This is a genomic window from Cyclobacterium sp. L-R (genome assembly GCF_056859355.1).
Genome location: NZ_JBSXOH010000063.1, coordinates 57,672 through 115,342, shown reverse-complemented (window position 1 = coordinate 115,342; position 57,671 = coordinate 57,672). Strand labels below are relative to the sequence as shown.

Here is a 57,671-nt window from a genome sequence, read left to right as displayed (position 1 = left end):
GCAATTGTATTGCTTTAAAAACCTTACCACTTCTTTGGCTTTGGAGCCTTTGGTTCCAAGGTGGATGTCAGAAAGAATAATTGTTTTAAAATCTGTTTCCAAAATGAATTGTTTTGGAAGCAATTTAATTAGCTTAAATTAACTGATTATGAAGCGATTATTATATAAGTGCTACCTTAATGAAGGTATTATGGGTAGGTGTGAAGAAAATGTTAATGGAAAAACTTAAACATTAGAAAGAAAGAATTTAATCGAGTAGCAAAATAAGCAAAATCAGGCGTTAAAGATTAATTTAAAGACAGTACCTTCCCCTACCTTCGACTTTACCTGTAAGTTACCTTTGTGTCTACGCATTATTTGCTTGGATAAACTTAGGCCTATCCCTGAGCCTTTTTGCTTGGTAGTGAAAAATGGAATGAAAATCTTGTTCATGGCTTCTTCCTCTATTCCTTTACCAGTATCCTTTACTTCAATAATGATCTTGCCATTGTCATCAATAAAGGCACCTAGTTTAATTTCTTTTAGCTTCGTGTCTTCTACCGCATGAATGGCATTTTGAGTCAAATTGATAAGTACCTGCTCTATCAAAGCACAATCTGCAAAAAGCAGCAGATCATTGGGGAGGATCTCTTTGGTGAATTTTATTTCCTTTTCTTCAAGCTGATTTTGAAAAAGTATGTCCAGTCGGTCAAATAGCTCTCTTATTTTTATTGCAGTAAACTTAGGTGTTGGCACATGGGCAAGGCTTCTAAAATCGCTTACAAAATTGATCAGCCCTTCACTTCTTTTTTCTATGGTGGAAATACCCATTTGATAATCCTGCAAATCTTCTTGTTCTACAGAACCTTTGCTTTTGATTTTACTTTTAAGGTCTGAACTAATGGTTGCTGCCAATGAGGAGATAGGAGCAATTGAATTCATTATTTCATGGGTGAGTACACGAATGAGGTTTTGCCAGGCCTCCATTTCCTTCTCCTCAAGTTCACTTTGGATATTCTGTAAGGATACCAACTTGAATTTAACATCCCTTAAAACCAATTCAATGGCATACACGGACAATTGCATAATTCCATCAGGATGCGCAATTTTGATAAGTTCGCTTCCCCCTGTTCTCAGATGGTCTATGGCTTGGTACAGCTCCTTATTGATTTTCGAGATCTCTTGAATATGGTTTAATTTATCTATGTTCAGCATGCGCTTGGCTGCAGTGTTTAAAATCTGAACACTGCCATCTGCTTCAAAGGTGATAAGGCCTATACTAAGATGTTGAAATACAGTGCGGAAATATTGGAAGTTGGCTTCTTTCTCTAGTTGGTCTTCTTTAAGTTTGGCTAGAATGGCATTGAATTCAATGTGCAAATCATCTGTTTCAGTTCCATCAAACTTTACAGGATATACGGTAGAATAATTGTTCTGTTTGATGTTATCGAGGAATTGCCTGACTTTTTTGAAACTGCTCTCTGCGTACCTTATCAGGAGAATCAATTGCACGAAGGTGAGAATGAAAAACAAAGAAATGGCAAATGCACCTGCATCCTTGGTGATAATGTAAGCCAGGAAAAACAGACTCAATGCAAGCACAAAGACCCTTCCCAGTAAACCGATTTTATAATCCATATTTTTCCAACCTTCTGTAAAGTGAAGCCCTTGTTAATCCTAATTCTTTTGCAGCCTTGGAAATATTGCCACTATTTTTATCTATTGCCTTTTGAATCATGTTCTTTTCCACCTCATCAAGGTTCAAAGAATTTGTATTGATCTTGTCATTCGTAGGTTTGGCCGAAAGGAAGAAGAAATCTCTGCTATCCAATTCCTCACCCTCAGCCATGATGATCGCTCTCTCAATCGCATGTTGGAGTTCCCTGATATTTCCTGGCCAACTGTACCTTTGTAATAATTGATGGGCACTGTGTTTTAAACCTTTGAATTGCTTTCGATATTTACTGGCATAAACCTTCAGGAAGTGCTCTGCCAAGATGGGTATGTCATCTTGTCGGTCTCTCAATGGAGGGAGAAATATTTCTACCGTATTGATTCTATAAAGCAAATCTTGACGAAAAGTGCTTTCTAAAATCATGTCATGTATAGGCATATTGGTAGCGCAGATCAATCGAATATCTATCGGAAGGGATTTATTGCTTCCTATTCTGGTCACCTCTCTTTTTTGAAGTACAGTGAGTAATTTAGATTGAAGTGGCATACTTAGGTTCCCTATTTCATCCAGAAACAAGGTGCCGTTGTCGGCTACTTCAAACCTTCCAGCCCTGTCTTCCTTAGCATCGGTATAGGCTCCTTTTTTGTGTCCAAAAAGCTCACTTTCAAAAAGGCTTTCCGTAATGGCCCCCATGTCAACGCCAACAAAAATCTCATCATGTCTCTCTGACTGCTCATGTATGGCCCTTGCTATAAGCTCCTTTCCCGTCCCATTCTCTCCTAAGATCAATATATTTGCATCCGTTTTTGCTACTTTTTCTATAATTGAAAAAACATTCTTCATAGAGGCACTATGACCTATGATTTCAGAAAAGGGTTTTTTCATATCGGCCTGCAATTGTTTCTGCCGACTAGATAGTTTGTCCACTTGATTGTAACTCTCTTTGAGCTTGATTGCTGCTGATAAAGTAGCTATCAATTTTTCATTCTGCCATGGCTTTAGGATAAAATCGGTAGCTCCTTCTTTAAGTGCTTGCACAGCCATTTCTACATCCCCAAAGGCGGTGATTAAGATGACGACTGCTTTTGGATCGATTTCCTTGATTTTTCTAAGCCAATGAAATCCTTCTTTGCCAGAAGTGGTGTCCTCAGTAAAATTCATGTCGAGTAATACGACATCATAATTATTATTATTGATCAAAAAGGGGATTCTTCTCGGATCCTTTTCTATGAAAACTTCCCGGGCATGTTTTTTCAACAACATTTTGGCCGCAAAAAGAAGGTCCTCATTGTCATCTACAATTAATATTTTGCCTAAATTTTTCTCCTCCATTGTTTTTGATTTAATAGTGCTGAAAGTATGCCAACAATTTATTCCTCAATTTAGCAAAAATTGTACGTTTTCTTCAGATAAAACGTACGAAAATGAACATTTTCTTTTCGTTTTCGAACACTATTACAATCCTTAGACCTTATTTTTTAATAGCCTGATATTTCTGTTACCTTTGTGCATCAAACAAAAAAATACAAACTATGTCTGTAGCAACTAAAGGAAATACCGTAAAGGTACACTACACAGGAAAACTGAAAGACGGAACTATATTCGATTCTTCACAAGATAGAGAACCTTTGGAGTTCGTTTTGGGAGATGGAAAAATGATAAAAGGATTTGACGTTGCCGTAGAAGGCATGAAAGTAGGAGACGATAAAAGTGTTACGATTCCAACTGATGATGCTTATGGTCCTAAAAGAGAAGACATGATGTTGGATGTTCCCTTGGATCAAGTGCCAGCCGAAATCAAACCTGAAGTAGGAATGGATTTATCTATCCAAAACCAACAAGGTCAACCCACTCCTGTGAAAGTGGTACATATTGATGATGCCAAAATCACTTTGGATGCCAATCATCCTCTAGCAGGTGAAGATTTGGTATTTGAAATTAAACTTGTTGAAGTAATTTAATTTCATTCATTATAGAAATACAAAAAGGACTTGATATCAAGTCCTTTTTGTATTTCTATTCATCCAAATTGGCCTCTTTTTCCATTGTGCCATGAGGATTGGCATAAATACTTTTTGTCTTGTTGTACTTGGCATTACCAACTTCCACTACAAAGATTCTACTGTTAAGGTGGGTGAAGTCATAATTCTTTTGTAATCCATCATCCGGTAAAAGTTGATCCTGTAGGATTAAATTCCCCAATATGTCAAAAATTTTCACATTGGTTAATTGAGCATTAGGTTTGTCAAGTACAAGCTTAAATTTTTTGTTACCTATAGACTGTAAGTTAAAATTGATGGTAGGGGTATTCAACTCCTTCGGGAATGAAATTTTTGTTTCAAAGGACCTACTAACACTCTGGGCCACAGCAGAAAATTTCCCCGGGAAGGAAAGGACTAAAAAAAGGAGTATAATTATCGTTAACCTAGCGGTATATTTTTCTTCATTCATTAATGTGCAAATTGCAAAAATCGATCCGAATAATTTTAAAAATTCAACTTTAATTAATATAATTTAACAAAATTATAATTAATTAACGAACTATTTACCCTAAAGCAATAATATTTAGTTTGTTTTATGTAAGTGGTAGAATTTGGCCTGTATTAGAAATCTTTTGGTCGTTCAAATGCAACCACTTTTTTTTTATTGGCCAATAGGAGTTGTTGATAGGACAAGGCCAGTTTATCTAAATAATAACCCTCAGGAAGGGGAAAGAGTTTAGCTTTTTTTGTAAGGTAATTTGTTTTAAGTATTTCATTTCCCTCTACAGTATAGAAGAAATCATCTTCAATTACAGCTCGTTTACTAGTCGAAAGGACTATTTTATCAATTAGATTGGCTTGATTATCAAAAATATACATGCCATCATTGGCTACCTGAAGAAATACTAGATTGTATCTTTCCATCAGCAATACTATATCCAGGTCATTTTTCTGAATTATCGTATTGATGGATTGGGCTTGTAGAAGTTCGTTATTGCTGAGATTGATTTTTTTCAGTTTTAGGTCTGATTCGTCATAAACCCAAAGACTATTGTTATTTCCAGGGCTGGCATGACTTACCCAACCTAAAACACCTGTTTCTCCAATGGATTTGTTGATGATAGGGTTTAAGAACCTGTCCAGGATTTCAAATCTTTGTAAGGATGCACTGAAAAGGAAAAGGCTAACCGTATTGAAAGGGTCTAAATGTGTTACAGGTGCACTCAGGGAGCTTGCCAACTGATTAATCTTTTCTCCTTTAGAATTGTATTGAGAGAGGTATCCCTGCTTATCAGTTATAAATACATTTCCTTTGCCATCTGTAGCTGTTTTATCAATGTCTGCTACCGTGACTTCCCATAACTTTACCCAATCCTCTTTCTGCCCAATAGAGGCCAAGGGGAGAAGAGTAAGCGCCAGAAACCAAGGGAGTATGAAGTCAATTCGCTTTAATCGCATAGCCATTGTACTGCTTTAGTTGAAAGCTCATGCCGTCGAATTCACCATAATAACATTGGTTGACCCATTCCCCAAGATTAAAATATACGGAGCTTTCATTTATGGGTAAATTCAAAGGCAGGTGCCTGTGGCCGAAAACATAATAATCAAAATGAATTTTGCTTTCTATCTCCTGGCTATATTGAAACAACCATTCATGGTCTTTTCCCTTATACTCATCTTCCTTTTTCAATTCATTGGTAAGTCTGCTGTTTTTGGACCATGCCTGTGCTATGGCGATACCAATATCTGGATGCAGCCATTTAAACATCCATTTGCAGGCACTGCTGGTGAAAAACTTTTTAAGAAGTTTGTATTTTTTATCACCTGGACCAAGACCATCTCCGTGACCGACAAGAAATCGTTTTTCGTTAATGATTATTTCTTGGGGATGTTGAAATACAGGAATGCCCAATTCTTCTGAGAAATAATCCTTCATCCATAAATCATGATTTCCCGTGAAAAAGAACAGTGGAATACCCTTGCTCCGCAACATTGTGATTTTGGCAAAAAACCTAAAGAATCCTTTTGGAATAACCTTCTCGTATTCAAACCAGAAATCAAATATATCCCCTACAAAAAAAATCGCAGCAGCATCTTTCTCAATTTCATCAAGCCATCTTACAATTTTTTCTTCCCTTTGTCTGCTGGACAATTCATCCGGCGTTCCTAGATGAAAATCAGAAACAAAATAAACTTTTTGTGCTCCTTTCAGAGCAATTATCATAGTGTTTTCTTGATTTGTAGCGCTTGGAGATGATGGCATGGCTAATTTATTGTCGATTTTACGGAATAAAATTACTGCTTACTACTAATTTATACTATCAAATTTTAAATAAAAAAAGGAGGGTTGCCCCTCCTGATTATTTACTGATTTAAAAGACATTGAAATTTAGTCTTTATTTTCTATAACATCCTCTTTTTCATCATCTGTATCAGAAGTCTGATCTTTAGGCTCTTCGAGGGTCTTTACCTCATCCGTGTTTTTGGTAAACTTCTCGTAAGTAGTCTCTTTGTCAAAAGGTCTTTTACCAATCAGGCTTTCTAAATCTGCCTGAAATAAGATCTCTTTTTCTAGGAGTTCCTTAGCTATTTTCTCCAACTCCATCTTTTTGTCTCTCAAGAGCTCTAGGGTTTTAGAATAAGCATGTTCTATCAATTTTCGAACTTCTTCATCTATTGTTTGAGCAGTATTCTCAGAGTAAGGTTTGTCAAATTTATATTCACCTCCTTTAGAGTCATAGAAAGATACATTGCCTATTTTATCATTCATCCCATATACTGAAACTATTGAATAGGCCATTTTAGTAATTCTTTCCAAGTCACTCAAAGCACCTGTAGAGATTTTTCCAAATGTAATTTCCTCAGCAGCTCTACCGCCTAATGCCATACACATCTCATCAATAAGCTGTTCTGTTTGATATAGAAACTGTTCCTTTGGAAGGTACTGAGCATAGCCTAGCGCAGCTATTCCTCTTGGTACAATACTTACTTTTACCAATGGATCTGCATGTTCTAAAAACCAACCGGCAACAGCATGTCCAGCTTCGTGGTAAGCCACAATCTTTTTCTCTTCTGGAGATATAATCTTGTTTTTCTTCTCTAATCCACCAATCACTCTATCCACAGCGTCTTGGAAATCTTGCATGTCCACAGCGTTTTTATTGCGCCTAGCAGCTATCAATGCAGCTTCATTACAAACGTTAGCAATTTCAGCACCTGCAAAACCAGGCGTTTGAGCCGCTAATTTTTTTGGTTCAATGTCATCTGCTGTCTTGATCGGTTCAAGGTGAACTTTAAAGATGGCTTCTCTACCTACGATATCTGGTTTGTCTATGCTTATCTGGCGATCAAATCTACCAGCTCTTAAAAGGGCACTGTCTAAAACATCTGGACGGTTAGTCGCTGCAAGAACGATTACACCGGAATCCGTTCCAAATCCATCCATTTCTACTAAGAGGGAGTTTAGTGTATTTTCTCTCTCATCATTTGATCCTGGCATTTGACCTTTGCCTCTTGATCTACCTATGGCATCTATTTCATCAATAAAGATAATACAAGGTGCTTTTTCTTTGGCTTGCTTGAACAGGTCACGTACCCTAGCAGCACCTACTCCAACAAACATTTCTACAAAGTCAGAACCAGATAGGGTGAAGAAAGGTACACCTGCTTCTCCTGCCACAGCTTTGGCTAATAAAGTTTTACCTGTACCTGGAGGGCCTATTAGCAGGGCACCTTTTGGTATCTTACCACCTAATTTGGTGAATTTGGCTGGTGTTTTAAGAAATTCTACAATTTCTTCTACTTCTTCTTTTGCTTCGTCTAGTCCGGCAACATTGTCAAAGGTTATTTTCACCTTATTCTCTGCATCAAATAATTGAGCTTTGGATTTACCTACGTTGAAAATCTGTCCACCTGGACCGCTAGGGCCGGACATTCTACGCATCATCATCCAAAATAGGAAAAATATCAAAATCAAAAAGCCAAAGCTTGAAATCCAGTTGCCCCAACTTTCTTCTTCTTTAGCAGAGTACCCGATTCTTTCACTTTCCGGCAGCTTTTCTTCCAGTTGGGTATAATTCTCTATGAAATTATCGACCGAAGCGATTTTAATTTTATAGTGTGGTCCTGTTGGATTGGAGAACCTATTTTGACTTTCTAGTTCGTCTTTGTACCTCTGGTTTTCCAGAGCTTCCTCCTTGAGGGTGACTTCAACATAGTTTTGGTTAAATATGACGGTTACTTTTTTTACATCACTACTTAAAACCATGTCCTCAAAGCGTTTCATGGTAATTTCAACAGTGGCTGTATTTTGATTGAACCAAGTTACGCCGATGAGGACGATCACAGCGGTAATAATCAACCAGAGCTGAAAGTTTGGCTTTTGGGGAGGTTTAGGAACAAATTTTTTAGATTTATTATTACTCATATCGGTATTTTTAATGCTTAAATTTTTTTAAAACGAATTAGATAAAGGAATGTTTTTATCTACATGGTTATTGAGGATTAATTTTGGTGATCTTCGCATCACCCCAGAGCTCCTCTAATTGGTAAAATTCCCGCTTATCTTTTAAGAAAACATGAACAACTACATTTACATAGTCCAATAGAACCCACTGGCTGGTGCTTTTCCCTTCACTCATCCAGGGTTTTTCTTTATTCGCTTTGTAAACTTCTTCTTCGATCGCGTTGGATATACCATCCACCTGTGTGTCGGATGTGGCTGAACAAATCACAAAAAAATCAGTCATCGTGCTAAAGATATCCCTCAAGTCCATCATTACAATGTCAGAAGCCTTTTTATCTTCCATTCCTTTTACTATAACTTTGCACAGCTCTTCTGCCGTCATATGTTTATTTATGGTGTATTTTAAATTTATTTATTTTTTATCCATAACTTGAGATGAAACAATAAATATCCAGATTATGGGATGAAATAACTAATTATAGATGCATAAAATCCTTGCCAATACTGTTTTTTTAGGAAAAGAAATTATAAACCTGACAGACTGTCATTCTACTAACGAGGTTGCCCTTTCTATGGTTCGCTCAGGCTTGGCAAAAGAAGGGGCAGTTGTTATCACCTCAAATCAAACCAAAGGCAAAGGGCAACGGGGTAATAAATGGATATCCCCACCCGGTCAAAACCTGACCTTTAGCATGGTTTTTACCCCGAGATTTTTGTCTATTGATGAGCAATTCATGCTAAATATGGCGGTTGCAATAGGCGTTCAGCAGGGGCTTGATACTTTTGTAAAAGATGTCAAGTTGAAATGGCCCAATGATTTTTTTCTGCATGACAAAAAGTTAGGGGGAATGTTAATTGAAAACCGATTGCAAGGAAGGTTCCTTGAATCTTCAGTAATAGGTGTGGGAATCAATATAAATCAAATCGAATTTGATATAGAGAATGCTGTCTCCTTGAAAAGCTTAACAGGACAGGGATTTGATTTAAATCAAGTTTTGTTTTCAGTATTAGAAAAGGTAGAGCAGCAATACCTGAACTTAAAAAAGGAGTCTTATAAATCGATTAAAGACCAATATCAGCAGTTAATGTACTTGAAAGATGAGTGGGCAACCTATGATGATGGGGAAACTTTTAAAGGGAAAATCATTGGGGTTGGAAATTATGGACACCTTGAAATGTGTAAACAAAATGGAGAGGTAAGCCGTTATGAGCTTAAACAAATTAGGTTAGTTAAAAATAGCTGACTTTCATTTGTGTTCACTTATAACTAAATTTGTCAAAAATTTCCTAGAAACTATATAATTTTAAATATGTCAGCGACAAAATCACAGGAATACGTTCAATACAAGGTAAAAGATATCTCACTTGCCGCTTATGGGCGGAAAGAAATTCGACTTGCAGAGAGTGAAATGCCAGGACTTATGGCACTCAGAGAAGAGTTTGGAGAATCACAGCCATTGAAAGGAGCCAGGATTGCAGGATGCCTTCACATGACTATACAGACTGCTGTATTAATTGAAACTTTAGTTGCTTTAGGTGCTGAAGTTACCTGGTCTTCTTGTAATATCTTCTCTACTCAAGACCATGCGGCAGCAGCTATTGCAGCGGCAGGGATAAGTGTTTACGCTTGGAAAGGACTTTCTGAGAAAGATTTTGATTGGTGCATCGAACAAACCTTATTTTTTGGAGAGGAAAAAGCTCCTTTGAACATGATTTTGGATGATGGTGGTGATTTGACCAATATGGTATTGGATAAATACCCTGAATTGGTAGGAGATATAAAAGGACTTTCTGAAGAAACAACTACTGGAGTTCATAGACTTTATGAAAGGATGAAAAATGGTACCCTACCAATTCCTGCAATAAACGTAAATGACTCCGTTACCAAATCTAAATTTGATAACAAATACGGTTGCAAGGAATCTCTGGTAGACGCCATTAGAAGAGCAACTGATATTATGATGGCAGGTAAAGTGGCTGCTGTAGCTGGATATGGAGATGTTGGAAAAGGTTCTGCCGCATCCCTTCGTGGAGCGGGTGCAAGAGTTATTGTTTCTGAAATTGATCCAATATGTGCCCTTCAAGCTGCCATGGATGGTTTTGAAGTGAAAAAAATGATTGATGCAGTAAAAGAAGCAGACATTGTAGTGACTGCTACTGGAAACAAAGACATCATTACGGAAGCTCACTTTAGAGCCCTAAAAGACAAGGCCATTGTTTGTAATATTGGTCATTTTGACAATGAAATTGATATGGCCTGGTTAAATGGGAATTATGGTCATACTAAAGATGAGATCAAACCTCAGGTAGATTTATACAATGTAGACGGCAATGATATAATTGTTCTTGCAGAAGGTAGGCTTGTCAATTTAGGTTGTGCAACTGGTCATCCTTCTTTTGTAATGTCCAATTCATTTGCTAACCAGACCTTGGCGCAGTTGGAATTGTGGACCAATACAGATCAATATGAAGCTGGGGTTTATGTGCTTCCAAAGCATTTGGATGAAAAAGTGGCTGAATTGCATCTTAAAAAATTAGGCGTTGTGTTGGATGAATTATCCGAAGAACAAGCTGAATACATTGGCGTAAGCAGTAAAGGACCTTTCAAACCTGATTATTACAGGTATTAATTGGTTTTTAATATTTGATAAAGAAACCTCAACCTTAAGGGTTGGGTTTTTTTTATTTAACGCGAAATAGCCCGCAGCCTGTGAAAATGGGCTCAGAGGCTTTAACCCGAAATATGCAATAGACCTTCTATTACGTGATGGAATCACTTTTATATCAGTCATTTTCGACTTCACCATAGCGGTGATATGACTCAGTCTCCAAATAGCCTGATTTTATTGTGATTACGACACTTCCCGTAAACACGGGACAGGCTTCACCCCTGACTATTGTCAGGACGGAGAAATCCTATTACATAATCCGGGTTTAATTTCTACCATTTCTTACCTTTTATGCAAATGTTTAAATAAAAATCACCTGGAATAACCAAGCCTAATGATTGATTCTGTAATTTGAAGAAATTATTTTAATGCGGATTGAAATTTGGGCTTTCCTGACTTATTTTTAAAAATTTATAACAGTTTTGGGAAGAGTGGGCATATTGGGATTTTTATTGCATCTCGTTGTGTTATAATTTAGCTTAACCAGCTGAGAAAAAATCGAATTGCATTAGCCAGAAATTGAATGGTTTTTAACTTAACTATTTAAAAGAACTAGCATTTTATGAAATCAATGTCTTATGTTTTTATCCGCTTAGGGATTGGGATTAGCATGTTAGGCCATGGCTTGGTGAGGATTCCAAAGCTAACTGCCTTTAGTGAGGGTATGCTTAATAATTTTAAGGATTCACTTTTGCCTAACTTTATGTTGATTCCGTTTACCTATGCTTTACCGTTTGTAGAGTTTTTAATTGGCTTCCTTTTAATTCTTGGTTGGCAAACAAAAAATGCAGCAGTAATAGGTGGAGTATTAATGCTGATATTGATCGGAGGAACAAGTTTAATAGAGAATTGGGGTGCTTTGCCTTCTCAAATGATTCATCTGTTGTTTTTTGTTTTGGTTTATGAATTTAATCAGTCCAATACTCTGGCATTGGACAAATCGCAAGGCAGCAATTAGGACAATATGATTACAAAAGAAAACTTATCTAGTTACTTACCTTTTTTCTCAGATTCCCGACTTTTAGAGGCGCTGACAAAAGAGGGTAAGATTATGAACATTAAAAGTGGGGAGGCGATAATTGAGCCAGGCCAATTCATTAAAATGGTTCCCATATTACTTTCAGGGAGTTTAAAAGTTTTGCGTTTGGATGAAGAAGGCAAAGAATTGTTGTTGTATTATATAGACCCGGGAGAAACCTGTGCTTTATCCCTTACCTGTTGTTCTTCCTACAGGCCAAGTGAAATCAGGGCGGTAGCAGAAGAGGACAGTATGTTGCTAAGTGTTCCTGTGGATCAACATGAAAAATGGACAGAAGAATTTAAACAGTGGAAAAATTATGTTACTGATTCTTACAGGATTAAATTTCAAGAGTTACTAAAAACCTTGGATGCTGTAGCGTTTAAGCGCATGGATGAACGATTGATGCGCTATCTGGTAACAAAAATGAAGCAATTGAAAACCAATGAGCTTTATACCACACATCAGGAAATCGCCAATGAACTTGGTACCTCGAGGGAGGTTGTTTCAAGGTTACTTAAACAGTTAGAGAAAAAGAAGTGGATCGAATTGGGTAGAAACGTCATCTATATTAGGGATGATTTTGAAGAGTTGATCAGTAAATTTAATTGATTAAATGAATTTAAATCATGCAATAGAATACCATTTACACGCTGAATAATTTTAGATTAAACGATTGTTGTTTTAAAGTTACAAGCAAGCATTAACTGTCTTAACTTGTAAATAGTCAGAATTTTTTGTGAACTTATTTCTATTTAAACACCATAGCTGAGGTTTAATTCACAATATTAAGCAGAGAAACTTTTAACATGTATGGATAGCTACTATCCTATTTTTTTTATAAAGCAATGGATTAATAAAACTTGATCAAGTAGGAGATGCATGGGTATTTTGTCCTAATTATACTTTTGGTGTGATCCTTTTTGATCATACCGATTTTTCTGTTACTACCATCAGTGAGCCGTATGAAGGTATGCGATTAAATAATTTCCAGTTAAAACAGTATTGCCCCATTCCAGTGGATTGGTATTGTTTGGCACTGATCATGGAGGTATTAATATTGTCGATAAGTATAAGAAACAAGTAAGGTATTTGTTAAACCCGAAATATGCATTAGACATTCTATTACGTGCTGAAATCGCTTCAAAATCAGCCACTTCGTTGCTGTTTTCAATATCACCATAGCGGTGCTAGGCTAAAATCTTCAAATAGCCTGATTGTCTTGCGATTGCAACACTTCCCGTAAACACGGGACAGGCTATCACGAATCCTATAAGGGCGGAGAAATCCTATTACATAATCCGGGTTTAATCCGGAAACAGGGTATCAAATGGATTATTTAGCCAACCCAGAAGAGAACTCCTCTGGATTGAGTAGCAATGAAGTTTCAGACTTGATCAGAGATGCAGAGGGGTGGTTTAGGTAAGTACGAATAAGGGATTATGTTATTTTGATGAGCAATCTGAGCACTTTGTGGTTTTTAAGCGACGATCACCCTTTTTTAGGGGGATTGTAAGCCCCCTTGTTGTCACCGACACTCCCTTCGGTAATATTCACGTTAACAGGGAGTTTTCCTTCATATTCCAGTAGCGTATGCATCTTTACTGCTCCCTTTTTGGTACGGAAAGTAGCCCAGTCAAACACCGTAAGGCAAAGGCTAATCACTGTGGCGTCTAGCAAATAAACAGGGCCCTTGATCCTGAGTTTGGACCTTTTGACAGATGCCTGCTGTCCTAAACTTCCCAACAGAGAATAATAAAGGTCCCTGAAAAGGTCCGAATCCCTTCGTTTATTTTGATAGCTGATACTTGATTTGGATGGGGCTTTGGTAAGGCCAAGATGGTTAAAGTTCCCAGTGGCAGACTGAAGCCCATTGGAAATCTCCCTTACCGTTGTGCTCTTGGCAAAATGGCAGAACAACATCGAAAACCAGGTGCGTCCAGCTGTCAAATCCTTTGCAGCCCTTTTCGGTTTGCTTTTCCTTAACCAATTTCTTGAAAATAGAACGATCAATCTTTTTTATAATCTGTGAAAACAATGTAATATTACACATTAGAGGTTCGTGTTTTTTGGTGCAAACCCAAAAAAACTATTTTGGGCAAAAAATTGATCCTCTCATTTTTTTATTTAGGACGCTATTGATCTTCTCAATATCAAAAAAACAATAATGAACAGTAAATTATTTCTTCTCGGCCTTTCAATTTTCTTTTTTGTGAGCTGTCAATCCTCACAAACAGATCCTATTAATCCAGTACTTCCCATCCCAGATGAAAGGCAACTTGCCTGGCAGGAGATGGAGTTTTATGCCTTTGCCCATTTTAATATGAATACCTTCACCAATATGGAATGGGGTATGGGCGATGAAGATCCTGCTATGTTTAATCCTACGGATTTTGACCCCAAACAGTGGGCGAAGGTTTGTAAAGAGGCAGGGATGAAAGGGATCATAATTACAGCAAAGCACCATGATGGTTTTTGCCTTTGGCCTACAGCTACCACCGAGCACTCTGTAAAAAATGCGGTTTGGAAAGATGGTAAAGGAGATATTGTCAAAGAAGTAGCTGAAGCATTTAGAGCTGAAGGCTTGAAGTTTGGGGTATACCTTTCTCCTTGGGATAGAAATAACCCGGATTATGGCACTCCAGAATACATTGAAGTGTTTAGAGCCCAACTAAGGGAGTTGCTTACCAACTATGGGGAGATTTTTGAGGTTTGGTTTGATGGAGCAAATGGTGGTTCCGGTTATTATGGGGGAGCCAATGAAGAACGCAGGGTGGATAAAAAGAATTATTACGATTGGTCCGGGACGATTGAAATTATCCGGGAACTTCAGCCTCAGGCTGTGATTTTCGGAGATGCAGGCCCTGATGTTAGATGGGTAGGGAATGAACATGGTTTTGCTTATCCGACTACCTGGTCCAATCTTATGAGAGATTCTATATACGGGGGAATGCCGGAATATTCAAAGAAATATTCCTCCGGTCAGGAAAATGGAACCCATTGGGTGCCAGCAGAAGCGGATGTGTCTATCCGTCCAGGTTGGTATTACCATCCTTATGAGGACCATAAAGTGAAATCACTCCCCGAGTTATTGGATATTTATTACAACAGTATAGGAAGAAACAGCTCTTTATTACTTAATTTTCCTGTAGATAGAAGAGGGCAGATTCATGAAAATGATGTGAAACAGTTGAAGAAGTTGGTAGCCAAGGTGAAGGAGGATTTTAGCCAAAAAATACCGTTAAAAAGCAGTAATCTTTCTGCTTCATCTGAAAATGGTCAATATTCTGTAGAAAATTTATTGAATTCAGAAATGATGACTTTCTGGAGTCCAAAGGCTGGTGAACTGCCGGCTTCTGTTACCATTAACTTTGATGAAGCCCGGACCTTCAATCGGTTTTTGGTTCAGGAAAACATTTCATTGGGACAAAGAGTGAAGTCCTTCGAACTTGAAATCCTAAATGAAAATAAAGAATGGAAAAGTATAGCCAAAGAGACAACCATTGGCTACAAAAGAATCCTCAGACTTCCTGACACAAAGGCAATGGCTGTAAAATTTACCATTCATAATGCCAAAGAGAGTCCCGTAATAAGTCATCTGGCTTTCTTTGATGCACCCAAACTATTATTGCCACCGGAAATTTCCAGAGATAAAAACGGAACGGTAGAATTGAATGTGATAGAAGGGGGACTAGAGGTGTATTATAGCCTTGATGGGCAAGATCCTATAAAGTCAGGTAAGGTTTATAGCGAAGCATTTTCAGTAATGCAACCTACTAAGTTGAAGGCAGTGACCAAAGATCCAATTTCTGGAAAATTCAGTGAAATGATAGAAGTTGATCTCCAATTGGCTAAAAAGAATTGGAAAGTAATAGGTGGAGGAGAGAATGCTGGTAATCTTATAGATGAAGACCCATCTAGCAATTATGTAAGTGATCAAAACCTAGCCACCATAGACCTGGGAGAAAAACAGGAGGTTGCCGGTTTCACCTATTTCCCCATGCAGAATAGATACATGTCGGGCCTGATTAAGACCTATGTGTTTTATACCAGTATGGATGGGAAAAGCTGGCAAAAAGCTGGAGAAGGTGAGTTTGGGAATATAGCCAATAGTCCCATTGAACAAAGAGTGGAATTTGACCCCAAGGAAGCAAGGTTTATCAAGTTGAAAGCAAAAAGCACAACAGATGGTCAACCGGCTAGTTTTGCTGAACTGGGCGTGCTATTAACTCAATAAAACAAAAAAGTAGCGCAATAGAACAAAAGAGGTTAAAGTGATGGTAGATAAGGTAAAAGACAGAATCTTGGATTGGTTTTTGTCTTTTGGTTTGGAAATAAATTTTAACCAAAAACCACTGATACTATGTTAACTTGGGTAATCACATTTCTAGTAGTCGCTTTAATAGCTGCCGTTTTAGGTTTTGGAGGAATTGCCTCCGGATTAGCCTCTATTGCTAAAGTAATATTTTATATATTCATTGTCTTGCTGCTGATAAGTCTTGTAGCTGGAGGAGTAAATGGATTTTAAATAGAAAAACCCATCCGAATTGTATATTCGGGTGGGTTTTTTATTTACTTTTTCTTGCTGAATTTCCAGACAAGAAAATACGAAGCTTAAACACGAAATATGAATTGACATTCTATTACGTGCTGAAATCGCTTTAAAATACCCAATCGTTGCTGTTTTCAATTTCTCCATAGCGGTGCTATGCTAAAATCTCCAAACGACCTGATTGTCTTTCGATTGCAACACTTCCCGTAAACACGGGACAGGCTTCACCCCTGACTATTGTCAGGACGGAGAAATCCTATTACATAATCCGGGTTAAATTATTCTCTACAATACATATTCTTCAAATAGCTCTTGCAAAGTTTTGCTCAGGTCTTTACTCAATCCTGGGTGGGGTCTTGAGGTTTGGATTACAGAACTTCTCACGGCGGTCAGCCACCTGAAGCGTGAAGCCAGGTCCATTGTTGCAACTTGTCCTCCATTAGATTTTCCATCACAAATTTTTTCGAAAGAACTCAAGTTCAATTGGATCATTTCAATGTCAGCATCTGGATCTAATGCCAGGATCTTTTCCCTGGAAAGGTGAATTTTCACCCCTAAAAAGCCACTTTTGTGGTCACACAAAATAACGCCCACATTTATAAACTCTTCGCGTTCCACCCTTGGTACTACGCGCAAGACCGCATATTCATATAATTGATTTTCTTGCATCGTTTGCTTCTTTGGTGAATTGATCCGCATAAGACAATCTTAGCTTTAGAAAATCGGCATAAACCGTTCGTAGTTCCTCAGCATTTTCCCCATCTCTTCCTGCTAATAACCACTCATCAGGTATCAGAGAAACAATGGCGTTAATCTTATCCTCATTTAAAATAGAAGTGAATTCATCATTGACCTCAGCCAATTTTTCAGCTTGCTGGAGTAGCACATGGTTGGTAATAATGGGAAATGACTTGGTCGCATTTTCTTTCCATCTTGTCCAGCCGTGTTGAAACAAAAATGCAGCGCCATGGTCAATGAGCCAAAGCTCTCGGTTCCACATTAGCATATTTGTGTTCCTAAAAGTCCGGTCTACATTTGTGATAAACATGTCTAACCAAACAATTTTTGAAGCCAGTAATGGATCAACCTTTGAAACCAAAGGATCAAAATTGATGGCACCGGATAAGAAATGCAAAGCCAGGTTTAAGCCTTGGCTGCCCTTTAATAAATCCTGTATCTCTTCGTCTCCTTCAGATCTGCCAAATGCAGGATCCAGGTTGGCAAAGACAAGCTCGGGAATTTTAAGCCCTAGCAATCGTGCGATCTCTCCGCCAAGGAGTTCTGCTATCAATGCTTTTTCACGTTGGCCTGCACCTCGGAATTTCAATACGTAATTAAAACCATCGTCAGCAGCTGCAAGGGCTGGAAGTGATCCACCTTCCCTTAATGGCTGCATGTACCTGGTCACATTTACTGTACGCAATTGTGGTAATTGTTCCATAAATCTTTTAAATATGGGTTTGCATGGAAATAGCATAAACCCTTTATACCTGCAATTTGGGGCTAATTAATGAACTAAACCTGAAATAGGGAACAGAATTTTAAATTAGGAGCGAAAATTACTTTTAGCCAACTATTTTTTTCTTGTTTAAGCAAAACAAGATTACACAGGCTCCCTAAAATCAACTTATTTTTTTGTAGCTTCACCTTTGTTAAACCCGAAATATGCAATAGACATTCTATTACGTGCTGAAATCGTTATAAAATCAGCCACTTCGTTGCTGTTTGGAGATTTCACCATAGCGGTGCTATGATAAAATCTCCAAACAGCCTGATTTTCTTGCGATTGCAACACTTCCCGTAAACAAGGGACAGGCTTCACCCCTAACATTGTCAGGGCGGAGAAATTCTATTACATAATCCGGGTTAAATTTCCACTATTAGTTAGGTGGGAAATAGCCTAAGAGCTGTGTATTGCCTGATCAATGAACTGATAACTGTAGAAACTTTGCTAGGGAATTGTGCCTTTGGTACTACCATTTCCCGATACCCATGACATTTATGAACATTTCCGATTTTTTGAAAGCATTGGTACCTTTTACAAATGATGAGCTAGATGACATCCTCAAACATTTTAAAAAAGAGGCTGTCCCAAAGAATCAAATTCTTGTTCGCCAAGGAGAGGTTTCTAAAACCTTGTACTTTATAGAAAGCGGACTGGGTAGAAGTTATTACCTTAATCAGGCGGGTAAGGAAATCACCCTATGGTTTTTCGGTAGTGGTAAGTTTATGGCCAGTGCAGACAGCTTTTTCCAGCAATGTCCCAGTTTGTATTTTATTGAAGTTTTAGAAGATACTGTGATATACAGTATCACAAAAGAAAAGCTGGATGAATTGTTTGACACCTATCCAAAAATGGAAAAGCTTGGAAGGCTGGTCACCACTGAAATGCTTACCAAAGTAGTGAATAAATTAAATGCCATTCAATTTCAAACAGCCAAAGAAAGGTATGAATACATGCTTGCTGAGTTTCCGGACATTGTTTATCAAGTCTCTTTGGGCCATATCGCTTCCTATTTAGGTATGACGCAGGAAACATTAAGCCGCATCAGGAAAAGCAATTCGAGTAAATAATTCATACTTGAAAAGTCTTTATTAATATCGATCACTCATAACAAACAAGATTGTTAGGCTTTTTTCGGCCTTCAAAAGTTATGCTTATTGGAGAAAGTGGATATAGAGATGCTAAGTAAAAATCTCCAAATTTCCTGATATTCTTATGATTGGATTCCTATCTGAGAAAGCCCAGGTATTCCTAATGATAACCCGGATTCAAAAAAAAAAATTCTGGCGATGTTTCATGCTAGCTTTGATCTTTCCGTCAATAGGTAGTGATAAAAGACGCAATTTTAACCTGTTTGCCATTTCCATGTTTCACTTTTTGATATAGGTCAAAAGATAACCGCTGTTTCCTAAGGATCTTTGTATTGTAATTATAAAACGATTTACAATGAAACCATACAAAGGAGCATTTGCGATTCTATTGATTTTTCTTGCAACGGTGATGCCTTCGGTAACAAAGGGGCAGCAACTAGATCCAATATTGAAAGGACTGATCAATAAAGGGCTAAGTAAAAGCCAAACCGTCAATGGTAAATACCTTGATGCAGAACAGGCTGGAATTGACCAAAAATTGGCAAAATCGGTATTCTTGCCCAAAATTACTTTAAACGGTAGTTATACCCATTTGAATGATGACATTACTTTTGATGAAAATACAAAAAACCTGTTAACGGAGACCCAAAAGCTTGTTATCAAAGACGCTGTCGGATTACCTTTTAACTCAACTTTTCCAAATACCCTTCCACTTCAGGAGGTGCCGGTTTTACAAAACCAAAATATTCTGAGGTCATCGGTAGATGTAGATTGGGTATTGTTTAGCGGGCTGGAAGCAAGCAATGCACTCCAAGCGAGCAAACACAAGGAAGCCTCTCTGAATTACTTAGGGATGGCGGAGGAAGATAAAATCGCCTTACAAATCATAGAAGCCTATGATAAACTTGCTTTGGTAAGAGCATCAAAAAAAGTGCTCACTACTTCAGAAGACTATTTGAATGAACAGGCAATCTATGTCAGTAAGGCCATCGAAAATGGTCTGGCAACACCCATCAGTCGAAATAAAATTGAACTGGCGAAGCAACAATTGGAAGCCAAAAAGCTTGAATTTGAACACAATAATACCCTGTTGATAGAAGTGCTTCACCAGCTTACCGGTGAGAGTAGAGCAGATTTAAAAATGCTCCAACCGCAATTGCATTCTTTTTCCGTGGATGCAGATTCCAATTGGGAGAAACGCAATGAAATCAAAGCCTTAGAAGAGGCCGAACAGGCGACTCAATACCAGGCCAAAATGATAAAGAGCAATTTCATTCCTAAAGTAGCCATGAAAGGTCACTATGAATTTATTGAAGAGAATTTATCACTACTAGATCCAAAATGGTATGTAGGGGTAGGGCTAAAATGGAATGTCTTTGATGGCAACCAATCACGATTAAAAAGAAGAAAAGTTCAACTAGAGACTGCCAAGTATAGAGAACAGATTGAAGAGGCCAATGAAATGATTGAGTTAGCAATATCCAAAGCTGAAATAAGCTATGAATCGGCCTTATTGAATACTAAAATAGTTAAAAAGGAAATTGAATTGGCCAATGAAAACTATGAGATGGTGAATACTCAATACAAAAACAACCTGGCCTCGATCAATGATGTGTTGGATGCTTTAAATGATGTTGAGAAAGCCAATTTCAAATTGCAGGAATCTTATTTTAAAGAACGCCGCGCTGTGGCAGACCTGCTTCATGCCAAAGGAATACTTAATTACTAACCCATCAAAAATAAAAAAATGAATACCTATAAAAATATATTACTAGGCGGTTTCGCACTACTTGCTTTGAGTTCATGCCAGCCAGAACAGATCACCCCCAATAGAGGTAAAGTGAAATTTGAAACCATTTCAGTGAGTAGCAAACTTGCGGGAAGAGTGGATAAAATATTCGTAGAAGAGGGACAAAAAGTAAAGAAAGGGGATACCTTAGCCACAATTAATATTCCAGAAGTACAAGCTAAAATGCTTCAGGCAGAAGGGGCCATAATGGCTGCCCAAGGTCAGTTAAATATGGCCTTTAATGGGGCTACGGTAGAGCAACTCAATCAGATTGATGGCCAATTGAATGCTGGCAAAGCGCAATTGAATTTTGCTCAGGAATCTTTTAACCGTCTTGAAGCCATGTACACGGATTCATTGATAAGCCAACAGCAATTTGATGAGGTAAAGATGAAGTTGGACATGGCGAAAGCTCAGGTAGCTGCTTTAGCGGCCAAGCGAGATGAAGTGAAAAAAGGAGCGAGGGAAGAGCAAATTGAGCAAGCCAAAGGGCAGTTGGATAGAGCAAAGGGAGCCAGGGAAGAAGTTGCCACCGCTTCTTTAGAGCAGTTTGTTATTGCACCAGCAGATATGTCGGTAGAAACCATTAGTTTGGATGAAGGAGAGTTACTTACCCCCGGTTTTACCTTGTTTAATGGCTACAAAACCAACAGCATCTATTTCAGGTTTACAATTCCAGAATCAAGGATTTATGATTTTGAAGTAGGTCAGGAGTTAAGCTTAGTCAATCCTTATACCGAAGAAGAAGTAGGAGGTAGGATTGCAGCCATCAAGCAACTAGCCAAGTATGCAGACATTACAAGCACAGCACCTTTGTACGGGTTGTCCGAATCAATTTATGAATTAAAAGTAGTACCTACTTCAAATGTTCAGGGGCAAAAGTTTTATATCAATGCTACTTTCCTGATTAAATAAAAAAATGATGAAAAAATTCATAGGCTTATTAAAACTGGAATTCAGGCGTATTTTTTCCAATAGTGTGCTAATGGCCATCTTCTTTGGGGCGCCCATAGGCTACGGTATTTTATTTGGCTATGTGTACCAACAAGCCAAAGTCAAGGATTTACCCATAGTCATTGTGGACCAAGACCAAAGTCCTGCATCGGATAAAATAATTGATGCTTTTGAAGACAATGAGGGCTTACATGTTTCTGATGTAAGGTCAATCCCTGGGGATATCAAAAATGAAATGCCTGTCAAACAATACGTAGCGGTAATTACCCTGCCTACTGATTTTGAAAAGGATCTTTTGCAAAAAAAACATCCAGAGGTACGTGTAGATTTGAACATGGCAAATATTTTAAATGCCAACACAGCGAGCAATCATATCAATACTGTGTTGATGACCATAAATGCTGGAATTGAAATAGAGGGGCTTAAAAAACAAGGACTTCATCCGGAACAGGCAAAAGCAGCTTATGAAAGTTTTAAAATTAACTTCAATAAACTTTATAATTCTACCGGGAATTATGTAACCTTTATGCTACCTGGGTTGCTTGCTGCCATTATGCAACAAATTATCTTTTTAGCAATGGCCTTGGCTTTCTCCCGAGATTTTGAGGATGGCTATTTTGGTAAGCTTGTAATTGAAAGCAAGTCTTCGATTTATCACATAGGCTTAAAGGCAACGCCCTTTTTGATTATGCTTCCCTTTATGTGGTTAATCATAAGTTTGATTCTTTCTTTCTTTAATGTTGGGGTAGAAGTAATTAATTTTCAAATGTTGATTTTGACAACATTATTAACCTTCGCGTCTATGTTTATAGGGATGTTGTTTTCGATTGCCATACCCAGCCAACTGAAAGCGACGGAGTTATTGATGGTAATCTCTACCCCCGCATTTATTTTAAGTGGTTTTACTTGGCCTACTTCGGCAATCCCTGAGGTGATTACAAATGTGGCTCGGTTTATTCCCGTAACTCAATACTTGAGTGGCTTTAGGAAAATAGCATTTTATGGAGGGGATTTTGCTTCAATTATGCCTGAAATAAAGTTCCTGACAGGTATAATTTTAGTGGCAGTTATCACGATGATTTTGTTACTTCAGTTTAAAATTAACCGAATGGCAAAGAAGCAAAATTAATTTGAATCTAAAGCAGTAGATATGGCGGCATGAGGTCAATGACAGCAATGTCGCCATATTTACCTTATCGGATATCGCTTAATTGCTCTCTTTTTTCTAGGTTTTGTAATTGATCTTCTCTTTGAAGCAATACTTTCCTCAGTTGCTTTTTGGAAAACAGTTCCAATTGATCTCCTACATGGGGACTATGGGCTTGGGTGGCATTTCCATACGACATCAGGGCTTTGGCAGTAACCTCCTTTCCAAACTCAGTGGCACAAACGTAGGTCTCACCGTGCGAGGCAAAGAATTGTCCATTTCCCTTTGGTGAATAATTCATGGTTCTAAATATCCCTAAACTTCCTGCACCACCATTTGCAGCATAGCTATGATTCCCAACCTCTAGACGGTAAACATCTCCATAGTTAACAGCTAGGGATCCGTAAATTTGTTGGTGCTTTACGGCCGCTATTTGAAGTGAGGAAGTAACATGAGTTAGGTCTTTTAACTTCCTGGGAGTGTTTAAAGGATCATTAAAATCCCATTCTTCAGCGAAAACGCCTTTGCTTCCAAGTTCTTTTGCGAACATGCTAAATAATACCGGCCCCGTACTATTTGCCTCGAAAGCACCATCCCAACTGAGCAATGTCGCTAACGCTTCCTTCGTCAAGCTATCCAATGCATCGGAATCGATTTTGCTTAAATCTTCTTTTATTCTTAAAAAATATTCCGATTTTGTATCATGCTTCAAAGCGATTAGTTGATCCAAGTTGAGGTTCATTGCATCTTTAATCAATAAAGCTGAGCGTTGGGGTCTAAATCCCATTGCATTTGGAGCCATATGAGAAGGGTAATCATCAGGCCTAATTGCTGCAGGAAAGGTACTGGTATAGGGTGGGTCATTGGCATTTTGGATCCAGCCACTTTCGGGGTTTAGGTAGATGGGAACCTCCTCTGAGGAATAGTAGCCTTGCCACAAATCTTTACTTGAAGTTCCGGAAACTACCTTCTGCCACTTATCCCAGCCTCCATTTTTCTTAGGAGCATTTCCTCCAAAATGATACAGAATATTGTTTTCTTTGTCGCTGTAAATCACATTGAATAGGGGCAGGCCATTCATTGCCAAGGCCCCCTGAAATTCTTCAAGGCTTTGGGATTCTCCCATGGCCAACCATTGACCAATTATATTGAGCTTACCGTCAGTATTGGGCCATTTTATGGCAATGGCTTTATTGCCTTCTTCTTTATATACCATTCCAAAAGCGGACTGTTTTCTCAGCACTGTTGTTGCTTTTTTTCCACTTCCTGTTTTTTCAATAATTTGGACAGTGTCAATAGTGAAATCGTGAAATTCATTATCGAGTTGATACTGCCCATTTTGAAGGGTAAGTTCGTATAGATCCACATTGTCCAAGGTATTGACAGTGTGGGTCCAGCCTAGGTTTTTATTGAAGCCTATACCGATGGTAGGAAGGCCTACCAAGGTGGTTCCGTACAAATCGTTGGTTTCTGTAATTAAATGCGCTTCAAAAAACAACCAGAAATCATCCCAATTTAGATGTGGGTTGGCCATTAGCATGCTATTTCCGGAGGTAGTTTTACTTCCGCTGATAGCCCATCCATTTGATCCGGCTGTCCATTTATTCGCTTTGCTAATATTTCGGTTAATCAGAAATTCTAAGTAAAAAACCCTAAATGTATGTTGAAGAATATCTTCGGGTTTTACCGGTAATACCACTTTATATTTTTCTTCGAGTTCATTGGGGTTTTGGTCAGCATAGGTATTGATCCCTTTGGCAAAAGAGATCAGGACTTGCTTTTCCTTTTGGGGAAGTAGTGCATAAGCCTTCTGAGATGCATTGAGTACACCTAGCTGATGCAACAATTTATCTCTACCAATATCTTCGCTCCAATATTCACTCGATTTTGCCCTTCCTTCACCATATAGTTTTAAGATCAGGTTGCCATGGTTATGCATTTGTGCCCAACCCATCATATAATAAAGGTTGTCATCAGTGCTGGCATAAATGTGAGGAATACCCCATTTGTCCCAAAGAATTTCGTCATTAGGCTGATTGAAATTCTGGAAGTCTAATCCTAATAAAAATGGAACTATAAAAAGAAGCAGCTGTTTGTACACGGGATTAAATATTTTAATGAATTATCAGATGAGTTATATTCAATAACCGATCGGTTAATAAGTCTAGCATTAAGAATGGCTTAGTCAAATTTTACCGAAGTCATAGAAAGGGAACCTCCCAAAGGTTGATCGTTAAATAAGCTTGTTTCATCCTTACTGTCTTTCAGTGCCAATGTGTAGAGCAAGGGCAAATAGTGTTCCGGAGTTGGTATGGCCAGGTCAAAGGCTTTTCCTTGTTTTCTATAATTGATTAAACTTTGAAAATTTCCGTCTACAATCCAGGTCTTCATTTTCTCATTGGCTTCTATGGCCCAGTCAAATGCAAACGGTTCTCCCTGAAGTTTGTCCCAAGCGACTTTTCCCAGGTTGTGCACCATATTACCACTACCAATGATTAAAATCCCCTTTTGACGTAATTGGGACAATTCTTGCGCCAATTCAAAGTGGTATTTTGCAGGCTTGGTATAATCCAAACTCATTTGAATGATGGGGACATCTGCATTGGGGTAAAGGTGTTTGACTACACTCCAAGCACCATGATCCAAGCCCCAGCTTTCATCAAGCCCTATACTTGTGTTGGTGATTAAATCCTTTGTTTCCTGGGCCAGAGAAGGACTTCCTGGTGCCGGGTATTGCACATCAAAAAGGGCCTGCGGGAAACCGGAAAAATCATGAATGGTTCTTGGGTTTTCCATAGCGGTAACATAGGTCCCCTTGGTTTCCCAATGGGCAGAAATACATAGAATAGCCCTTGGTTTTTTAATTTCTTCTCCTACTTTTTTAAAACCCTTTACAAATTCATTCTCTTCAATTCCATTCATGGGGCTACCATGTCCAAGAAATAAAACAGGCATTTTTTGGGTATTAGAAAAGGATCCGGAGAGTTTGTTTAAAGCTTTAAAGTACATTGATTAATTGATTTTTGGGTGGCATTTAAGTATTCATTGGGGTAAGGTTTGCTTTGAAAAAGAGTTCCCCTATAAATATACTCCGCGTTCCCAATAATGGGTTACTTGGGTTTTGGAATATATAGAAATTAATGTTAAATGAAGAGCTTGTTTTTTCTTAAGGTAGGCTTAAGATTTTGTCAGTATTATTGCAAAAAAAAGCAACAATACCGCCAAAATCAGTTGGCGTACAGACCATACTGCATGGGCTATTGCCCCTGTCTACAAAAATGTCACCCCTGAGCGGGGTTTTATGTTTATTCGAAATTTTAGTCTATCAATAGGTAAATTGGCTGAGTTATAAAAAAGAAAACCAAGTCCCTTGACAATATTCAAGGGACTTGGTTTGTTGATTTATTTTTTATCGAGATAGCTTTACTCTTTATTAGTAAAATAATTTTAGATAACCTCAGGGATGATATTCCTGTCTTTTATGTCCATATAAAATTTAGCCAGAGTCACATTGGCAAAGGGGATAAACCACAAAAAACCAATTCCCAAGGTAAGTATACAAAGCAAAGCCATACCAAGAAACATCAAGAACATAAGGAAAAGCTTCATTTTGTAACCATTCATCATTTGCTTGCTTTTGTCAATGGCATCCAGTGGGCCGATGTTTGGGTCATCAGCGATAATATAGAAAGTCATGGCATAGGAAAGGGCTGCAATGATTCCGGGTATTATCAGCAAAAGCATCCATAGAAGTATAAAAATGAACATCAATAAATAGGCCCCTAAAGCTGTACCAAAGTTATTGAAGCCATCAAATATTTGTTGCAATTGGGCATTTTGGTCTCGGGCAATACTCAGAGAGAAATAGGCCAAACCTAGTGTCATAGGTCCGGTAATTAATAAGGTTCCCAAGGCTATCATCGGATAGTAATCTGCCATTCCTTGTAAAAAGCCCATGATAAACATATATAAAAGAAATGTACCTATGGCCAGCCCCCAATTTCCTTTTAAAGAGGCTTTTGCCATTTTCATTAATTCTACATTCTCAGTTCCCATATTTTATTTTGTTCAGGTTTTAAGTGGTTAGGTAGCATTTGTTCTTTTATAATAGTAGGTGAAATCCTATCACAGGGCTAAGCCCTTAGGATTGAATATAGTTTAAATTTTAGACGAGACCAATAGTTTGAAATATTATTTTCGATTTTGGTGCGTTTTGATTTATACCGGATCCTGAGCGAATCCGAAAGAGAAGGTAATAAGGATGCATCACCCTCGGGTTTCGACCCCGCTCAGCCGCCGGGTTTGAAGTGGAGCAACTTGATTTAAATAGGTGCTTAGAGGTGTTTGATTAAGTACCGCGTAAGTTAGACAGTTACGTAATAAATCCCCCTTGCCCCCTTTTGAAGGGGGACTTTTTTACGTTAGGATTTAACATATGCGGTTTACCGTCAAGCTTTATCAGCACAATTAATTTCAGAAAATCAGCCTCAAATGTCTTTTGCTGCATCCCAAAGTTTAGAATGAGGTTTTAGGAATATCATTCTTAAATTCCCAATCATCAATGTAATTTTCTATCTCCATTAAAACATAGGGCATAGATTTCTTGACATCTCGATCTAAAAACCTTAGAAAAAAGAGGTCCATTTTCTCCAAAATCAATTGCCGTTTTTGGTCTTGAACCACCGATTCAGGATATAAATGGCTATCTCCATCAATTTCGATTACCAATTGTAATTTCTTAGAGTAAAAATCAACAATAAAATGCCCTAATGGTTTTTGCCTATTGAAAGAATAGCCTCGAAATTGTCTACCTTTTAACTTTTGCCATAATAAAACTTCGGATAGGGTTGAATGAGTTCTTAACTCTCTTGAAAAATCTTTTAAATTTTTATCATAAGGAAGAAAATGCATGGTAAAATTTAAAAAATTATATGTTTATTTTCTAGATTTCCTCTTTTAAAACAGGGTTTAGCTTTTAAATTTTATTTTTATTATTTAAAAATTTACGTAAAAAATCCCCCTTACCCCCTTTTAAAGGGGGATTTTGATGCGTTTAGGATTAACGAATACGATCTACCTGCTAGCTTTATCAGCCCGCTGAATTTCATAAAATCAGTCTTAACATACCAATCTTTGCAACTCCTCCTTCAAGGGGGCAGTGCTTGTCCTGACGATCCGGGAGGGGTTTTAACAGTAATGTTGTTGAATATCAGGAGGGGTTTTATTCAAAAGTCAATCCCCGTTACCGGATCCGAAGGAGTAGGTAATACGGATACATCACCCTTTGGCTTCGGCTCCGCTCAGCCGCTGGGTTTTCTCCCTGCCTAAATGGTCTTTAAATAAACAATAACAATTAAATAACTTTCTTTTTAGTTTTATTATTAGTATGTTTAAATATATACTTTAAATAAATAATGTGAAAAGAATAGTATTCATACTGACAATGATTGTTTGCTCCTGCTCAGAAAAAGTTGCCTCAGACCAAGAGCTTGTAACGATAGAGATAGATCTGGATCAATCGATTCAAGGAAAATTATCTGAACAATTTGAAAATCCCGAATATATTATATTAGATTACCCGGACAGCAACCCTGTAATTAACCTTTATAATGTAGTTTTTAGAGATGGATTGATTTTTATTAGAGACAATAGATCTCATAATTTATTTGTCTTTGATGAAGAAGGCCATGTTGTCAATACAATTAATGCCAATGGTATGGGGCCGGGAGAATATATACAAATGGATGACTTTCATGTTACTGAGGATCGAATTTATATTCAAGACACTCATTTACAAAAACAACTTGAATTTGATAGCAATGGGGAATTTATTAAAGAAATAAAAAACAGCTACCAAAATACCAACTTTTATGTAGCAGATACTTATTCCATTTACTTTATGTCCTATAAAACTGATTTTAAAGGATATAATTTTGTTAGAAGGGATAACTCAACAGGTAAAGAAGAGTTTTTTTATAAGATAGACAAACCATTAGAGAATATTGTAAGGGTCGATAACTTAAATGGACTTAAAGAAATAGAATCAAAAGATCTTCTATATTTTTCAATGCCACATGCTACAAAAGTCGTTTTTATAGATAAATTTTCAGGATTTTTGAAGGATACTTATTTTTTTGATTTTGGAAAACACAATGTAGCTGATGAATAAAGAGGATTTGAAAAAAGAGAAGAATTAAAAGTTTTAGTCAGAGATCGAAAATTGGTTAGTGGGATTGATTTAATTCATTCGTATTTAGATAAATATGTATTGTTTGTTAGGCAAGGTCTTGATCAAAGACATTATATTTTCATGGACCATGAATTTAATATTCTTAATCAATGGAAAAACCTTGAAAATGATATTGATGGAATGCCATATGTTTTCCCTTGGACAGGAACAGATGATCATTTAGTTTTTAGGTTTCATTCATCTAACTTCTTTAATAAATATGTGGAGTTGTATGGAAATAAAAAAGTTAAAATAATGGAAGGTAATATTCATTCCTTTTTTCAAACGAATAAAAAAAGGTTAAAAGAGGATACATGGGTTTTGGTGAAATTAAAAATTAAATGACCGTTTTAAAATTTTGTAGGTTATTAAGTACCATTAATTGCTTGTGAGAATGAGAATATTTTTTCTGTTGTTGATATTGATAGCTACCGGATGTAAAGATTCAGTAAAAGAAAAGAAAATTGATTTTAAGACCAATTTTCTTGAAATTAAGCTTTTAGAAACTACTCCGGTTAATCCTCGATATACCCAGTTGATTGCCTCTGACTCGGGTGAATACCTTTTACTTTTAAACGACTTTAAGGATAAATTCCAATTTCTTGAACTTCCCTCAGGAGGGATCGCTCATGAAATAGCTATTCAGAGGGAGGGTGAACATGGGGTGTCAGGATTTAATGCCGGAACCGTCACTAGTTGGGATTCTCTTTGGGTAACTAATAGGCCTCCAAATCTAGTATTAACAAACTTTAATGGAGAGGTGTCTAAAAGAATACCTATTATTGATGATCAAATACCACTTACCACAATAAAATCAAATTTTGATCGGCGAATACATCAATATGGAAACAAAATTTTCGGTTCACAACCACTTTTCATGGACCATCATGGGATGAATAAAGATGCCATTCAAAAGCAAAGATTGGTCTTTAGTTTAGATATTAATACAGGAGATGTGGAGTGGTACGATGTGTTTTACAGAGAAGAATATTGGGATAAGGGCAAGAAGCCTTCCGGTTACTCATGGACAGAAAAGGATGGAAAGCTATACATTGCACCTTGGCATGACCATGAGATTCAGGTTTTTGATATGGATTCAGGTACAGTTACATATCGAAAAGAGGTTAAATCATTCCATGTCAACAAACCTGATTACGTCAATGAAATCTTACCAATGGAAAAAGCGTTAGCAAATTCTTTTTCTTCAGACCGTTATAAAAGCCTTCTTTATGATAAGTACAGGAATGTATTTTACAGGTTTTTCTTACCTTCCTTTGATCCCGAAAACTTGGAGGAAGAATACAATCATTTAGACCTCGAATTCTCAAGACCCTATTCGGGTGTGATGGTTTTGGATAGCGAACTGAATATTATCGGAGAACATATTTTTGATAAATTTCAGGTTTATACCACAAACAACCATTTTGTGGGTGAGAAAGGTTTGTACATTTCTGCAAACAATCCCTTTAACCCTGAATATAATGATGATATGTTAAGGTACTTAATATTTACGCCGGAGTTGAGAGAGGAATAAGCTTATCAGGATTAACGGAAATAAAATTGCAAAGCCGCTAAATAGTGCCACCTTGATAATTTAAATAATGTAATAGGTTTACAGTTTATGAAAAAAATTTCAATTTGAATTTCCAATTGTATCAACCTTATATTTTAGAATGTTTACGTTAGAAATCCCCCTTAGTCCCCCTTTGGAAAAAAGGGGGATTTTGATATTTCTTCAATTGACGATTGCGTTACTGACTTTAACCCGAAATATGCAATATAGGTTCTATTATGTGCTGAAATCGCTTTAAAATCAGCCACTTCGTTGCTGTTTGGAGATTTCACCATAGCGGTGCTATGCTAAAATCTCCAAACAGTCTGATTTTCTTGCGATTGCAACACTTCCCGTAAACACGGGACAGGCATCACCCCTGACCTTGTCAGGGCGGAGAAATCCTATTACTTAATCCGGGTTTAAATTTATTTCTCCATTACATTCACACTATCCGCTGGGCTTAGCTGAACTACTTCTTCCAGAAACTTTATGCTTTCCTCTAGCACCTTGTCCCAACTTTCCGTTTTCAAACTGGAAGCGATCACATGGTCACCGGCCTCAGGGAAAGCTACTTTCCGCTTTTTGTCTTCAGGAGTACTTACACTGGCATACATGTCCAGCATGGCTGGAACGGAAACTACCTTGTCCTGCTCTTCCTCATTTTTGTAATAATAGGCCAGAAAAAGTGGTTGTTTTACTTTTTCAAAGGTTTCCTTGTTCATTTTACTTTTTAGCAGAACAGCCAGACTTGTATAAGCATTGATATGATAATTTGTTGCCCAATATTTTCCTTCTTCGGGTTCTCTTTCTATCACCTGCACCCCATTTTCATTGGTCATTGTCATTTCCATTAGTTGTTTCATCCAAGGCTGAAACAAGGGATCGAGTCGATCACCATAGATGCCGATACATGGGGAGTACAATACCAAGGAATGAATTTCCGGTCTTTCCTCTGCCAGGATCAATGACAAGGCACCACCCATAGAGGTCCCTACTACGATTACACTATCCCCCAATTGTCTGCTGATCATATAGGCCCTTCTTGCCCCATCCACCAGGCTTTTGGCATTTAGGTGTTCAAACGCATTTGCACGCTCTATGCCATGTTCCGGTAGCCTGGCCAAGTAGAGGTTGGCACCAAAATGTTTGGCCAATTGCTGATGCACAGGGTCGCCCTCCATCTGACTGGCACCAAAACCGTGTACATAGAGAATACTGAAAGCGGTTTTTTCCTTTCTCTCAGGGTCAGCCCAGACTATCCTGGCTTCATTATTAGGTTTAAGGCCTTGCACAGTGTCTTCACCCTGCTGTATATAGGCTTCCAGGTTATTGAGATTTGATGGCACTTCAGGATAGGTACCGGATAAGTCCTGAATGCTTTCTTTTGGTCCGAGCATATAAAAGATGACAATAAAAATGGCTGAACCCATCAGCCAGGGAAGGACTCTTTTCATGATTTTATTTTTTGATGTCTTCGTAAGAGGCAACTACCCCTCTTACCATGGCAGAACTGAAGCCATGGTGCTCCATTTCATTTAAGCCCTTGATGGTAGAGCCTTTTGGCGTCGTCACCTTATCTATGGCTGCTTCAGGGTGAATCCCTTTCTGAATAATCAATTCGGCAGCACCTTTGACCGTCTGCGTCACAATTTTATTGGCTGTTTTGGCATCAAATCCTATTTGGATTCCTCCTTGTGTCATGGCGCGCATAAAGCGCAGAACAAATGCAGTGCCGCAAGCCCCCAAAACAGTGGCCGCTTCCATCAGGTGTTCTTCTATGGTGATGCTAATGCCTACACTATTGAAAATGGCTTTGATGGCCTCTTCTGTTTTTTGGTCAAAACCTTCCCCACAAATGCAGGTAATGGATTCTTTAATATCTGCTGCTATATTGGGCATAACCCTGAAAACAGTAGTACCGGGTTCTAGTTCAGCCTTTATGGCATGCAAGGTAATACCAGCAGCCAAAGAGGCGATTACTTGCTTGTCTTTCTTTAAAAATGGCTTAATCTCCTGTAGAATAGGCTGAATATTGTAAGGTTTAACACCTAAAATTACAAAGTCGGCATCCTTAACGGCTTCTTTATTATCAGCTAGTACTGTGACTCCTTGGGATTCCAGGTAAAACAAACTTTCCGGATGTCTTTTGGTAACGATTAGCCTTTTTCCGTCAAATCCTTCTGTACTCAATAAGCCATTGGCTATAGAAAGCCCCAGGTTTCCGCAACCTATGATGGCTATTTTAGTATTGTTGTCCATTTATTTTAGTCCTTATTTAAAATCAAGCAATAAATTTACTCATAATTTATGAGATTTCGGGGATGACCATTTATTTGATGGCTTGAATTTGTTGTGTGTAAATGTAAAAGTTTGGATCTACTTCAATGGCTACGTTTGCTTCTAACTTTCCAGAACTTTTCCAGCCTTTTTCCGGGTCAATCCAATGCGTCTCTTCCTTTTGATTAATTTTAACCGGCATGGCAAAATCTGCAACGCTGTTTTCCCACCGGTAATACAATTTGTTATCTTTCCAGTAATATTGAAAAATCGGTACCTTTTCCGTACGAAGGTATTGGTCAAAGAAAGCCTGAAGGTTCAAACCACTTTCCTCAGCCAAAAAGGTCTCTATTTCAACGGTAGTTACCGTCTGATGGTAAAAAACCTTGTTCATTTTCCTTAAAATGCCTCTCCATTTTTCATCATTGTCAATCCATTGCCGTAGCGTATGTAGGATATTGGCTCCCTTAAAATACATGTCTCCGGAACCTCGTTGATTTACACCATAATCCCCGATTATAGGCCCATCGTTTCTGATAATTCTCCTTGCCCCTTGAAGATATTGATTCCCCGCAAGGACTCCATAGTGATAGTCCAAGAAAAGACTTTCAGAATAAGTGGTGAAACTTTCGTGAATCCACATGTCGGCAATGTCTTTATAGGTGATGTTATTGGCAAACCACTCGTGTCCTGCTTCGTGAATGATGATATAATCAAAGGTAAGTCCCCAACCTGTTTCACTAAAATCTTTGCCCTTGTAGCCATTGGAATAGCCATTGCCATAGGTGACAGCCGACTGGTGTTCCATGCCAAGATAAGGCACCTCGATCAGCTTAAAACCATCCTCATAAAAAGGGTAGGGGCCAAACCAGTGCTCGAAGGCCCGCATCAGTCTGGGTGCATCCCTAAATTGCACCTTGGCTTTTTCTAGGTTTTCCTTGAGTACATAATAATCCAGGCTTAATGGCCCTTTTTCGCCCTGATACATTTCTGAAAAATGCGCATAATCTGCTATGCTTAGGTTTACGCCGTAGTTAGCAATTGGATTACTTACAAACCAGTGGTAAGTACTTTTACCGTCATTGTGTTTTTCAATTTCACGGAGTCTGCCATTGGATATGTTCATAAGCGGATCAGGTACTTTTACACTGATCAACATGCTGTCAGGTTCATCGTACATATGGTCTTTACATGGCCACCAGAGGCTTGCTCCATCCCCTTGGTTGGAATTGGCGATAAAAGGTTTTCCTTTTTTGTCTTCTTCCCAAGTTAAGCCTCCTGTCCAGGGAGGGTTAGGGCTTATCCTTGGCGTACCGCTGTAGCTTACCTCAAGAAAGTGTAAATCTCCTTCCTTTTGATGCTCTACAAGGGTGACAAAATAGGCGTTCCCTTCTTTTATGAAATCCAGCTCTTTGCCATTTTGGAAAAACCCCTGAATTTTCATAGGCTGTTGCAAGTCAATTTGCATGACCTTCCCAGGCTTCACTACTTTATAGTAAATGGTATTGCTTCCTTCAATGGACTTTTGCTTGGGCTTGACCTCGATGTCGAGGTGATAATAAACCAGGTCCCACCATTCCCTTTCCGGAGTAATACTTCCACGCAAACTATCCTGCCTGCTATAAGTTCGGTCCGTGTTTTGGGCCATTCCGGAGGGAATGATTAGCAAGACCAACAAAAGAAAGGAAATGCTAAAGGTTATTTTTTGTACTGTTACTATCATTAACAATTTAAGGGTTTATTCGTAGCGGTCATTGATATCCATTTCGGTCAATTCAATCATCAATTCAGCAATTTTTTTACTGGCATCTTTTAAGAAACGCTCACCTTTTTCTGCCGACGAGGCTTTAGGGTTGCCTATTCCTGTATCTTCGGAGACCATGGACCATTTCCTCTCTGCCCATGCCCAACCTTCACGAATGGCTTTCACTTTTGATTTCTTTTCTTTTCCGTCACCGGCTTCTTCCAGCGGGAGCACCAAATGGCCGTGGAGATGCATGATCAGGCTGGTTTCCATTTCGTCTGCATGGTCTCCCATATGTTCAAAATACTTGGGTTTGTCCATGGCCTGAAACCAGTTGCAGGTACTAAAGAACATGTCTGGAAATAGCAGACCAATTTCTCTTAGTATGGTTTTAAAGTCATTGCCTCCGTGGCTGTTTAGGATAAGCAATTTAGGTATCCCTTGTCGGTGAAGTACAGCAACGAGGTCTTTCAAAATCGCTAGTTGGGTGCTAGGATTTAGGTTCATATCCAAATAGATATCGGCCTGTCCGGTATTAACCCCAAAAGGAATGGTAGGCAATATCATCACTTTAGCACCGGCCTCCCAGGCAATTTTACCTGCAGCAGCTCCGATGGCATCTGCTTCGTAGACATCTGTTCCATAGGGAAGGTGGTAATTATGGGCTTCTGTAGCTCCCCAAGGCAATACCGCCAATTCAATTTTTTCTTCTTTAAGTGCTTTCCAGTTCGTCTCTGCGAGGATATAAGGTCTCATTGATAGTCTATTTTTTATTACTTATTTTCTCTTATAATGTAAATAAACCATAAATTTTTAGAATTCCCATCCATAAAATTCCTTACTTCCCTTTATATTGCAAGAATAAAAAGTGTCTCAGACAATTAACAATAGAATAGAATAAACCATTTTATCATGTCACAATCGAAAAAAAATAGAAGAGACTTTGTTAAAAAAAGTATCTTTGGAGCTGTAGGAGGAGTAGTTTTAGCTGGGTCAAACCTTAAAGCAGAAACCCTTCCTTTTGCCAAACCAGCTGATCTTAAACTTGCATTTGCGGGCTATACATTTGTTCATTTCAAGTTGAAAGAAGCCATAGAGATGATTCAAAAAGTAGATGTAAATTACCTTTGTATCAAGGATTTTCATTTACCAATGGACAGTACTGATGCTGAAATTGCCGCTTTTCACAAGCGTTTGGCTGATGCAAACATAAAAGGTTATGCAGTAGGACCAATTTATTCTAAAACTCAGGAGGCTATAGACAAGGCTTTTGATTATGCCAAAAGGGTTGGTGTGGATATGATTGTTGGTATTCCAAGAATAGAAGATTTATCTTACCTGGATAGTAAAGTAAAAGAATACAATATTAGGTTTGCCATACACAATCATGGTCCGGAAGATAAATTGTATCCAAATGCTACAGTTATCATGAGTCATATAAAAGATTTGGACGACCGAATCGGGATGTGTTTTGATATAGGGCACAATATGCGTGATGGACATGATCCTGTAGCGGACATTAAGAAATACAAAAACCGTATTTTTGATCTTCACTTAAAAAATGTTTCAGCAGCCAAAGCGGAAGGCAAAACAATTGAACTGGGAAGAGGAGTAATCGATATTCCTGCAGTTGTTAAAATGCTTGCAAAAACCAATTATACTGGACACTTGGCCATGGAATATGAAAAAGACATGAAAGACCCGATGGCTGGTATTGCTGAATCAGTAGGTTATTACCGTGGAGTGGTTGACGCTCTAGGTTGATATTGAATCATTTTATAAGCACAAATGGCCCATTGATCTTGGCTATTTGTGTTTATTTGCTATTTGACTAAGTTTTTCCTTGATCATTTTTTTATCAATCCACTGCCCCCTGGCCATCACTCCCAATGGGTTTTTCATGTGATTTAAATCCTCCAAAGGGTTTTCCCTAAGCAGTATTAAATCTGCTTCCATTCCCACTTCTATATCACCGAAGTTACCATCAAAATATAGGGCAGGATTAAGGGTGCCTGTTTGTAATATTTCCAAAGGCCTCAAGCCTGCAGTCAGCATGCCTTGCATTTCATGGTGGATTGAAAATCCGGGTACATTGAATACTTGAGGTGCATCAGAGCCCATAAGTAAGCCTTGTCCATCTTCATGTAATGCCTTGATCAATTGATACCTGATTTGATTGAACTGCTTCCATTTTGCTTCATCGAAGTTGTCCGCTTTGGTCAGATTGTTTTTGCTGTTCACCCAATTTTCTCTGGTTTGTGGGCTCATGTATTGCATTTCTTTCTGAGCAACCAATTCTTCAGCTGGAATAGGGGAAAACCAGCGCTCAAAAAGAGACTGAGTAGGAACCACCCACACCTTGTTTTCTTTGCTTAGGGCTACCAATTCAGAGATTGTATTTGGATCAGCCAAATCGGTGAAATTATAGCCAAAGAAACCATTCTCCGTAGGATTAATACCAGCTGATTCAGGAACCAATCCTTCAATATAACCATCGGCATGGTCTATAGTTTGGTAGCCATTGGTCAAAGCATGTCTGATTCTGACCAAATTGGATACATGGCCCGCGAAAGGGATTCCATATTCACTTGATGCCGCTACTATGGTATCAAAGACATGTTTTCTGATACCAGGATGAAGCTTTAGAAAGTCATAACCTGCTTCTGCATATTTTTTGACCTTCTCACGTGCTTCCTCGGGAGTAGGGACGGTGTTTCCGTTTAAAGATGGACTGGAGGTGTAGATTCTTGGAGATAGAATTTCTTGGTTTGCTGCTTTTTCTCTCAAAGGCAGGTGCAATTCGTTTCCCAACATTCCCCGGATGGTGGTGATCCCATTGGACAGGTACAAGAATAAGGTTTCTTGAACTAAAGGATCATCCCAGGCTTTGTCTGGGATATGGGCGTGCATTTCTGCTAAGCCAGGAAGTAGGTAATTTCCCTTTCCTTCAATTACTCTGGCTTCAGCAAAATCTACTTCTTCATCTAATGGAATGATCTGTTCAATTTCTTTTCCTTTAACGATAACATGTGCAGGAGAAATGGATCCTGTTTTGACATCTATGACATTTACCTCCTTAAAAACGATTTGATCAGCAGTCAAAACGTAGCTGTCTTTTTTGGCAGAGCAACTGAAAAGGATTGCTATAAGAAATAGATTAATTAAATGGCTTTTCATGACATGCAATTGTTTCTTGTTAGTGGATAATTATTAGGTATATTTTATACCAACAATAAAATCTTACCAATGTGCTTGGAACTCTCTAATAACCTGTGCGCCTCAGCAGCTTCTGACAATGGGAAAGCGGTATGAATTACAGGTTTGATTTTATCAGGGAATAAGGGCCAAACTTTAGCCATTAATTGGGTAGCAATATGTCCTTTGAAGTTTATTGATTGGGGTCGGAGGGTAGATCCGGTGAGTACCAGTTCTCTGGTCATAATACGTAGCAAATCCACCTCGCCAATTTTGTTTTTCATGGCATTAATCATGATTAACCGTCCCTTTCGGTTCAATAGGCGTAGGTTTTTGATGGTATAGTCTCCACCGACCATGTCCAGAATTATGTCTACTCTTTGTTCTCCAAGCGCTTTTTTTACCTCCTCTTCAAAATCCTGTTGCTGGTAATTGATGGCCAGGCTGGCACCCAATTCCAGGCATGTTTCGCATTTTTCCTGAGATCCTGCTGTTGTAATGACCTCACCATTCATGGCTGTGATCATTTGTATGGCGGCCACTCCAATACCGCTACTACCTCCATGGATGAGCACGGTTTCATTTTTTTTAAATTTGCCAATTTCAAAGACATTGTTCCAAACCGTAAAAAAGGTTTCCGGAAGTGAGGCAGCCTCTTCAATACTAAGTCCCTCGGGAATTGTCAAGCATTGTTTTTGGGGCGCGCATACATATTCTGCATACCCACCGCCAGCCAATAAGGCACAAACTTTGTCTCCAATTTCCCAGGTTTTTACATTTTCTCCAAAACCTGCTACCCATCCTGAAACTTCCAGGCCGGGAATATCCTTTGGGGCACCTTCAGGTGCTGGGTAATGTCCTTTTCGTTGTGCTATATCAGGCCTGTTAATGCCTGCAGCCCTAACCTTTATTAAAATTTCATCTTGCCCGATTTCGGGCATATTTCTTTCTTCAATCTTTAAAACCTCAGGTTCTCCGGCTTGTGTGATAACTACTGCTTTCATAATCTATTTGATGACCAGAAGGGGAATGTGTGTATGGTAAACCATTTTGGCACTATGGCTATTTTTAAATATAAAATCTAGAAAACCTCGGTCTTTAGAAAACATGACAAGTAGGCTGTCCGATTTATTTTTGATGTAATTTTCTAAGCCTTTATCTGTATTCACTTCTTGTAGCTTTTCAAAAGTAAACTCACTATCAGGAAAGTTTTCATTTAAATAGGCTTCCAATCCTTTAAAAATGATGTCTTTATTAAAGTCTGGTTTATTCTCGACGTGAATAATTTTATAGGGCAAGTTCCAGGTTTCGGTAAGTGTGATTAGTTTTTTGAAAACACCTTCTTTTTCATTCTTCAAATCAACGGCTACTTTGATGTTTTTTATACTTTCAAAGGAAGAACAAAACGGTACAGCTATTACAGGTATGGCACTTTCTTTGATGACAGTAGCAGTATTAGAACCAATAAGGTTTTTCTTAATGCCGCTAGCACCCTGGGTACCCATGATGATAAGGTCAAAGTCCCCATTGTTTGCTGTAGAAAAGATGGCGGTAGATACAGTACCCTGAATGATTTTGTAATCGATGTCTACGGTATTTCCTAACCTTTCTTTTATTTTCTGTAATTCAGAGTTCGCATTGCTTTCGATTGTTTGGGCCATTCTAGCCGCTTCGGCAGCAAAATCGTAAACTGCAAAATAAGAGAAAATCAAGGTAATGGAAGCACATTGCTGCTGGGCATAGGACACAGCAAATGTGAGTGCATTGTCTGCATTTTCAGATAAATCCGTTGGAACCAGTATCTTCATGATAGCTTTTTAGTTTGCATTAAGTTAATGAATATTAATCTAAATTACACAATGATTTAAATCATATATCTTTGCAAGATATTAGCATTAAACTTAAACAGTTATGTTCGAATACAATAAAGACAAACACTATCCAAAAGAGACAGAAAGTAGGGTAGTCATCAGATTTCAGGATTGCGACCCTTTACAGCATCTCAATAATGCGAAATATTTCGATTATTTTTTCAATGCCAGAGAAGACCAAGTTCCCAAATTATATGGTGTGGAGATGATGGATTTTATCCGTAAATACCAGGCAGCTTGGGTAGTTTATAATCACAGTATTTCCTATGTAAGGCCAGCTAGAGTAGGGGAGTGGGTGAGAATTATGAGTAGGGTGATTTGGCATGACCACCATTCAGTAATTGTGGAATATTACATGACGGATGATAATAAGGAAGAGCTGAAAACATTGATGTGGACAACCATGCGGTATGTGGACATGAAACAAGGTAAGTCTAAGGATCATGAAGGTGCAGTCAAAGACTTTTTATTGGCAACTACTGATGAGGTGGATATGGCTGAAACTACACTTAAATCAAGAATCAAAGACATCAAAACCGCCCTCTTAAAATCTTAATGAGTTGATATTGGCTGGGTTGTTAAACCCGAAATATGCAATAGACAATCTATTACGTGCTGAAATCGCTTCAAAATCAGCCACTTCGTTGCTGTTTTGAATTTAACCATAGCGGTGCTATGCTAAAATATCCAAACAGACTGATTTTCTTGCGATTGCAACACTTCCCGTAAACTCGGGACAGGCTTCACCCCTGACATTGTCAGGGCGGAGAAATTCTATTACATAATCCGGGTTAAAAGAAAAAGAAACAATTACAGCAAAATCGTATCTTCTATCAGGGGCTAACATCTCTGGTAGAAAAAATACAGCCCGCTGTGGTTTTTATTTGTATAAAATGTTAAATGGAATTTATTTCAATAGGGCAAAGAAGGTTCATTGCCCTATTAGGCAATTAACTGAATAAACTGTAACGGATAATTAACTTTCCATCTGATCTCCATTTTATCCATCCTTGGTCTAGGCTTGAGAAATCTTTGTCTGTAAGGTTTACTTTTAGCCAATCACCACGGACCGCTATAGGTTGCAAAAAATCATATGGTCTAGTGTTAATCGAAGCATTTTCTAAAGGTTTAATCAATACCTTTTGTGGGAACTCATCAAGAATTTCCACACTATTTATGTTCAGAATAAACTCCGGCCAATAGATTAGCTTGCCACTGAATTTATCTATAAGTACTGATTGACCCGTTTCTTTGTTTATCTCCACTTCCAGCATAAACTTCCCGGAAGTAAGCACTTTTATCATCAGCCAATCGTAATCTAGTTTTACTATTTCAGGGAAAAAGTAAGGGGGTGCATATTGGATGTCATATTGTCCATTCTGGTTTTTAAAAAACACCAAACTGTCTATAACTTTTCCAAGGCCATTCCATGCATTTGGGTTTGATGGGGAATAAAAATACAGTTTGTCATTTTCTGAAAAATTAGGGCTAAAGAAGCCCTGGCCCATGCCATTATCAAATTGGATATTGAGGACTGGCTGGACCGGGACAGTTGGTTTGGGGGTGATTTGCTTTTGTTGGGCAGGAACCTTGCTTTTCTCTAATTCTAAATGACGCATGTATCCAAGAAAGAGAAGAATACACATTACAACAAATAGGATAAAATTGGTATAAACGATGACTTTTGTTTTTAATCTACCTGCCAATATTATTGCTAGGATTAAGGCACCAAAAGCATACATTAGGGCATAGCCAAATACTATCGTTGCTCCAGCTAATCCTTGATTTTTGCCTACACCCATGTATCCTGAGAACATACCTCCTAGGATGAAAAACACAATTATTGTGAGAAAATAGAATAAAAAACTGGAACCTTTAAGAGCTTTATTCATGGATCAATTGATTATTTAACCCGAAGTTGATAGTGGTATTTTGTAGCTTGAAGAATAATTGGTTCGCTCAAAAGCAGGAAATCGAAAACTAGTAGTTTCAGCAAGACAATGATTGACTTCTATTGAACTGGTAGAATTTCTTTTGTTCTATTAAAAGAAAAAAGAACAAAAAAGCAATCAATACATTGGTCTTATTAGGTAGTGTTGGATTTGTCCTTATAAAATTAAATATATTTAATAAAAAACAAAATAAATGGCCAATTTATATTGCTTTGCACCAAATGTGTTTGATTAAACCCAGATTATGTAATAGGATTTATTCGCCCTGTTGGGGATGGTAAAATATAAGGGAGTACAAATTGGATAAAAACTGTAGCTCCTATAGTGAAAGAAGGGGTTTTATATTAATTGACAATGTACAATTGCTCATTAACAGCCTTGTTCAATACAGTATCCGACCAAGCATATGCAGGAGGGATTTCATTCAAAAGATAGGTTTTGGTAGGATAGGCTAAAGCGGGAATTTGATAAGCATCCGTAATACGCAGCACATTCAATAGTTCTAAGGCAAAATCTCTTCCATTTTTTGGACTTGTTTGATTGTGCGTTTCGGGTGGGTTTGACAGGTACATGCTTTCACATTTCTCATCCATCAAGGCTGCATACATGGCTATTGTGGCCATTCCATCTCTACCAGCAATACTGATTTTTGTAGGGGCTACTTCAGGTAAGGTCCTGCAAAATTCCAATGCCCGCATGGCATCATATACCTGCATAGAGGCTTTGGTTCTTCCTATCCAGGCAGCAGCTCGTCTAACATGCCAATTGAGTTCTGGAGCCCAACCCACTTCTCCAACACCCCTGACTTCCAGGTAGGCGATATTGTGATTCTCAGCCATTTTATTTGCATAGCCTTCGCTTTCCCATCGTTCTTCTCCCGGGCTTCTTAATACTAAAAGGAGTGGAGATTTCTCCTCTTGAGGTTGACGGTAAAATATATTCACTTTGAGTCTCCAGCCCTTTTCACTGTTAAAACTATAGGTGTTATTCCCGAACTTGGATAAATCCGCTGTTCTGTATATCATTTCTCCATCAAAAGCCAACGCTGAATCAGGGAATGCTCCAAAGGTTCTTGTTTTAAGGTAGTCCTTAACTTTATTTTGCTGGGCAATTAGCGCGTCTCGACTGTTTATTATTGGAGGTTCAGCTGTTTGGATGAAAGAGTACTGTATTGTTTTGGTAATATCCGTAGCTGGCGGCGTGCCATTGTATACATTTAGACTATCTGCTGGAAGCAGGTTTTCAGCATTGGTTTCTATATCTGCTATTGTTTCCGGCGCTACATTTTTGTCCATAAGGTGGTGGAGGAAAAAGGAGAAAATGGCTTTTCTGGAAACCGGATGATAGGAATGCCCACCAGTTGTTTCAACCAGAGAGATATTATTTTCCGCTCCAAACTTGCTATAGAATTCCGATAAGGAATTGTAAAACTGACGGGTAGACTCAATTCCATAGAGTTCATCCCTATCCGATTGGGCAATAAGCAAAGGCTTGGGTGCAATTAAAGCTCCTATGTCTGTGAAATCCATTTGGAAACCATTGTTGATCATCATACAATCACAGTGACCATCAATCCTTCTTTCGCCTACCTGCGAGTCCATGGTTCCCGCTCCGCAAACAGGTGCTGCTGCTTTTACTCTTGGATCTGCTGCAGCAAAGTACCAGCTTTGGGAGCCGCCTCCTGAAATGCCGGTGATACCAATATTATCCATGTCCACGTCAACACGTGTAGCAAGGTAGTCCAGGCCCCTTATGGCATTCCAAAGCTCTACGGCCGCAGGATTATAACCTCGAGAATACCAATTGAACCAGCCTTTGTTATAAGGCCCCCAATGATCTCCCCCAACCTCTCCAAATTGAATGGTGTCAAAAATCAAAGTAATAAAACCAAGTTCCGCTAACCTTCTTGCGTGTGCCTGGTAATTCACTTTTTGACCATGGGAATGGCCTGATAGGTAAATAACAGCAGCGCGGGGATTTGATATATTGTCAGGTACATAAAGATTGGCAGGAACAAATAAATTGGGTAAGGATTCATAATAAAACTTCTCAATATGAAAGCCATCTTGTTTCAATGTGCCTCTAGGGTAGACTTTGGGAGGATCCCTGTCTTCCTCCATGTTGAAACCCATCATTTCTATAAATTGATGGTACTTAACTGGTCGAATTGAATCCCATTCTTCTGTAGAGATAGATTTTGCAGAAAAGTGCTCCGTCAAGCTTTTTGATTCCTGCTCTAGGTATTGCATGATGTTATTATGAGGAACCACAGTGACAGTTTCAGGTGCCTCTTCTTTACATGCCCAGGTAGCTATTATCAGAAGGCTGATTGGAATCAGGATTAAATATTTCATTCTTTAGAATTCAATGAAGTAGTAAGTTAATACTTGATAATACTTAAAACCAAAATTTTTCACTTGGAATCTACAAGGACTTGTAAAATTTAGTTTAGAAGGATGAAAATTTAGCGTTCTGACTTATTGTATTCCCTTTTTTAGATAAAATTAAATAATCAACGATTTGATTTAGAGGTGAATTTCCTTCATATTTAATAATGTTTTGGTAATTTGGATTAAATAAAGAATTCATGGCAGTGATTCTGAATAGTTGGATTTATTTGGAGGCAGTCTCCTCAATAATGGTAATTTGAGGATTTAGGATCAAGAATATTAATTAAGGAATTTAAGATTAAATTTATTTCAAGAGCTTATACTTCTTTTATATTGGATATGAAATTGAACGAAGAACAAATTGCGCAATATCACAGAGATGGCTACGTACTTGTAAAAGGTTTTTGTAGCAAGGAGGAAACGAACAAGCTTTATAAGGTGGCCATTGAGGATGAAGCCATGAGTAAAAATGCCATGGATCTAAATGATCAATCCGGTAAAAAAACAAGGCTTTCTTTGTGGTTTAAACCTGGAAATGATGTCTTTGGCTATTTGACTAGGAGTGAAAAGATGGTGAATTCTGTAGGTCAATTGCTAGAAGGAGAGGCTCCTGTTTGCCACTTTCATTCCAAACTTATGCAGAAGGAACCCAAGGTAGGTGGGGCATGGGAATGGCATCAAGATTATGGCTATTGGTACAAAAATCAGTTTATGTTTCCTGACCAATTGATTAGCGTAATGGTAGCCCTTACTGAGGCAAATAAACAGAATGGCTGTTTGCAGGTAATCAAAGGTTCGCATAAACTAGGAAGGGTAAACCATGGGTTTGCAGGAGAACAGGTGGGAGCGGATATGGTAATGGTAGAGAATGCTTTGAAAACCATGGAGCTTGTTTATTGTGAAATAGAGCCTGGAGATGCACTTTTTTTTCATAGTAACCTATTGCACAGGTCCGCAGCCAACCTTTCTGATTCACCAAGGTGGTCCATTATATCCTGTTTTAATTCCCAGTCCAATATTGCATATAGCGAGACTTCTACTGCATGGAAAGTGGCTTTGGAACCGATCCCTGACGAAGCCATTTTAAATTGGGAGGCTGAAACGCTTTCGAATGCGGATTTTCTCAAGAAAGAAAATGACCCGGCATTGAAAAACACTGGTTGGGAGTAAGGTTAAATGAGATGAAATAGGAGCTAATATTAATAAGGACCTGCTTAAAACTTTACTGGCACATAAAAGCCAAGTATTAATTGGCCACTTCCATTTTTACTTTTAGTTTTTTAAGTTTTTCTCCATCTGTATTGGCGAAAAGATCGTCTACTTTGTCAGTAGTTACAGCCACATAGGTGGCATTGTCTAGAATGCTGATCATACCTATATCAGATCCTTTTAAGCCGCCTTTTTTAGTGAAAAAGCCAACAACATCGCCCTTGCTGATTTTGTTCTTTTTCCCTACACTGATATAAACACAAGTCAGGTTCGATGGTTCAGGGACTTTGAAGTCTTGGCGAAGTTCGTATTCTGGTAGGTTATTGTCTACATAATCAGGCAAGGATTCCTCATGGGCAAGCACCAAATAGCTCTGACCTTCAGCCATCATTCTAGCTGTTCTACCATTTCTATGTATAAAGGCATCCTTTTTTGGAGGAAGTTGGTAATGGACAACATGCTTAATTTCTGGGATGTCTAATCCTCTGGATGCAAGGTCGGTAGCAATGAGCAACTGGTGGGTGCCGCTTCTGAATTTGATTAGGTTTTTTTCACGATCGATTTGTTCCAATCCACCGTGAAGCACTGCATGTTGGAATCCGAAATCTGTCAAAAGTAGACTTATGCGATCTACAGCATCTCTGTGATTGCAAAAAACCAGGGTGCTTTCCTTTCCAAAATCTGCCACTAACCGCATTAAGGTGTCTATTTTCTCAACACTAGAAGTTCTGACGAGTTGCAACAATAAGGTCATTACCTCACCCTCATTCAAAAAACTAACCTTTTCATAGTCTTTAAAAGGAAGGAAATCTGGAATATTTTCAAGGATGGTGGCAGAGGTTAGGAAATATTTCTGCTCATGAGAAAGCCGTTCAAAGATAACTCTCAATTGTTCATGAAAACCAAACTGTAAGGATTTATCAAACTCGTCGAGTACAACCAAACTTATGTTAATGTCATTTAGATTGCCTTTCTGAACATGCTCAGATAGTCTTCCTGGTGTACCTATTATCAACTGTGGCTTTTCGTTAAGCCTATTTTCTTCTGTTTTCATAGAATGCCCACCATAGCAGATACAAGCATGGAAATTAGTCTTCAGCGATTTGAAAACCTCCATTATTTGTAAAGCCAACTCTCTTGATGGGACAATGATTAGTGCGGAAGAATCATTTACTTCCAGATGCTGAATCATGGGAATGAGAAATGCCAGGGTTTTTCCAGAACCTGTTGGAGCCAAAAGCATTAGGGGAGCTTCAGCTTTGGCCTTTTCCATAAATTCCAATTGCATCTTATTGAAACTGTTTAAAGAAAGCCTTTTTAAAAAAGTTTCACTACCTGTTTGCTTATTCATCTCCATATTGCAAAGATACAGATAGGCAATGAGACAAAGGTGTTTTATAGAAAGAATTTAAAATGACACTGCACCAATAATTAATATTTTCTGGTGCAGTGTCATTATTTTATGAAAACTCGATTGCTTAATGGAGGAAATAAAATTCGTCAACCTTAGTTTCTGGTCAAAATTTTGAATTGATCCATTACCTTATAAGTGGCCCTGGTCAAGTCAATATGAATATTAGGTGAGTTGTAGTCAAAATAAGCTGAAGTATATCCTTGCCAGATTGTGTTTCCTTTTTTGTGGTCGATTACTAAAACGACAAGCATTCCATCATTTTGTGTGTATTTAATGGCATTGTAGTTTTCGCCTCTTTTTTGCCTTTCCAGACTATCTAAGACAGATTCTTCTACAAGTTCAATTCCTTGCTTTTTAAGCCAATAATCGAAATTCGGTTGATTGTAACCTCTATAGCGTACTTCACTCATGTATAATTTGTGAATAATAAGGAGGTCTGGATTGTTGTCTCTTTCTCTAAATCCCTGAGATCCAAGGCGTGAGGAGATTGATTTTTCAATAATTCCGGTGAAATCTCTTTCGTTTTTCCCTTCTTCTGCCACAAACCCGAAGGTTTTGTATTTTTTAAAGGCACCTTTATAATTGTAATCGTATTCTGCGATAAAGTCTCTCTGTGACAAACAGGCTGAATTAAATATCAGTAAAACAAAGACAAAGTAGTTGAATTTTTTCATACATTTTTTCTGAGAAGTGGTGAATCATATTGTCCTGGTGATTTTTGAGATACATTTCAAATGTACCGATCAAAATATAAAATTGTAATCTTAAAATAAACTTTAGATTTAAATTTTTGTTTAGGATTTTATCACTAATTATCGAATTAATGTTAGCGAATTTCAGTATAAAAACCAAGTTTTTAACTGGATATTGAGAAAACTTATATTGCTGAATATTAAAGGACTATGTATTGGGGCTCTTGAAGACAAAACAGGGTAAAATAAAAAGAGTGGCAACCTAATCTGGTTGCCACTCTTAGTTTTCAAAGGAATTTGTTGATGGAATATGGATTAATCAATCAGATTTGACTCTCAATAAAGTCCCCAAAGGAGAGGTAATTCTCATATTTTGCCTCGTAGATTTTAGCATTTGAAGCATTTGGTTGATAGACTTTATCAAAACCATTCCCCATAGCTGCTATGGCTTCAGTCACGTTAGGGTAAATGCCAGCTGCAGTGGCAGCATATATAGCAGCACCTAATGCTGGGGCTTGTTCAGATTTAGCCACTTTTATAGGCATATTTAGTACGTCTGCCAATGTCTGCATGACCAATGATGATTTTTTAGCCACGCCACCAAGACCAATAACTTGTTCTATGTTTACGCCTTCTTGTCTAAACCTTTCTATTATCCTTTTTGATCCAAAGCAAATACTCTCAACCAAAGCTTTGAATACATGAGCTGCATCCGAGCCCATATCCAGTCCTTTTAGGGCGCCTTTTAGGTTTTGGTTTGCATCAGGAGTTCTTCTCCCGTTGATCCAGTCTAAGGCCAATACCTGTGTGGTTTCCGCAGATATTTTCTCTGCTTCGCTGGAGAGTGTCAATATCAAGTTCTGCTCCAAAAGATCGATCGTTTGTTTCTTTAGCTCTTCACCCATTGAGGAATCATTGATCGTTTTCCTAACAGGTTTAAGAAGCAACTTTACAAACCATGCCAAAACATCACCAAAAGCCGATTGACCAGCTTCAAGTCCAATTTTACCAGGGATGACAGAGCCATCCACCTGACCACATATACCCTTGACAGTAGTGTGTTCTAAAGATGCATAAGAACTTACCATAATGTCACAGGTGGAGGTGCCCATAACTTTTACAAGCGTACCTTCTTCTACTTCCCCACCAATGGCTCCAGCATGGGCATCAAAAGTACCCACAGCCACTGGAATACCTTCTTCCAAATCGAGCTTTTCTGCCCATTCTTTGGAAAGTAATCCTGCTGCTTGATCAGAAGTATAGGTTTCCTTATAAAGTTGCGCTTTTAATTTCACTAACCTTGGATCTAGTTTCTCCAAAAATTCATCCTCAGGAAGACCTCCCCAGCTTTCATGCCAGAGTGCTTTATGCCCTGCAGCGCACCTGCTTCTTTTGAAAGCAATTGGGTCTGTTCCTCCAATCAGGGTAAAAGTCAAATAATCACAGTGTTCCATCCAAGAATAAGCCGCTTCGGCTACTTGAGGATCCACTCTTATAATATGCAATATCTTTGCCCAAAACCATTCTGAAGAGTAGATACCTCCTTCGTATTTTGTAAAATCTTCACCTCCCCATGTTCTTGCCAGGTGATTGATTTCATCTGCCTCTGCTACTGAAGTATGGTCTTTCCACAAAATCATTTGGGCATTGGGGTTTTCTGAGAATTGATCAGTTAGTGCCAATGCCTGACCTTCTTTATTTACCGGTAAAGGAGATGACCCAGTGGTATCGACACAAATCCCCTTAATTTGTGATTTTGGTAGGCCTGATTTTTGAATAACGGCTTTTACAGTGTGCGTAAGACCTTCCAAATGGTCGTTTAGATGTTGTCTGTATTGGTTTTTTGTTGGATCACAATATTTCCCTTCTTTCCAGCGAGGGTAATTGTAAACTTCGGAAGCAAGGGTGATACCATCGCGGGCATTGACCAAGATGGACCTGACAGAATCTGTTCCATAGTCTACACCCAATACGTAATTGTCCATACTAATTATTTTGGATTGTTATAAAGCGAGAAATAAATCTAATTAACCGAAATTAGGCAAAAGAGCCCCTAGAATGTGCTAAAATCACTTCAAATAATTAAATCAACCATTTGATTTGGCTACAGAGTTTCTGAATGTTATACTTAACGTGTGAAGATAGCCTTCAATAGGATTACTATAACATAATCCGGCATAGATGTAAAAATATACGGAAAAAATCAAAAATGACCCATCAAAGTCTATAAAAAACCTGGTCTTTAAATTAAATGTTATCGATGTTTTTATCCATTATCAACCTGATGCCAAGTTTGAATTTCTAAAATCTTATTTTCTTCCGTTTTAATAGCCATGTGGTATTCGTAAGAAATGGATTTTAAAGTTTTGCTATCCAAGGCGGTAAATGTAGTCCAAACCAATGTCCAGTCTCCTTTTAGAATGCCACGATTTACTCGAACACTAGTGAGTTTGGGTTCACTAAAAGTAAGGTGGTTTAATTGGTTGTGTTGTGATTTCCAATGCGTAATCTCTTCAATGGAATTGTGAATGGAGTCTGTGTTGGTATTGATACATTTAAAATCAGGATGGATAATTTCTTTTATATAATCGTAGCTTTCCAGCTGCAATCCTTTTAGGTATTTCCTTATTAATTCCTGATCACTTCCTTCTTTAGGATTTTTGGTTACGGGAGGATTCCGACCATCCTCATTCTTTTTAACCTGGTCCTCATATTTGCTCGAAAACAAATAGCCAGGTAGGAAAGCGAGTGCTAAAGAGTTTTTAATGTTGGTCATGTCGTGGGATCAAAGTCGTGGGATCAAACTTAAATGAAATGTTTAGGGGGATTTGATTGCAATATTTTCCATCGATTTGTTTTAATTTACAATTATAAGCATAATAAATTCAATTTTAATGGTTTATTCAATGATTTATTGTGATGAGATGGCCTATAGTATTATTGAAACTGCCATAGTTTAGTTAACCTTTACTTCCCCCAATTGCCATTTTAAAAGATCAAAGTTTAATTGTTATCCCTGTTTAACTTAAGGCCTTCATTAAAGGTTTTTTTCATTTTTGGGAAATGATAGTTCAATAAAAACAGCTTGTTTGGAGATTGTGCATCACCTAAGTATTGAAAAAGTAAAGAATAGGTTATTAAACCCGAAATATGCAATAGACAATCTATTACGAGCTGAAATCGCTTCAAAATACCCAATCGTTGCTGTTTTCAATTTCACCATAGCGGTGCTATTCTAAAATATCCAAACAGCCTGATTTTCTTGCGATTGCAACACTTCCCGTAAACACGGGACAGGCTTCATCCCTGACATTGTCAGGGTGGAGAAATCCTATTACATAATCCGGGTTAAAGGTTGATTTTAAGTTGTTTATGTAAATATTTGCTTGTGAAATGTATGATTCTCGGTATTCTATAGAGAATAGGTGAAGCCAAAAAGAGCCCTTATTTGATATATAGTATAGTAGTCACATTAAATTAATTAATGCATTTAGAAAAACAGTCGTAATTCTATCCAAATTTTTTAAAGAAATAATTTTCAGCTTCAGATGTGCCAATTAGTATAATTTCATCATTTTTATTTAAAACCGAATCAGGTTCGGGATTTACCGTCAATTTCCCACCTTGTTGTAAAGCAATGATGGTACAGCCCGTAAGTTGGCGTATGCAAGAGGAGGCGATTGATTTACCAACGAGTTGTTTTGGTACTTCTAGTTTAAGCAAATCAAGACCTTCAGCTACCATTAAGATATCACTTTTCTTAAGTAAATTATAAATAGCATTGGCCCCCATTGAAGCATAAGACATGACAAAATCAGCTCCTGCTCTATGCATTGTGTCCAAATTTCTTTCACGGGTAGACCTGGTTATTATTTGAATATCAGGGCGCAGCTTTCTGCAATAAATTGTTAGGTAAGCGTTTACATCATCATCGTGTGTGGTGATTATAACACAGGGCGCTTTTTCAATTCCAGCCTCAACAAGCACTTCTAAGTTTGCCGCATCGCCAAATATGTATTTGCTATTGGCTTTGATTCTGTTTTCCTGTTTTTCTATAATCTTATAATTTAGATTTCTGTCCTCAAGTGCTATACCTGTTGCCCTTCCTACTCTTCCTCCTCCAATAATGACAAGAGGCTCTGTAGTGGATTTTTTAATACAAAAATGGGCATTGTAGGCTTTGATTTGTTCATTTGTTCCAGCTAAAACCAAAACAGAATTAGTGGCAATAGGTTCATCGGGACGTGGAGCATGAAAAACTCCCCTGGTCCAAAAACCCAAAACATTTATTCCTACAGTTTCTCTGAGTTTGGCTTCTCTCAAGGTTTTTCCTACCAGGATTGATCCTGACACGGTGGCTTCTGCTATGCTTAATTCTTCAAATTTACCAATGACCATTGCATTGGCATCACCTACGCTCGCTCTTCTTGAAAGGGAGGTACCCATCATTTCCCCTAGGCTCAATACATTGTTGCATCCTGCAAGACTAAGGATGTCTTCAGAGGCTTCGAAATTACATGTGGCAATAATGGGGATGTTTTCATTGACCTCTCTAATGGTAAAGGCTACATTGGTATTGGCCACATCTGAGGAGGTAGTAGCAACTAGGAGTGCTTTGTTTACCTGCGCATTTTGGTAGGTTATAGGGTCATCCAGGTCTCCGAGCATTACTACTATATCCATTTCGCTTAACCTTAAGCCTTCTGAAAAATCTTGCACCAAAAGCACATAGGGTATTTTGAAGGTTTTTAGTTTTTTGATTAATGCCTCCGAAACTTCATCAAAGTGGGTGAGTATGACATGCTCACTGATAGTATTGTCCAATACTTTGGGCACTCGGGATTGTTCTTGGGCCTTCATCCATGGTGAATAGAAAAAATTAATGAAGGTAAAAGGGAATAAGACGAGCAAAAACAACATGCCTGAAAGCAATACAATCATGGTATAAATCCGACCCCAATCGGTTTCAAAAGTGATGTCCCCAAACCCTAATGTGGTCATCACAGTAAAGGTCCAGTACAGTCCGGTAACCCAAGAAAAGTACCTTCCTTCACTTAACATGATAAGATGGAAAGTGATGGTAAAAATCACTACCAGCAAAAATAATATGAGTAAAAACCTAAACAACAATTTTAAGTTTCGACGATGGGGTTTATTTTGAAGCAGGTAACTTATTTGAGAACTTAGGAACTTCATTTGAATTATGGTTTAAAAAGCATAGATACATAACTTTTTGTACAATAGCATACTTTTATATAATTATGCTAAAAGAAGTGAAGGCAATAAAAAAAGAATCCCGTTTAAAAAGAGCTTCTAAACGGGATTTATAAAGAATGAAGTTTTGCTTATTTATTGACCTTTTTTTTGGCCATTTGTTCCAATAAGATGCTGTTCCACTTTTGAATTAGTGGCCACTCACCTGATAAATCGGAGTATTTCTCACCATCAAAGAAACACAAAAATGACTTAGTTCCTGATATTGATGATAGACTTATTATCAAAGATAATTTGTCTATCACTTCTACTTTTTTTGAACCAGTTCCAACTGACCGACTTTGCTTTTGCAAGTCAATATGAGAAATACAGTCGGTAGGAATCAATTGAAATTCAATTTGAGCATTTGGGTCCATGTAAAACAATTTTTGTTTGCCATAATCAATTCCAATTCCATAACCACCTCTCCAATAGTCCTTTGTTCCCAAAAGTAAACCATATTTTTCTGCTTCGTCTGTAAACTTTTTTTGATGGGCCTTTTGAATATTGGATTGTTTCTTTTTGCTAATGTATATAGGGGCAATAAATGCCAAAATTGCAGCTAAGGATATTCCTAAGCTAATTGGTTCGATATCTACAATCATTTCTTTTCTGTTTAATATTATTTCTAATTAAGCTATAGGTAATAAGGAAAGGATAAGTCTCAATCAAATCTGAGAATTGAAAACCTCCTATTGCTTAACAGGGTATGCTATGGAATTTTTAGTAAAAACTAAACTACTAAAATAGGTCTTGATAGCAATACTCCGTTGTTTATACCTGTTGCTTGTTTTAAAATGTAAGCTTGTATTATTATCCTAAAAACCCTTGAACCGAAATAGGCAATAGGTCTTTTATAAGTTGATTGAATAACTCTAAATTCAGGTACCTATTTACTGTTTTTTGTTTCACCATAATGCTACTATGACTCAATATTCAAACAGCCAGATTTTCTTTCGATTGCAATACTTCCCATAAACCAGGTACAGGCTTTACCCCTGAATATTGTGAGGGCGGAGAAATTCTATTACATAATCCGGGTTAAATAATTGAAGAAAATGAGCCAGTAGCTTTATTCTAAATGGAGGCTTGATAATGTACTTGCTTTGATGGGCTGGTAGCCAAATGCTTTCTCACAAAAAGCCTTGGGAAATAGGTTGGTTTACAACTTTCCAAGGTTTATGGGAAGCGAATAAAAAATGAAAGTTTACCAAAAAGAATGGAAAGGAAAAAGGATTTGTTTCAGGTAATGGTAAGGAACCCATTTGTAAGGGGTAAAGGGATCAATACTTTTAATGATATTTATTGTCCAAGAAAACTCCTGATTCTTTATTCCTGCGTTCAGACCATCGTTTAAAAAACTTTTGATGGAGTTTCCTTCTTCAAATACGCTAGGAAGTGCAAAGAATTCTACATAGCCAATGGATTTGACTGCGGCATCTTTTTGTTGTAAAAAGCTTAATCCTTGGTTAGGCGAAAATGATAAAAGAAATGACCATAGCAATACCGCTCCTGAAAGGAATAGGGCAAGCGACGATTTCAAAACTTTTAGTTTTTTCATTTAATGCGATAAATGTACTGTTTATTTAAAAACAAATTGTAGCACCTTGCCTTTTTATTATTGGGTATTTGTGTGGAAAAATGGGTAATCAAAGTGTGGTGCTTTCAATTCTAAAATGTCAATAAAACCAGATTCTAATCAATAGCAGTCTTGACTCTAAAGGAAAAAGAAAGCTGTCACAATTTTGTGACAGCTTTGGAGCATTTTATTGCTCAGGAATCGCTACTTCTTCCAGTACTTCCACTGAATCCTCAGTTTCAGAAAGCACTTCTTCCTCATTCATTTCAGTAGGTACCTCTATTTCCTCAATAGAAGTATCAATTTGTGATTCTACTTGTTTCTTGCCGCAAGATGCCACTAGGCTGGATGCGACGATCATCATAACAACGATGCTTGTTCTCATTTTTTATTGTCTTTTTTATGTCTCTTTAGACATAAACACTATAATAAAAAGTATGCCAGAAAATCCAAGAATTGTTCTTTGATAATATTTATTTTTTATGATGTGAATTCTCAAGATTTATTAGAGGATTAAAGGCTTTAAAAAACATCGAAAGCTTACTTAATCTTCATTTAATATGATCTGAAGACTGGTATAAGGTTTAACCCGATATATGCAATAGACATTCTATTACGTGCGGAAATCGCTTTAAAATACCCAATCGTTGCTGTTTTCAATTTCACCATAGCGGTGCTTTGCTAAAATCTGCAAACAGCCTGAATTTCTTGCGATTGCAACACTTCCCGTAAACACGGGACAGGCTTCACCCCTGACTATTGTCAGGACGGAGAAATCCTATTACATAATCCGGGTTTAAACTTTTGCTTTAAAAAAATGGCTTTTGCTTTTACATTGTAAATAGCTATTTTAACGAAATGATTGTCAGAAAAGGAGAAAATTTGTTTTGGACCTTACCATTTTTGGGATGGGTAGTTTTTGTAACGCTTCTTATAGCCTGTAAAGAAGATACAAATAATAAGACCAATAATTTTCCTAAGGAGATCAGCTACAATCTTCATGTTAGACCAATTTTATCTGAAAATTGCTTTACATGTCATGGGCCTGATGCGAATAAGCGAGAAGCAGGACTTCGTCTGGACAAAGAAGATGAGGCCTATGCGGCCTTGGCGGAAAGTCCTGGAAAACATGCCATAGTACCTGGTGATCCCAATGCTTCTATGGTTTATGTTAGAATGATTTCTGAAAACCCTGAGGAGAAAATGCCACCTACCTCCTCCAACCTTAAACTTAGTGATTATCAAATCAAACTTATTGAAAAATGGATTAATGAAGGGGCTGTATATGAGCCACATTGGGCATTTGTTCCCCCAAAGAAATCCGAGCTTCCTGAAGTAGGGAATACGGAATGGGTTAAAAATGAACTTGATTTTTTTGTTTTGGAAAAGATGGAGCAGGCAGGATTAGCTCCTTCTCCAATGGCGGATGATTTGACATTACTTAGAAGGCTTTATATTGATATTACTGGGTTGCCTCCTGCTCCTGCTGATTTAGAAGCAGTAGAGAAAGGCACTTTGGAATTAGGTAAAACCATAGATAAATTGTTTAAATCAAGCGCTTATGGTGAGAAAATGGCGGTTAGTTGGATGGATGTTTCCAGGTATGCTGATAGCCATGGTTATCAGGATGATTATTATAGAACCCAGTGGCCTTGGAGAGACTGGGTAATCCATGCATTCAATGAAAACATGCCTTATGACCAATTCATCACCTGGCAACTTGCTGGTGATCTGCTTCCGGATGCGAGTATGGAACAGATTCTTGCTACTGGCTTCAATCGAAATCATAAAATAACAGAGGAATCGGGCGCTATAGATGAAGAGTATAGGGTGATGTATGCAATAGACAGAACCAATACCTTGGGAAAAGCCATGTTGGGAATTACCCTGGAATGTGCCCAATGTCATGACCATAAATACGATCCTTTTTCCCAAAAGGAGTATTTCCAAACTTATGCCTTTTTTAATAATATTGCAGAATGGGGAATTGAAGAAGCCAGTCCGGGGTTTTCTAAAAAAAGTCCCGCAAAGTATCCATTAATGGAAATAAGTGAAACTACCGCTAAGGAAGTTCTTCAATTTATCAATATGCCGGATAGTGCCAGTAGGGTTTCACGATTGATGACTGGAATGGACAAAGGTACCAATTACAATTCCTTACTTAATGAGGCCAATGTTTTGAAGGTAGCGGTGATGGGGGATTTGGACAGCATTCGATCTACTTTTATATTGGAGAGGGGGGAGTATGATGCGCATGGTGAGAAAGTTGAGCCAGGAGTACCTGCTTCTATTCTTCCTTATCCAGAGGACCTGCCCAAGAATAGATTGGGTTTGACCAAATGGCTTTTTGATATGAACAATCCCTTAACAGCTAGGGTGTATGTAAATAGGCTTTGGCAGGAGATTTTCGGTATCGGCTTGGTGGATACTCCGGGAGATTTTGGCCTTCAAGGAAATTTACCTAGCAACCAAGCTTTACTTGATTGGTTGGCGGTAGATTTTATAGAAAGCGGTTGGGATATTCAGTATCTATTGAAAAAAATATTTTTATCAGCCACCTATCAGCAATCTTCTGGAGTGAGTGAAGAGAATTATAAAAAGGATCCTGACAATAGGTTTTTGGCTCGTTTTCCAAGAAGAAGGTTAAAAGCTGAAGAAATTAGAGACTTGGTATTGGCCACAAGTGGTTTATTGAATGATGAAGTAGGAGGGCCATCTGTGAAAACCTACCAGCCAGAAGGACTTTGGGAGGCTGCCACTTCTGGAAGGGGAAACCTTTCAAAATTCCAATTGGATACAGGAAAATACCTTTATAGAAGAGGACTCTATACCTTTATTAAAAGAACTGTTCCTCCTCCAAACATGATGTTATTTGACGCAAGTAATAGAGATGCCTGCGAGGTGGAAAGATTGAAAACCAGTACTCCTTTACAAGCTTTAGTCATGATGAATGATCCAGTAGTCCTGGAAGCCTCTAGGGTTTATGCAGGGAGGTTACTAAAGAAAAGCAGCAATGCAGAAGTTGCGGTAGAATCTGCTTTTTACAGTATTCTAGGTAGAAAGCTTGATGAAAGTGAACGGTCAATCTTAAATAGTCATTTTGAAACATTTCTAGAAGAATATAACAAAGACAAATCTAAAGCGGTTAAAATACTAGATGTAGGGAAGTTTCCTCATAATGATGATATTCCAGTTCCTGTTCATGCAGCTCTGATGCAGGTCATTACGCTTATATATAATTTAGAAGCAGCAATTACAAAAGCCTAAACTATGGAAAAGGAATTATTAGATCATGGACTGAACCTCAACAGAAGGCATTTTCTTTCCAAATTAAGTTTAGGGTTAGGAAGTGCAGCGTTAGGGTCACTTTTAATTCCAGATTTATTTAATGGTACGAATTTGGTCGGAGGAGAAGCTGAGACGATAGGTCTTCCTCATTTTGCCCCTAAAGCAAAACGAGTGATTTACCTGTTTCAAAATGGTGCG

At 38.0% G+C, this 57,671-nt stretch carries 52 protein-coding genes (2 of these 52 cut by a window edge); 20 read left to right on the top strand and 32 right to left on the bottom strand.

What is annotated here, in order from left to right:
- The 3 genes from AC13EX_RS09030 to AC13EX_RS09020 all read right to left on the bottom strand — a co-directional run.
- Positions 1 to 102, bottom strand: partial view of a UDP-2,3-diacylglucosamine diphosphatase gene (locus tag AC13EX_RS09030; protein WP_482892420.1) — the 5' portion only. Its footprint begins 711 nt before the window's first position; 102 of the gene's 813 nt are visible here — the first part of the coding sequence; the start codon lies at positions 100 to 102; its stop codon lies off the left edge, out of view.
- Positions 103 to 273: 171 nt separating this feature from the next.
- Positions 274 to 1,617: a sensor histidine kinase gene (locus AC13EX_RS09025; RefSeq protein WP_482892418.1), complete on the bottom strand. Its 1,344-nt coding sequence runs from the start codon at positions 1,615 to 1,617 to the stop codon at positions 274 to 276.
- On the bottom strand, positions 1,607 to 2,986 hold the full coding sequence (locus AC13EX_RS09020) for a sigma-54-dependent transcriptional regulator (RefSeq protein WP_048642928.1): 1,380 nt from the start codon (positions 2,984 to 2,986) through the stop codon (positions 1,607 to 1,609). Before AC13EX_RS09020 ends, AC13EX_RS09025 begins: the two co-directional genes overlap by 11 nt.
- A 200-nt stretch (positions 2,987 to 3,186) precedes the next feature.
- Here AC13EX_RS09020 and AC13EX_RS09015 point away from each other — a divergent pair, with 200 nt between their 5' ends.
- The gene (locus AC13EX_RS09015) at positions 3,187 to 3,615 is read left to right on the top strand and encodes an FKBP-type peptidyl-prolyl cis-trans isomerase (RefSeq protein WP_482892417.1); all 429 of its coding nucleotides are present in this window, start codon (positions 3,187 to 3,189) and stop codon (positions 3,613 to 3,615) included.
- Between the two features lie 55 nt (positions 3,616 to 3,670).
- Here AC13EX_RS09015 and AC13EX_RS09010 read toward each other — a convergent pair whose 3' ends face one another.
- The 5 genes from AC13EX_RS09010 to rsfS form a co-directional block, all read right to left on the bottom strand.
- Positions 3,671 to 4,105: a hypothetical protein gene (locus tag AC13EX_RS09010; RefSeq protein ID WP_482892416.1), complete on the bottom strand. Its 435-nt coding sequence runs from the start codon at positions 4,103 to 4,105 to the stop codon at positions 3,671 to 3,673.
- Between the two features lie 152 nt (positions 4,106 to 4,257).
- Positions 4,258 to 5,100 (bottom strand): hypothetical protein, encoded by an 843-nt coding sequence (locus AC13EX_RS09005; protein ID WP_482892415.1) that lies wholly within the window; start codon positions 5,098 to 5,100, stop codon positions 4,258 to 4,260.
- Positions 5,075 to 5,860 (bottom strand): UDP-2,3-diacylglucosamine diphosphatase, encoded by a 786-nt coding sequence (locus AC13EX_RS09000; RefSeq protein WP_048644582.1) that lies wholly within the window; start codon positions 5,858 to 5,860, stop codon positions 5,075 to 5,077. Before AC13EX_RS09000 ends, AC13EX_RS09005 begins: the two co-directional genes overlap by 26 nt.
- A gap of 165 nt (positions 5,861 to 6,025) precedes the next feature.
- On the bottom strand, positions 6,026 to 8,062 hold the full coding sequence (gene ftsH / locus AC13EX_RS08995) for an ATP-dependent zinc metalloprotease FtsH (RefSeq protein WP_048642932.1): 2,037 nt from the start codon (positions 8,060 to 8,062) through the stop codon (positions 6,026 to 6,028).
- 67 nt (positions 8,063 to 8,129) lie between these two features.
- On the bottom strand, positions 8,130 to 8,483 hold the full coding sequence (gene rsfS, locus AC13EX_RS08990; RefSeq protein WP_048642933.1) for a ribosome silencing factor: 354 nt from the start codon (positions 8,481 to 8,483) through the stop codon (positions 8,130 to 8,132).
- Between the two features lie 100 nt (positions 8,484 to 8,583).
- Between rsfS and AC13EX_RS08985 the strand changes: the two genes are divergently transcribed.
- The 4 genes from AC13EX_RS08985 to AC13EX_RS08970 all read left to right on the top strand — a co-directional run bounded on the left by AC13EX_RS08985 (position 8,584) and on the right by AC13EX_RS08970 (position 12,400).
- Complete coding sequence (locus tag AC13EX_RS08985; protein ID WP_482892413.1) at positions 8,584 to 9,345, top strand: biotin--[acetyl-CoA-carboxylase] ligase; 762 nt, start codon at positions 8,584 to 8,586, stop codon at positions 9,343 to 9,345.
- A 66-nt stretch (positions 9,346 to 9,411) separates the two neighbouring features.
- The gene (ahcY, locus tag AC13EX_RS08980; protein WP_048642935.1) at positions 9,412 to 10,731 is read left to right on the top strand and encodes an adenosylhomocysteinase; all 1,320 of its coding nucleotides are present in this window, start codon (positions 9,412 to 9,414) and stop codon (positions 10,729 to 10,731) included.
- Positions 10,732 to 11,332: 601 nt separating this feature from the next.
- The gene (locus AC13EX_RS08975) at positions 11,333 to 11,728 is read left to right on the top strand and encodes a DoxX family membrane protein (RefSeq protein ID WP_339716950.1); all 396 of its coding nucleotides are present in this window, start codon (positions 11,333 to 11,335) and stop codon (positions 11,726 to 11,728) included.
- Between the two features lie 9 nt (positions 11,729 to 11,737).
- Complete coding sequence (locus AC13EX_RS08970; protein ID WP_482892436.1) at positions 11,738 to 12,400, top strand: Crp/Fnr family transcriptional regulator; 663 nt, start codon at positions 11,738 to 11,740, stop codon at positions 12,398 to 12,400.
- An 879-nt stretch (positions 12,401 to 13,279) separates the two neighbouring features.
- Here AC13EX_RS08970 and AC13EX_RS08965 read toward each other — a convergent pair.
- Positions 13,280 to 13,798: a DUF4372 domain-containing protein gene (locus tag AC13EX_RS08965; protein ID WP_482892435.1), complete on the bottom strand. Its 519-nt coding sequence runs from the start codon at positions 13,796 to 13,798 to the stop codon at positions 13,280 to 13,282.
- A gap of 157 nt (positions 13,799 to 13,955) precedes the next feature.
- Here AC13EX_RS08965 and AC13EX_RS08960 point away from each other — a divergent pair, with 157 nt between their 5' ends.
- On the top strand, positions 13,956 to 16,025 hold the full coding sequence (locus AC13EX_RS08960) for an alpha-L-fucosidase (RefSeq protein WP_482892411.1): 2,070 nt from the start codon (positions 13,956 to 13,958) through the stop codon (positions 16,023 to 16,025).
- A gap of 126 nt (positions 16,026 to 16,151) precedes the next feature.
- Positions 16,152 to 16,316, top strand: coding sequence for a DUF1328 domain-containing protein (locus AC13EX_RS08955; protein ID WP_014021499.1), 165 nt, complete (start codon positions 16,152 to 16,154; stop codon positions 16,314 to 16,316).
- A gap of 309 nt (positions 16,317 to 16,625) precedes the next feature.
- On the opposite strand, the gene AC13EX_RS08950 is transcribed toward AC13EX_RS08955, so the two are convergent.
- Positions 16,626 to 17,009, bottom strand: a complete 384-nt coding sequence (locus AC13EX_RS08950) for a DUF3037 domain-containing protein (protein WP_482892410.1) — start codon at positions 17,007 to 17,009, stop codon at positions 16,626 to 16,628.
- Entirely contained in the window at positions 16,987 to 17,781 is a 795-nt protein-coding gene (locus AC13EX_RS08945) for a HipA family kinase (RefSeq protein WP_048642940.1), read from the bottom strand. The genes AC13EX_RS08950 and AC13EX_RS08945 overlap by 23 nt, the downstream gene beginning before the upstream one ends.
- 560 nt (positions 17,782 to 18,341) lie before the next feature.
- On the opposite strand from AC13EX_RS08945, the gene AC13EX_RS08940 reads away from it, so the two are divergent.
- The 4 genes from AC13EX_RS08940 (at position 18,342) to AC13EX_RS08925 (ending at position 22,807) form a co-directional block, all read left to right on the top strand.
- On the top strand, positions 18,342 to 18,914 hold the full coding sequence (locus AC13EX_RS08940) for a Crp/Fnr family transcriptional regulator (protein ID WP_482892409.1): 573 nt from the start codon (positions 18,342 to 18,344) through the stop codon (positions 18,912 to 18,914).
- A gap of 376 nt (positions 18,915 to 19,290) precedes the next feature.
- A complete protein-coding gene (locus tag AC13EX_RS08935) occupies positions 19,291 to 20,664 on the top strand; it encodes a TolC family protein (RefSeq protein ID WP_339716220.1) in 1,374 nt (457 codons plus the stop codon).
- Between the two features lie 18 nt (positions 20,665 to 20,682).
- Positions 20,683 to 21,639, top strand: a complete 957-nt coding sequence (locus tag AC13EX_RS08930; protein WP_339716223.1) for an HlyD family secretion protein — start codon at positions 20,683 to 20,685, stop codon at positions 21,637 to 21,639.
- 4 nt (positions 21,640 to 21,643) lie between these two features.
- Positions 21,644 to 22,807 carry an ABC transporter permease gene (locus tag AC13EX_RS08925; protein ID WP_240477821.1) on the top strand — a complete coding sequence of 388 codons (1,164 nt, stop codon included), beginning with the start codon at positions 21,644 to 21,646 and terminating at the stop codon, positions 22,805 to 22,807.
- A 64-nt stretch (positions 22,808 to 22,871) separates the two neighbouring features.
- Here the strand turns inward: AC13EX_RS08925 and AC13EX_RS08920 are convergent, their stop codons facing one another.
- The 4 genes from AC13EX_RS08920 to AC13EX_RS08905 all read right to left on the bottom strand — a co-directional run bounded on the left by AC13EX_RS08920 (position 22,872) and on the right by AC13EX_RS08905 (position 27,736).
- Positions 22,872 to 24,926, bottom strand: a complete 2,055-nt coding sequence (locus AC13EX_RS08920; RefSeq protein ID WP_482892408.1) for a penicillin acylase family protein — start codon at positions 24,924 to 24,926, stop codon at positions 22,872 to 22,874.
- A gap of 80 nt (positions 24,927 to 25,006) precedes the next feature.
- The gene (gene ygiD, locus AC13EX_RS08915; RefSeq protein ID WP_482892407.1) at positions 25,007 to 25,834 is read right to left on the bottom strand and encodes a 4,5-DOPA-extradiol-dioxygenase; all 828 of its coding nucleotides are present in this window, start codon (positions 25,832 to 25,834) and stop codon (positions 25,007 to 25,009) included.
- 438 nt (positions 25,835 to 26,272) lie between these two features.
- Positions 26,273 to 26,881 carry a DUF975 family protein gene (locus tag AC13EX_RS08910; protein ID WP_482892405.1) on the bottom strand — a complete coding sequence of 203 codons (609 nt, stop codon included), beginning with the start codon at positions 26,879 to 26,881 and terminating at the stop codon, positions 26,273 to 26,275.
- Between the two features lie 459 nt (positions 26,882 to 27,340).
- A complete protein-coding gene (locus AC13EX_RS08905) occupies positions 27,341 to 27,736 on the bottom strand; it encodes an endonuclease domain-containing protein (protein WP_482892404.1) in 396 nt (131 codons plus the stop codon).
- Positions 27,737 to 27,958: 222 nt separating this feature from the next.
- Between AC13EX_RS08905 and AC13EX_RS08900 the strand changes: the two genes are divergently transcribed.
- The 4 genes from AC13EX_RS08900 to AC13EX_RS08885 all read left to right on the top strand — a co-directional run bounded on the left by AC13EX_RS08900 (position 27,959) and on the right by AC13EX_RS08885 (position 30,588).
- Positions 27,959 to 28,153, top strand: a complete 195-nt coding sequence (locus AC13EX_RS08900) for a hypothetical protein (RefSeq protein ID WP_482892403.1) — start codon at positions 27,959 to 27,961, stop codon at positions 28,151 to 28,153.
- 88 nt (positions 28,154 to 28,241) lie between these two features.
- Positions 28,242 to 28,994, top strand: a complete 753-nt coding sequence (locus AC13EX_RS08895) for a 6-bladed beta-propeller (RefSeq protein ID WP_482892402.1) — start codon at positions 28,242 to 28,244, stop codon at positions 28,992 to 28,994.
- Positions 28,995 to 29,135: 141 nt separating this feature from the next.
- Entirely contained in the window at positions 29,136 to 29,399 is a 264-nt protein-coding gene (locus AC13EX_RS08890) for a hypothetical protein (protein ID WP_482892401.1), read from the top strand.
- Positions 29,400 to 29,448: 49 nt separating this feature from the next.
- On the top strand, positions 29,449 to 30,588 hold the full coding sequence (locus AC13EX_RS08885; protein WP_482892400.1) for a DUF4221 family protein: 1,140 nt from the start codon (positions 29,449 to 29,451) through the stop codon (positions 30,586 to 30,588).
- Positions 30,589 to 31,034: 446 nt separating this feature from the next.
- Here AC13EX_RS08885 and AC13EX_RS08880 read toward each other — a convergent pair whose 3' ends face one another.
- From AC13EX_RS08880 to AC13EX_RS08865, 4 genes are all read right to left on the bottom strand, one after another.
- Positions 31,035 to 32,063, bottom strand: coding sequence for an alpha/beta hydrolase (locus AC13EX_RS08880; RefSeq protein WP_482892399.1), 1,029 nt, complete (start codon positions 32,061 to 32,063; stop codon positions 31,035 to 31,037).
- 4 nt (positions 32,064 to 32,067) lie between these two features.
- Complete coding sequence (gene proC, locus AC13EX_RS08875) at positions 32,068 to 32,868, bottom strand: pyrroline-5-carboxylate reductase (protein WP_482892398.1); 801 nt, start codon at positions 32,866 to 32,868, stop codon at positions 32,068 to 32,070.
- Between the two features lie 70 nt (positions 32,869 to 32,938).
- Complete coding sequence (locus AC13EX_RS08870) at positions 32,939 to 34,609, bottom strand: M1 family metallopeptidase (protein WP_482892397.1); 1,671 nt, start codon at positions 34,607 to 34,609, stop codon at positions 32,939 to 32,941.
- 15 nt (positions 34,610 to 34,624) lie between these two features.
- Entirely contained in the window at positions 34,625 to 35,386 is a 762-nt protein-coding gene (locus AC13EX_RS08865) for a creatininase family protein (protein ID WP_048642952.1), read from the bottom strand.
- 156 nt (positions 35,387 to 35,542) lie between these two features.
- On the opposite strand from AC13EX_RS08865, the gene AC13EX_RS08860 reads away from it, so the two are divergent.
- Entirely contained in the window at positions 35,543 to 36,394 is an 852-nt protein-coding gene (locus AC13EX_RS08860; protein ID WP_482892396.1) for a sugar phosphate isomerase/epimerase family protein, read from the top strand.
- A gap of 42 nt (positions 36,395 to 36,436) precedes the next feature.
- Here AC13EX_RS08860 and AC13EX_RS08855 read toward each other — a convergent pair whose 3' ends face one another.
- Genes AC13EX_RS08855 through AC13EX_RS08845 form a run of 3 tightly spaced genes read right to left on the bottom strand, consistent with a single transcriptional unit; the run spans position 36,437 to position 39,633 of the window.
- Entirely contained in the window at positions 36,437 to 37,807 is a 1,371-nt protein-coding gene (locus tag AC13EX_RS08855; protein ID WP_048642954.1) for an amidohydrolase family protein, read from the bottom strand.
- A gap of 44 nt (positions 37,808 to 37,851) precedes the next feature.
- On the bottom strand, positions 37,852 to 38,829 hold the full coding sequence (locus AC13EX_RS08850; RefSeq protein WP_482892394.1) for an NAD(P)H-quinone oxidoreductase: 978 nt from the start codon (positions 38,827 to 38,829) through the stop codon (positions 37,852 to 37,854).
- A gap of 3 nt (positions 38,830 to 38,832) precedes the next feature.
- A complete protein-coding gene (locus AC13EX_RS08845; RefSeq protein ID WP_339716254.1) occupies positions 38,833 to 39,633 on the bottom strand; it encodes a universal stress protein in 801 nt (266 codons plus the stop codon).
- 103 nt (positions 39,634 to 39,736) lie between these two features.
- On the opposite strand from AC13EX_RS08845, the gene AC13EX_RS08840 reads away from it, so the two are divergent.
- Complete coding sequence (locus AC13EX_RS08840; RefSeq protein ID WP_048642957.1) at positions 39,737 to 40,252, top strand: acyl-CoA thioesterase; 516 nt, start codon at positions 39,737 to 39,739, stop codon at positions 40,250 to 40,252.
- Positions 40,253 to 40,646: 394 nt separating this feature from the next.
- On the opposite strand, the gene AC13EX_RS08835 is transcribed toward AC13EX_RS08840, so the two are convergent.
- Together AC13EX_RS08835 and AC13EX_RS08830 are read right to left on the bottom strand one after the other, a co-directional pair.
- A complete protein-coding gene (locus tag AC13EX_RS08835) occupies positions 40,647 to 41,588 on the bottom strand; it encodes a hypothetical protein (protein ID WP_048642958.1) in 942 nt (313 codons plus the stop codon).
- Between the two features lie 404 nt (positions 41,589 to 41,992).
- Entirely contained in the window at positions 41,993 to 44,002 is a 2,010-nt protein-coding gene (locus AC13EX_RS08830; protein ID WP_482892391.1) for an alpha/beta hydrolase family protein, read from the bottom strand.
- Between the two features lie 375 nt (positions 44,003 to 44,377).
- Between AC13EX_RS08830 and AC13EX_RS08825 the strand changes: the two genes are divergently transcribed.
- Entirely contained in the window at positions 44,378 to 45,208 is an 831-nt protein-coding gene (locus tag AC13EX_RS08825; protein ID WP_339716263.1) for a phytanoyl-CoA dioxygenase family protein, read from the top strand.
- 76 nt (positions 45,209 to 45,284) lie between these two features.
- Here the strand turns inward: AC13EX_RS08825 and AC13EX_RS08820 are convergent, their stop codons facing one another.
- The 8 genes from AC13EX_RS08820 to AC13EX_RS08785 all read right to left on the bottom strand — a co-directional run bounded on the left by AC13EX_RS08820 (position 45,285) and on the right by AC13EX_RS08785 (position 54,570).
- A complete protein-coding gene (locus AC13EX_RS08820; protein ID WP_482892390.1) occupies positions 45,285 to 46,535 on the bottom strand; it encodes a DEAD/DEAH box helicase in 1,251 nt (416 codons plus the stop codon).
- A 218-nt stretch (positions 46,536 to 46,753) separates the two neighbouring features.
- Positions 46,754 to 47,335, bottom strand: coding sequence for a DUF4136 domain-containing protein (locus AC13EX_RS08815; protein WP_048642962.1), 582 nt, complete (start codon positions 47,333 to 47,335; stop codon positions 46,754 to 46,756).
- Between the two features lie 341 nt (positions 47,336 to 47,676).
- Positions 47,677 to 49,338, bottom strand: coding sequence for a ribulokinase (locus AC13EX_RS08810; protein ID WP_482892389.1), 1,662 nt, complete (start codon positions 49,336 to 49,338; stop codon positions 47,677 to 47,679).
- 281 nt (positions 49,339 to 49,619) lie between these two features.
- Entirely contained in the window at positions 49,620 to 50,129 is a 510-nt protein-coding gene (locus AC13EX_RS08805) for a hypothetical protein (RefSeq protein ID WP_048642964.1), read from the bottom strand.
- A gap of 734 nt (positions 50,130 to 50,863) precedes the next feature.
- Positions 50,864 to 52,549: a potassium channel family protein gene (locus AC13EX_RS08800; protein WP_482892388.1), complete on the bottom strand. Its 1,686-nt coding sequence runs from the start codon at positions 52,547 to 52,549 to the stop codon at positions 50,864 to 50,866.
- 149 nt (positions 52,550 to 52,698) lie between these two features.
- Positions 52,699 to 53,211: a hypothetical protein gene (locus AC13EX_RS08795; protein ID WP_482892387.1), complete on the bottom strand. Its 513-nt coding sequence runs from the start codon at positions 53,209 to 53,211 to the stop codon at positions 52,699 to 52,701.
- Positions 53,212 to 53,813: 602 nt separating this feature from the next.
- Positions 53,814 to 54,167 (bottom strand): hypothetical protein, encoded by a 354-nt coding sequence (locus AC13EX_RS08790; protein WP_048642967.1) that lies wholly within the window; start codon positions 54,165 to 54,167, stop codon positions 53,814 to 53,816.
- Positions 54,168 to 54,372: 205 nt separating this feature from the next.
- Positions 54,373 to 54,570, bottom strand: coding sequence for a hypothetical protein (locus AC13EX_RS08785; protein WP_048642968.1), 198 nt, complete (start codon positions 54,568 to 54,570; stop codon positions 54,373 to 54,375).
- 473 nt (positions 54,571 to 55,043) lie between these two features.
- On the opposite strand from AC13EX_RS08785, the gene AC13EX_RS08780 reads away from it, so the two are divergent.
- Positions 55,044 to 57,452 carry a PSD1 and planctomycete cytochrome C domain-containing protein gene (locus tag AC13EX_RS08780; protein ID WP_482892386.1) on the top strand — a complete coding sequence of 803 codons (2,409 nt, stop codon included), beginning with the start codon at positions 55,044 to 55,046 and terminating at the stop codon, positions 57,450 to 57,452.
- A 3-nt stretch (positions 57,453 to 57,455) separates the two neighbouring features.
- On the top strand, positions 57,456 to 57,671 hold the start of the coding sequence (locus AC13EX_RS08775) for a DUF1501 domain-containing protein (RefSeq protein WP_339717935.1). Its footprint extends 1,242 nt past the window's final position; only the first 216 of its 1,458 coding nucleotides appear in the window; the start codon lies at positions 57,456 to 57,458; the stop codon falls past the right edge of the window.

Bases quoted from the DNA above. Each gene is read 5' to 3' on its own strand.
- AC13EX_RS08850 (WP_482892394.1), bottom strand. From the start codon at position 38,829: ATGAAAGCAGTAGTTATCACACAAGCCGGAGAACCTGAGGTTTTAAAG.
- AC13EX_RS08925 (WP_240477821.1), top strand. From the start codon at position 21,644: ATGATGAAAAAATTCATAGGCTTATTAAAACTGGAATTCAGGCGTATT.
- AC13EX_RS09000 (WP_048644582.1), bottom strand. From the start codon at position 5,860: ATGATAATTGCTCTGAAAGGAGCACAAAAAGTTTATTTTGTTTCTGAT.
- rsfS (WP_048642933.1), bottom strand. From the start codon at position 8,483: ATGACGGCAGAAGAGCTGTGCAAAGTTATAGTAAAAGGAATGGAAGAT.
- AC13EX_RS08955 (WP_014021499.1), top strand. From the start codon at position 16,152: ATGTTAACTTGGGTAATCACATTTCTAGTAGTCGCTTTAATAGCTGCC.
- AC13EX_RS08790 (WP_048642967.1), bottom strand. From the start codon at position 54,167: ATGAAAAAACTAAAAGTTTTGAAATCGTCGCTTGCCCTATTCCTTTCA.
- AC13EX_RS09025 (WP_482892418.1), bottom strand. From the start codon at position 1,617: ATGGATTATAAAATCGGTTTACTGGGAAGGGTCTTTGTGCTTGCATTG.
- AC13EX_RS08845 (WP_339716254.1), bottom strand. From the start codon at position 39,633: ATGAAGATACTGGTTCCAACGGATTTATCTGAAAATGCAGACAATGCA.
- AC13EX_RS08785 (WP_048642968.1), bottom strand. From the start codon at position 54,570: ATGAGAACAAGCATCGTTGTTATGATGATCGTCGCATCCAGCCTAGTG.
- AC13EX_RS08910 (WP_482892405.1), bottom strand. From the start codon at position 26,881: ATGGGAACTGAGAATGTAGAATTAATGAAAATGGCAAAAGCCTCTTTA.
- AC13EX_RS08945 (WP_048642940.1), bottom strand. From the start codon at position 17,781: ATGGAACAATTACCACAATTGCGTACAGTAAATGTGACCAGGTACATG.
- AC13EX_RS08905 (WP_482892404.1), bottom strand. From the start codon at position 27,736: ATGCATTTTCTTCCTTATGATAAAAATTTAAAAGATTTTTCAAGAGAG.
- AC13EX_RS09015 (WP_482892417.1), top strand. From the start codon at position 3,187: ATGTCTGTAGCAACTAAAGGAAATACCGTAAAGGTACACTACACAGGA.
- AC13EX_RS08865 (WP_048642952.1), bottom strand. From the start codon at position 35,386: ATGAGACCTTATATCCTCGCAGAGACGAACTGGAAAGCACTTAAAGAA.
- ahcY (WP_048642935.1), top strand. From the start codon at position 9,412: ATGTCAGCGACAAAATCACAGGAATACGTTCAATACAAGGTAAAAGAT.
- ygiD (WP_482892407.1), bottom strand. From the start codon at position 25,834: ATGTACTTTAAAGCTTTAAACAAACTCTCCGGATCCTTTTCTAATACC.
- proC (WP_482892398.1), bottom strand. From the start codon at position 32,868: ATGGACAACAATACTAAAATAGCCATCATAGGTTGCGGAAACCTGGGG.
- AC13EX_RS08870 (WP_482892397.1), bottom strand. From the start codon at position 34,609: ATGATAGTAACAGTACAAAAAATAACCTTTAGCATTTCCTTTCTTTTG.
- AC13EX_RS08800 (WP_482892388.1), bottom strand. From the start codon at position 52,549: ATGAAGTTCCTAAGTTCTCAAATAAGTTACCTGCTTCAAAATAAACCC.
- AC13EX_RS08950 (WP_482892410.1), bottom strand. From the start codon at position 17,009: ATGCAAGAAAATCAATTATATGAATATGCGGTCTTGCGCGTAGTACCA.
- AC13EX_RS08830 (WP_482892391.1), bottom strand. From the start codon at position 44,002: ATGAAATATTTAATCCTGATTCCAATCAGCCTTCTGATAATAGCTACC.
- AC13EX_RS08805 (WP_048642964.1), bottom strand. From the start codon at position 50,129: ATGACCAACATTAAAAACTCTTTAGCACTCGCTTTCCTACCTGGCTAT.
- AC13EX_RS08835 (WP_048642958.1), bottom strand. From the start codon at position 41,588: ATGAATAAAGCTCTTAAAGGTTCCAGTTTTTTATTCTATTTTCTCACA.
- AC13EX_RS08890 (WP_482892401.1), top strand. From the start codon at position 29,136: ATGGACCATGAATTTAATATTCTTAATCAATGGAAAAACCTTGAAAAT.
- ftsH (WP_048642932.1), bottom strand. From the start codon at position 8,062: ATGAGTAATAATAAATCTAAAAAATTTGTTCCTAAACCTCCCCAAAAG.
- AC13EX_RS08825 (WP_339716263.1), top strand. From the start codon at position 44,378: ATGAAATTGAACGAAGAACAAATTGCGCAATATCACAGAGATGGCTAC.
- AC13EX_RS08820 (WP_482892390.1), bottom strand. From the start codon at position 46,535: ATGCAATTGGAATTTATGGAAAAGGCCAAAGCTGAAGCTCCCCTAATG.
- AC13EX_RS08860 (WP_482892396.1), top strand. From the start codon at position 35,543: ATGTCACAATCGAAAAAAAATAGAAGAGACTTTGTTAAAAAAAGTATC.
- AC13EX_RS09010 (WP_482892416.1), bottom strand. From the start codon at position 4,105: ATGAATGAAGAAAAATATACCGCTAGGTTAACGATAATTATACTCCTT.
- AC13EX_RS08885 (WP_482892400.1), top strand. From the start codon at position 29,449: ATGAGAATATTTTTTCTGTTGTTGATATTGATAGCTACCGGATGTAAA.
- AC13EX_RS08815 (WP_048642962.1), bottom strand. From the start codon at position 47,335: ATGAAAAAATTCAACTACTTTGTCTTTGTTTTACTGATATTTAATTCA.
- AC13EX_RS08930 (WP_339716223.1), top strand. From the start codon at position 20,683: ATGAATACCTATAAAAATATATTACTAGGCGGTTTCGCACTACTTGCT.
- AC13EX_RS08960 (WP_482892411.1), top strand. From the start codon at position 13,956: ATGAACAGTAAATTATTTCTTCTCGGCCTTTCAATTTTCTTTTTTGTG.
- AC13EX_RS08855 (WP_048642954.1), bottom strand. From the start codon at position 37,807: ATGAAAAGCCATTTAATTAATCTATTTCTTATAGCAATCCTTTTCAGT.
- AC13EX_RS08935 (WP_339716220.1), top strand. From the start codon at position 19,291: ATGAAACCATACAAAGGAGCATTTGCGATTCTATTGATTTTTCTTGCA.
- AC13EX_RS08780 (WP_482892386.1), top strand. From the start codon at position 55,044: ATGATTGTCAGAAAAGGAGAAAATTTGTTTTGGACCTTACCATTTTTG.
- AC13EX_RS09020 (WP_048642928.1), bottom strand. From the start codon at position 2,986: ATGGAGGAGAAAAATTTAGGCAAAATATTAATTGTAGATGACAATGAG.
- AC13EX_RS09005 (WP_482892415.1), bottom strand. From the start codon at position 5,100: ATGGCTATGCGATTAAAGCGAATTGACTTCATACTCCCTTGGTTTCTG.
- AC13EX_RS08840 (WP_048642957.1), top strand. From the start codon at position 39,737: ATGTTCGAATACAATAAAGACAAACACTATCCAAAAGAGACAGAAAGT.
- AC13EX_RS08810 (WP_482892389.1), bottom strand. From the start codon at position 49,338: ATGGACAATTACGTATTGGGTGTAGACTATGGAACAGATTCTGTCAGG.
- AC13EX_RS08795 (WP_482892387.1), bottom strand. From the start codon at position 53,211: ATGATTGTAGATATCGAACCAATTAGCTTAGGAATATCCTTAGCTGCA.
- AC13EX_RS08880 (WP_482892399.1), bottom strand. From the start codon at position 32,063: ATGAAAAGAGTCCTTCCCTGGCTGATGGGTTCAGCCATTTTTATTGTC.
- AC13EX_RS08985 (WP_482892413.1), top strand. From the start codon at position 8,584: ATGCATAAAATCCTTGCCAATACTGTTTTTTTAGGAAAAGAAATTATA.
- AC13EX_RS08940 (WP_482892409.1), top strand. From the start codon at position 18,342: ATGAACATTTCCGATTTTTTGAAAGCATTGGTACCTTTTACAAATGAT.
- AC13EX_RS08975 (WP_339716950.1), top strand. From the start codon at position 11,333: ATGAAATCAATGTCTTATGTTTTTATCCGCTTAGGGATTGGGATTAGC.